We start from the raw sequence: 42,098 nt of genomic DNA, 5'->3' as shown, positions 1-42,098 counted from the left end.
TGCTTAAAGATACAAAAAAGGCAACTAACTCGCAATGAATTAGTTGCCTTAAATTTTATTATTTTAGGAATATCCCAACACGGATTTCTTAATCGCTTCGCGGCTTTCCGCATAATCAGTGCCAAGTCTTTATTTGTTCTCTTCCATATATTCCTTCAGCCGATATAGCCGCGTGATGGCAGGATTATAAAAATCATCAGGATAATGTGCATCTATGTCACTCAGGTTAGCTTGCACAAAACGTTTCACATCCACTATGTTCTCAGCATCAGACAATGTTACACTTTGAGGGAAAGATGTGCTCTTTGCCCAATCTATCAGCGCTTTAACGCTATCTTCATCAAATTTATATTCGGCCATATTCTACATATTTTCTTGCAAAGATAGTGCAAACCGGATGCAGAATAAAATGACCCACCCATTTTTTATGCTAAAGTTATCCTCATCTGCATGAACAAAATCCCGATTTGTTGTGTTATATAAATGTGTTTTTCATAGTATTAGATATAAGATTAATTAAAAGAGACGTACCCGCTTGTGATAAGTAAGTACATCAAAAACAGAAGCGTCTGTTTGATTGATAAATGTGTAAGGAGCATCGGTTTACCAGAGCCGATGCTTTTTTTTTACCCTTCTTTGTAGCATGTTAGAAATATTATCCGTAAATTTGGCAGATAATAAGGAAAGAATATGATATGAATATCCCTGTTATATTTCAATTTTTGAAAGAACTGTCTGCAAACAACAATCGTGAATGGTTCAATTCTCACCGGGAACAGTATGAAGTCGCCCGCAGCGAGTTTGAAAACTTGCTTACAGTAATTATCTCCCGTATCTCTTTATTTGATGAAAGCATCCGTGGTATAGAAGCAAAGGACTGTACATACCGTATTTATCGTGATACACGCTTTTCCGAAGATAAAACTCCCTACAAGACACATCTGGGAGGATATATCAATGCGAAAGGAAAGAAATCCGACCATTGTGGCTATTACGTGCATCTGGAACCGGGAAACTGCTTGTTGGCCGGTGGAAGTTATTGTCCTCCCCCGCCCTTGTTAAGAGCTCTGCGACAAGCGGTACACGACAATATAGATGAATTTCGCAGTATAGTGGAAGATCCTGCTTTCAAGCAATACTTTCCCGTCATCGGAGAGAATTTTCTAAAAACAGCTCCAAAAGGATTTCCAAAGGACTATCCCTATCTGAAATACCTTCAGTGTAAAGAGTATACGGTTGCCTGCTGCCAGCCGGACAGCTTCTTTCTTGCTCCAGACTTTTTGGATCGTACAGACGACATCTTCAAGCAGATGAAGCGTTTTTCTGATTTTGTGAATTACACCATAGACGACTTTGAATAATTTACCTATATAACTAACTTAAAACATTTGAATTATGGTTATAGACAGACTTGAAAACATAGAAAAATATACTTTGCTGCATCCTCTGTTTGAGCAGGCCATTGATTTTTTAAAATCACATGACTTGCACTCTTTGGAAATCGGCAAGACCGAACTGAAAGGAAAGGACTTGCTGGTCAACGTGGCGCAGACAAACCCAAAAGAAAAAGAAAATGCCAAACTGGAAACCCATAAAGACTATATTGACATTCAAATACCCTTGTCCGGTACGGAGATAATGGGTTATACCGCCGCCCAAGACTGCCTTCCGGTTGATGCTCCTTACAATGCGGAAAAAGACATCACTTTTTTTGAAGGACTGGCGGAGGACTATATTGCAGTGAAGCCCGGAATGTTTGCTATCTTTTTCCCTCAGGACGGGCATGCTCCGGGTATTACCCCTGACGGTGTAAAAAAAATAATTGTGAAAGTTAAAGCGTAAATTTATCAAATATCCAAAACTCATCCTCTTTATGGAAACATTGAATTTAATCAAGAATGACCCATGGCTGGAACCTTTTGCCGATGCCATCAACGGACGTCATCAACATGCCATAGACAAAGAATCGGAATTGACCAACAAAGGAAAACTAACCTTGTCTGATTTTGCATCCGGATACCTCTATTTCGGCCTGCATCGTACTGACGATGGTTGGGTTTTCCGTGAATGGGCGCCTAACGCAACCCAAATCTTTATGGTCGGAACTTTTAACGATTGGAAAGAAGAAAAAAAATATAGCTTGAAGCGTAAAGCAAACGGTAATTGGGAAATCAAGCTTCCTGCTGATGCCGTGAAACACGGTGACTTGTACAAGCTGATGGTACATTGGGACGGTGGTTGCGGTGAACGCATTCCTGCATGGGCTACACGTGTCGTACAAGACGAACAGACTAAAATATTCAGTGCCCAGGTTTGGGCTCCGGAGAAACCCTATAAAATGAAAAAGCGGGTTTTCAAGCCATCTACAGATCCTTTATTGATATATGAATGCCATATCGGTATGTCTCAGCAGGAGGAAAAGGTCGGTAGCTATAAGGAATTTCAGGAAAAGATTCTTCCACGTATCGCCAAAGAAGGCTACAACTGCATACAGATTATGGCTATTCAGGAACATCCCTATTATGGTAGCTTCGGATACCATGTTTCCAGTTTCTTTGCCGCTTCTTCCCGTTTTGGTACTCCGGAAGAACTGAAGGAGTTGATTGATACAGCCCATAGTATGGGGATTGCCGTTATCATGGATATTGTCCATTCACACGCTGTGAAGAATGAAGTGGAAGGCTTGGGTAACTTTGCCGGTGATCCTAATCAATATTTCTATCCCGGTGGACGTCGGGAACATCCAGCTTGGGATTCACTTTGCTTTGATTACGGCAAGAACGAAGTTATTCACTTCCTGCTGTCTAACTGTAAATTCTGGCTGGAAGAATATCATTTCGACGGCTTCCGCTTTGACGGAGTAACCTCCATGTTATATTATAGTCATGGTTTGGGAGAAGCATTCTGTAATTATGGAGATTACTTCAACGGACATCAAGACGACAATGCCATTTGTTATCTGACACTTGCCAACCGGCTTATCCATCAGGTCAATGCCAAAGCCATCACCATTGCCGAAGAAGTATCGGGAATGCCCGGACTGGCGGCAAAATATGAAGATGGCGGCTACGGATTTGATTACCGTATGGCCATGAATATTCCCGATTATTGGATTAAGACAATCAAGGAGAAAATAGATGAAGACTGGAAGCCATCCAGCATGTTCTGGGAAGTGACCAACCGCCGCAAAGATGAAAAGACCATCTCCTATGCGGAAAGCCATGACCAAGCTTTGGTGGGCGATAAAACCATCATTTTCCGCTTGATTGATGCGGATATGTACTGGCACATGCAGAAAGGAGACGAGAACTATACCGTAAATCGAGGCATTTCTCTCCATAAAATGATACGTTTACTGACTGCGACTACTATCAATGGCGGTTATCTTAACTTTATGGGCAATGAATTCGGACATCCGGAATGGATTGATTTCCCCCGTGAAGGTAACGGTTGGTCTTGTAAATATGCCCGCCGTCAATGGGATTTGGTGGACAACAAGAATCTGGCATATCATTATATGGGTGACTTTGATGCTGCCATGTTGGTAGTTGTAAAAAGCATAAAGAACTTCCAGGCTACTCCGGTCCAAGAAATATGGCATAATGACGGTGACCAGGTATTGGCCTATATGCGCAAGGACTTGATTTTTGTATTCAACTTCAACCCTAAGCAGTCTTTTACTGATTACGGTTTCTTGGTTCCTGCCGGAACTTATGAAGTTATTTTGAATACAGATAATCCAGATTATGGCGGTAATGGTTTGACGGATGATACCATCAAACATTTTACCATCCACGATCCGCTTTATAAAAAAGACAAGAAGGAGTGGCTGAAGCTTTACATACCGGCACGTACAGCTGTTGTACTGAAAAGAACTAAATAATCATTTCATAACATTAAAAAAGAGGCAGATATCAATTCAGATATCTGCCTCTTTTTTATATAGGAGAGTCTTTTATTTCAATTGACTGTCGATGAAGTTCAACATCGTTTTTGCATTATCCATCATCTTCTTTTGAGCTGGTTTGTCTGCAGAGAGCAATGGAATAAGTTTATCCAAATATTCTTTGGCTTCCTTGAATTCAACTTTTGCTTTTTCTACATCTGTTTTCATGGTATTGGCACCCTTACTATAATACAAAGAACCCAGACTGTTAAGTGCATTTACATTATCTGCTTGGATAGCTATGGCTTGTTTAAATGCTTCTTCGGCTGCATCCATCTTTTTGGCTTTCTGCGCCATGATACCTTGATTTACGTAATAAGTGGCATACAATTTAGTCAATGTCTTATTACCGGGATTTGCTTCCAGCCCTTCCTTTAAAGTGGCAACATACTCATCATTTTTCTTCAAATCTTTCAAAGCACCGGCTTTACCTATATAAGCATTTGCCAGGTTATACTTTTTCTGTACAGCAATATCAAAATACTTCAAAGCTTCGGCAGGTTTCTTTATCTTATCGGCACAAACGCCACAGTTATATGCAATTACGGAATCTTGGTTGTTTGTTTGTGTCAGATAAGTACTAAATTTTGTGTAAGCTTCCTGGTAATTTTTAGCTTCAAGAGCAGCCTTACCATCGTTGACCAACTGGGCAGGGTCAGCATTCTGCGCAAAGAAATTCGTAGCTGCACAACATAGTGCAATAGATAAGATTAATTTTTTCATATGCTTTAATTCATTTAAAAGTTGATTCCCAAAGTTAGTTTACAATGGTATAGAAGCAAAACCTTTTTACTTTTTTTGAGGTTTTTAGCATAGTCGTAACAAGTGTTATTTTACGTAAAAGCAAATATCCGGATATGTGTGTTGGGCTTTGTCACATATGTTACACTTATACTTAGAATATCATATTATCTTTGCCACAAAAAAAGATTATGGAACAATTACATGCACATGAAGTCCTTCACATGATGGAAGGTAATAGTTATACTGAGTTATCATTGAGAGAAGCCATTATCCAAAAATTCGGCGAGCAGCAGCGTTTTTTCACCTGCTCTGCCGACAATATGGATGTAGATACCCTGATAGAATTTCTTAAAAGAAAAGGAAAATTTATACCCGCCAATGGTGGATTTACAGTGGACATGACTAAAGTTTGCAATCACTGATGAGGAATATTAATTCCTTCTTCTGTTAAATTGAATATTATTTATGTTAATAGTTAACGGAAATAATATTCTACTAAACCATGTTATAATATCCGCTGATTACCCGCTAAAATTTGGATATCTCCTGCAAGTACGTATCTTTGTACTGTGTTTTTCATAGTATTAGATTTAAGGTTAATAAAAAAGATTGGCTGTCTGGGATAGATAGCCTTTTTTTATGTCTAAATGTCATCTTTCCCCTTTTTAGTTATAGTTTTATTCTATCTTTGTAGGTCAGATAATCCACGCAGCATTAATAGAATAAACTGAATATGGGAAAACGCTTTATTTTTATCTTGATGGCATGCTCATTATTGAGTATAGCTACTGTTGTGCATGCACAGCATATTGACAAGCAAACATATATTTTTGCCATCAAAAAGGTTGATACTCTGAAACTGGACAAGTATGTAATGATTGATCAAATACAAGGGACACAATCAAAGCCCGTCATTCTTTTTGCATTTGGGGGAGGTTTCAAAGGCGGGAGAAGAGATAATCCCGATTACATTTCTTATTTTCATTTTTTGGCACGAGCCGGCTATGTGGTAGTATCAACAGATTACCGTACCCAATTAAAGGATATAGATAAATCGGAGTATTCGGACTTGCAAGGATTCTCTTCTGCCCTGCAACAAGCAATCACTTGTGCTGTAGAAGATTTTGGTGATGCTACAAATTATATAATTGAGCATAGTGTAGAATGGCAAATAAATCCTGCACAAATTATAGCTTGCGGTTCAAGTGCAGGTGCGATAACTGCCCTTCAAGCAGAGTATGAGATTTGCAATCAAACGGCTTTTGCGGACAGATTACCTGCCAATTTCAATTATGCAGGGGTCATTTCCTTTTCTGGAGCAATCTGTGCCAATGGTATTCCAAAATGGATAATGTCCCCTTGTCCTCTTATGTTGTTCCATGGTGATGCCGACAGCACGGTTCCTTTTACTAAGGCAGTAGTAGAAGAGGAAATGGGGCTATGGGGCTCAAACTTTATCTGTATGCAACTGAAAGAAAAAGAGACAGCATACTATTTCTATATAGCGGAAGGTATAGGACATTCCCTATCCTATTCTCCTATGAAGGATAATCGTCATGACATCCTGAGCTTCCTAAACCGGTTGGTACTTGGTAAAGAAAAACGTTGCATTACGACTGTAGAGAAGAATCCGGAAATATCTAGATATAAGAGTGATTTTACAATAGAAGATTATATCCGTGAAAATATGCGTTAATTCCTATCTTTATATCCTTTCCAGAGTTTTTGTTTCTCCACCAATCAATTATCTTTGCACATTATTATTCCATAAAAACAAATCTTTAATTCTATAAATTATGTTGGTACGTATTATCAGTATGGTCATAGCCGGAGTTATTATAGTATATCTAGTCCGTTGGATTGATAATTTTTTCTCCAGGTATCGCAAATAAATCTTGCCTGCAATGTAAACCAAATACTCCAATTTGTTTCCCATTACAACCTATGCTGACAAAATGCGGACATTTTCTAATTCTAAAACAAGAAAACCGCAAAAGCTTTTTATTAGCCATTTGCGGTTTTTTCCTTGTGATTCCGTTGCGATTCGAACGCAAGACCCACGCCTTAGAAGGGCGTTGCTCTATCCAGCTGAGCTACGGAACCAGCCTTAATTGCGGTGCAAAGGTACGCTTTTTTACGAATATTGCAAATTTTTGTATCACCTTTTTTCGTTACCTATGTATAAAAGGCTCATTTGCTACATAAAAAGTAATGATTAGTTACCTTTACAAACAAGATACACGGTATTTATATACAGATGTATTAAAACATTTTGCAAATTATCAATGTTACTAATTATAAAAAGTAAAAATATGGAGGAATATTCAAATAGGAAAAGTAGCATTGACCCGAAAATGAATGAAAGAGTAATAACAGCTAAATTTTAAAGAGATGGAATGGGAAAATCAGTTGATACAAGAATTGCAATGGTCAAATAAAATCAGCAATAAGGCGAGTAAGGAATTGGTAGCCCAGGAAATTGCCGGACTGGCCAAAGACGGTGATGCCATAGGAGCAGGCTCCGGCTCTACCGTTTATCTCACTTTGTTTGCATTAGCTCAGCGAGTTAAACAAGAATCTCTGCATATAGAAATCATTCCGGCATCTGCCGAAATTTCGATGACATGTATACAGCTTGGCCTGCCGCAAACTACTCTGTGGAATAAGCGTCCGGATTGGACATTCGACGGTGCAGACGAAGTGGATCCGCATAATAACCTCATCAAAGGACGTGGTGGAGCCATGTTTAAGGAGAAACTTCTCATTAAAAGCAGTGGTAAGACTTACATCATTGTCGATGAGAGCAAGCTTGTCAGCAAACTGGGGAGCAAATACCCCATACCGGTGGAAGTGTTTCCACATGCTCTCTCCCATGTGGAAAACGAGATACGCTTATTGGGAGCTTCAAAAATCAGCCTACGTCTTGCAGAAGGAAAAGACGGTCCGGTATTTACCGAAAGCGGTAATTTCATTCTTGACATTCATCTCAGCAACATTGTTCCTGATTTGGAACAGAAACTGAAAGCCATTACCGGGGTTATCGAAAGCGGGCTGTTCATTGGTTATGACATTACAGTCCTAATGGCAAACCGCTGATGTACCAAAGTACAAATAAGGCAGTCCATGCCAATAGAATGACTAAAGAATATCTCCAAGTATACTTCAGCAGTGAACCATAAGTGGATTGCCTATCATATTGCTGCATATAGGTCAAGACAAGTGGCATGTAGAACATAAAAGGTGTTATGGCATTTGTTGCACTGTCACCTATACGGAACGCACATTGGGTCATATCCGGCGAAATGCCCATACTTGCCAATACCGGAACAAAAATGAAAGACATAAAAGCCCATTTAGCTGTGGCAGATACCATAAAGAGATTGACCAGCGCCGTAAAAAGAATGAAGAGAATCAATATCCATAAACTACTCAAAGAGGCGGAGGACAGCAGATTAGCGCCTAAAATGGCAATGCACTTGTCCAAGTGGGAATATTCAAAACAAGCAAACATCTGTGAGGCAAAGAAAGCTATCACAAAATAAACGCCCAGCAGTTTCATCGGCTGCGTAAGTCCTTCTATCACATCACCGTCCGTACGGTATCGGCCGGAGGCAAAACCATAGACCATCCCCATCAAACCTATTCCAAACGAAAGCAAAAACAGAATACCAACTATAAACGGAGAACGAATCAGCCCACCATTGACACTCCGCAATATCCCCCATGAAGAGAATGTAGCCCACAGAATAATGGCAATATACAGCAAGCCTGCAAATACAGCTCCCAACATAGCTCTCCGTTCCTTGCGTGACAATTGCTTGTAACCATTAAAATGAATATCCCCTGCGTACTTTCCCAAACGTGGCAACAAGCTCCTGCGGGTAATATGATAAATGATGAATGCAAGCAGGAACGTGGAAACAAAGAGAAAATAATAATTGCACAGCGGTCCAGTCTGCCCCGGAGCAATATTCATCCTATCAGCCGCTTCTTGCGTTACAGAGGCAATCATGGGGTCTAATGTACTCAAAAACACATTAGCGCTATAGCCACAAGAGACTGAAACATAAGCTGTAATTATACCTCCAATGGGGTGCAGACCGACAGACTGGAACAAAGTTGCAGCTATCGGCAACAGAATGATATATCCTGCATCTCCCACTATATTGGACAACAGTCCTAAGACAATGACCAGCAGAATAATGCGCCAAGGATCACGTGGACGTCGTACCCCCCTGCGAATACATGCATCGATGAAACCCGAATGCTGTGCCACCCCTATTCCGAACATAGCCACAATCACCAGCCCTAACGGAGCGAATCCCGTAAAATTGGTTATGACATGGCGCAGCAGCCAGCGTATGCCCTCCGGACTCAGCAGGCTCTGCACCCGTATTTCTTCTCCAGTCTGCGGTTGCAGCACGCTCAGACCATAGACATCGAATATCCATGAAAGGAGGATGACTGCCAGCGTCAGCAGGAAGAACATCGTAGCGGGATGTGGCATTCGGAGTTTACTCATCGTCGGCTTCCAGATTGTCTATATTCAAGATTCGAAGTTCCAATGCACGCACCACCAGATGAGTGGCATTCACCCCCACCCGTTCACTAGGCGGGAAAAGACGGCCGACCAAGTCATTCTGCCGTTTCTCCAGCGACTTGACTCCAAAAGGCATTCCCCTAAGATTGGCAATCATTTCTTTGGTATAGCCCAGTGCCAAATGACGGAGGAAACGCTCGTCATACTCATCAATATCATAGCTTATGATTGCTTCCTGACGTTTTGCATCATTCAGGACAGATTTCTTGAAGCGTTCCACTATCTTCTCCAGTATCGGATAGTTAAAGACCAGCTTCTTGCCGTCCATCACTGCCTGCACATCGGTTTTGGTCAGCAACTCTCCGGTTTTCAGGATAATGCCGTCGGCACCGGCTTCAAGTACGTCCACCCATAACTTCTCATTCAATATTTCTCCCGTGAATATCAGCACATGTACTCCCGGATAACGCTTGAAGATATTCCGGCAGATGTCCACCCCGATTGTGGTCGAACCTCCCAATCCCAAGTCCAGCAGAACAAGATCCGGTACGCCGGCTTCAATCAATGTCCAGAACTCCTGCTCAGTCATAGCAGTACCTATTACCTCCGCATTGGGAATTTCATGGCGGAAAATCTCTTCCGTCCCTTTCAGCTCCAACTTGACATCTTCAACGATGATTACTTTAAATTTTTTGTCTTCCATATTTCATTTTTTCGGTAGCGTAAAATATATTGTAAAACCTCCTTCCTTTCCCGGTTCGGCATTGATACGGCATCCCCGGCGTCCGGCAAACTCGTCATGGTCGCGGATAATCTGCTTGCACACCAGATATTCCGTACCATACAGTTCTCCTTTCTCACCGGCCGTCATGCGGGACAAGTCGGGATAGAACAATTGGTTCAATTCTTCACGGGTCTTTTCCCTGCGCATATCTGTAAACAGAAAACGTATAAATTCCCCATCTTCCCGGGCCGACAGACAGACAGCTCCATCCAGAGTTACGGAGCAAGCCTCGTCTATCAGGTTTTCAAGCAGGAAACGCAACTGGTTCCAGTCACCGGTAATCCGTCCTTCCAACGGTTGTATCTTAAAATCAATATGCGCCTTGTTTCCCTTATACACTTTGCGGAAATATTTCCCGGCAGTAGCCATAAGTTCCGGCACAGATATTGTCGCACGCCTGAAAGTCACCTCTTCCAACTGGCGGGAAGCGCATGAACTGAGTGTCGTAAAGATACCTTTGTAATACTCTATCAATTCGCTGATGGCAACCACCGTTTCCCGCTCCTCCGCTTCTGTCTGTTTGCCGGACCGCAGTTTCCCTATCAGCTGCTTTATCTTGTTCGGATAATAAATCGTTTCATGCTTGATGGTCGAAAGACAATTATCCAGCACCATGTTCTGTACATGCAGCAAACTGTCTTCCCAGGAAGCTCGCCGGGCTTCATCCTGAGCCACTTCGATGTCCCGGTATTTCATAGCCAACTTAACCACTGCATTAAAGATTACAATGGAGACATAACGGGCTATCAGTTCCAAAAGCAAATGGTCGGTCTCCTGCTCCGTACCTTCCCTGCGTTCCAGACACAGCACACCTATGCAACGACACATATTGCCTGCATCCACAACAAGCGGCAATGCTTGTATACCCTTTTCCGATATGTACACTTGCTGCTCAAAACAATTCTCCATATATTTCCTTCGGACAGGCAACTCGTCCACGGCGGTATCTTCCACTGGATTGGAAGTGTATTCCAGCTTATGTGTAGTCTCGTTGTATACAGCTATGCTTAACCGGTCGATACTCAAAAGTTCGTTCACTGCATCAAAAGCGGAACCTACAATCTGCCGCGGGATTTCCTTCAATGTATCCTCCTCACGCTGCAACATTTCCTCCGTATCCGAAACCGGCAACAAGGAGGCATTGAACACCTTTCCATTAATTTCCAGTACTTGCTCCAGATTCCAGCGGTTCACCAGACGTTTACGGAAGTAGAGTATGTAATATCCCAACAGCAATACGAACAGCAAAATCACCGCCAGCAAAATGCCCACCATCTTGTTGTTGGTGGAACGCTCCAGCTGCCGGCAATATTCTTCCAAGGATTGGTCTTCTCCCAACAGTTTGTACAAGGTGGTGTAGGCAGCATTATTATAACTATAGTCATCCCATTGCTTCAATGCAAGAAATGAGACTGCCGCTTCATTCCTGATATCCAGAATTACATGGAAATCCGAATTGAACATCTGGTTCCACCAATCCAGTTCCGCAGGCGTCCCGTCTCCGGTCAGCGTCATATAGCGATGTATAGGATGGGCGTATTGCTTGTAATGTTCGTTCAGGCAATACATTGCCGAATCTATGTATTGTAAAGCCAGTTCGTATTCTCCGTCCACATTGCAGTAATAAGCTTCATTGGCATAATCGGAGGCTTCGTCCAGCAAAGCTTCGTATTCATTCTGTGCAAGCAGTGCCAAAGAATCCGGCAACACCTCTCCGGAAGCAGTCTGTTCCACAGCATGCCGGCAGGATGACATGCACAAAGACAACACGACGAGCAACACCGACACAGACTTACGGATACCGGCAGGCAGACGGAAATAAAAACGGCTGCCTTTTCCCAGCCCGCTCTCCACATTGAACAGACAGACCTTGAACAAATCATTCGTCTTGCGATATTTTTCAATGATGCCCTTACAGTTCATCAGTCCAAAGCCACTTCCTTTGTTCTTCCTCAATTCCTCCTTGTCGGGAGCGTCACTCATACCGATGGCTTTCGAGTCATATACTTTTTCCCCCACGATGCGGGCTACATCTTCCGGTGACAATCCACAACCATTATCCTCTACCGAGATTTCCACATAATCCTTCTCCTGCCGCGCATATACTTTCACCATACCGCCCTGAGGGGTATATTTACGGGCATTCTCCGCCAGTGTATTTATCATAAACAATGTAAGGGCCTTGTCTGCCTTTACCCTGATATCCGTAGGCTGCACCTCCAACGACTGTCTCTTCATCTCGAATGTACGGCTTCCTTTCCTGAGCAGCTCGAAAAGTTCATTCAATTCGAACGTCTCTATGTTCAGGCTAAGGCTTCCTTGCTTCATCTTTATCCAAAGGGCAAGAATATCATTGTATTCGTTGATGGTAGTAACCAACTCGTCGATATACTGGTATTTCTCCTCCTTTATCCGCTCCTCTTTGATGAATCCTTTTTGAGTCAGTTTCTGCACTTCGTTGATGATACGGTCTATGTACGGGTGAATTCCGTTGACAATAGCCATACATGCTTTCTTTATCAGATTTTGCCGTTTGTTCCCTGCGATGTGCTGCTCGTAAATGTAGCGTTGCTTTTCCAGTCTGCGGCGTTCGTCGCCAAGGGAGATGGACGCCATGCCGTTGTCTATCGCCCATTGGATATAGGGAGTTATCACCCGTACCATCGCCTGCTCATCCTTGCTCATCCGACGCGGGAACACTAATTGCCCGTTGTCTATGCGGATATCCTTCACTCCAAACAGCTTTTCCAATTCCGGGCAGACAGCCGTCCGGATAGAGTCGACGATTTCCTCCTCAGTCTGTGCATCTGCCGGAATGGATGCCGTTATCTTCTGACAGATATCCAGCATCAGCTGCAGACGGCGGAGATGCACTCTGTTCCGGTCTTTGGAACGCTTGTTGAAAAACCAGAAGAAGAGGGATACAAGCACGAAGCCCACAATGACCAGTGACAACACGACGTTGAGTTGCCCCGCCTCCTTTTCCAATGCCTGATAGCGGCTTTCCAGTTCTTTATCCTGGCGTGTATCTTCAAGGATATCCAGGTAAATATTGCGGTTATAGTCTGATTTTTCTTTCATCCCGAGTCCTGCATACGAAACGCTCAACTGTTCACGAATACGTGAAATCCACTCGGGCACGGTTTTCAGTTTCTGCTCCATCCATGCCTTCTCCGCACAAATCGTATCTCGACGGTCAAATGCTTTCAGCCAGTCCAAACTATCGTGGCAGTCATAGAAAAGGCGGTGATGGTCATTTACACATTCCAGAGCAAGTTTTAGCGTGTCAAGAGCTTCTGTATAGTGACTGTGGGCATTCAGGTATTTGCCGATAGATACATATGCACCTGCTATCTGATACAAATCCTTGTATTGGCTGAATTTTTGCAATGCCAACTGCCCCAGACGCATGGGAAGCAGCGAATCTACCGGTACTCCAAAACGTGTCAAGGCATGGGAGCGGCGGTCTTGAAAAAATGCGTAATTATCCGGTGAAGCCATCAAGTTGGCAAGTCCCTGCACTCCATTGCCCTCAAAGTAAAGATAGCCCTTGCGCGAAGCCAACCGCCATGCGGTATAGAGCTCATCAAATTCTCTCAGTCTTCGCTCATCCGGTGTCTCACCCTCGCATAAGGCAGCAGAACCTTTGATGTAGTGATAATACAACAGCTGATTGGTATCTGCCAGCAACTCTTGTTTTTTAGTAACTTCATTAATAGAGGCTACAGCTTCCGGACGCTGTTGCAAATAATAATAATACACAGCAGATACAATATAAAATTCCGAACGGGCATAATTCAAACGCATTTGCTCGTGTTGGTCCACAAACAGATTGTCATCCTCCGCTATTCTTTTCATACGGTGCAAGGCACTATTGCGATAATCGTAGAACTCCTTGTTCAACGCCGTCCGCTGATAAATCTTCATCAAACCGATGTCGGCAATAAGGAGTTCCAGTTCATTCTTGGTCAGATTATAGACATCCATATGAAACTTTTCGGCCTGCTCAAAATCCATGCGCATAAAAGCACAAAAGCCCAGATTATTGGATGCTTCCGCTTTTCCTTGTTTATAGAGGCTGACTTCACGGTAGGCTCTTGATGCCGCATGGCAGGATGAATCCAGGTTTTTATAACGAAAAGCATAAGCCACCTGGTTTAGAGAGTCGATAAGGCGTACTTCCTTCATGGGTGCCGTTCCCACACACGAAACCATTGTTGTACAAAGGCACAACAACCCCGCAAACCATATAAAAGAAAGTCGTTTCATAAAGCAAAGCTACGAATAAATCCGGGAAAGAAAAATAATTTTTATACAATAACTCTTGTTTTATGTAACGGGAAATTCCTACCTTTGCATGCAAATTAACAAATAGGTAACATCTATTACACAAATGAGCGAAAAAGCACCCTTTATGGTATTCTCCGGAACAAATTCGAGATACCTTGCAGAGAAAATCTGCGCTAGCCTTGATTGCCCTCTGGGAAAGATGAATATCACCCATTTTGCAGATGGTGAGTTTGCAGTCTCTTATGAGGAATCTATCCGTGGCTCGCATGTATTCCTGGTTCAATCAACCTTCCCTAATTCTGACAACTTGATGGAACTTCTGCTGATGGTTGATGCTGCTAAAAGAGCATCGGCAAAAAGCGTTGTAGCCGTTATCCCTTACTTCGGTTGGGCACGTCAGGACAGAAAAGACAAACCCCGTGTTTCCATCGGCGCTAAGCTGGTGGCCGACCTGCTCTCTGTTGCAGGTATCGACCGTCTGATTACGATGGACCTTCATGCAGACCAGATTCAGGGTTTCTTCAACATTCCGGTGGATCATTTGTATGCATCAGCAGTATTCCTCCCCTATATTGAATCCTTGAAACTGGAAGACTTGGTAATCGCCACCCCGGATGTCGGCGGTTCAAAACGCGCCAGCACATTCTCCAAATACCTCGGTGTACCCCTGGTATTGTGCAACAAGACACGCGAAAAAGCAAACGTGGTTGCCACCATGCAAATCATCGGTGATGTAAAAGACAAGAATGTAGTATTGGTAGACGATATTGTAGATACAGCAGGAACCATTACCAAGGCTGCCAACATCATGCTGGAAGCAGGAGCCAAATCTGTCCGTGCCATTGCCAGCCACTGCGTAATGTCCGACCCTGCTTCTTTCCGTGTACAAGAATCCGCACTAACGGAAATGGTATTTACTGATAGTATCCCCTACTCTAAAAAATGTGACAAGGTTAAACAGTTGAGCATTGCCGATATGTTCGCCGAAACCATCAAGCGGGTGATGAACAATGAATCAATCAGTTCACAATACATTATCTAACCGCGGAGCGGTTAGAAATTAAAAATTAAAGGCTGCGCGGTTCTGAAGTGAACATTGCGCAGCCTTTAATTTTTAATTTCTAATTTTTAATTCTAATTCTCCAGCCTTCCCATCTTGTAGGTTCCTTTTCGTATCACCTTTCCGTTCTTGTCTGTTTCTACAAACGGACCGTGTTTCTTGCCTTGTTTGAAGAAGCCTTCATAACGGTTTCCGTTCTTGTCCTCCTGGATACCGCTACCTTCTTCCATACCGTTCACAAAACCGCCTTTATATTTGGTTCCATCGGTCTGAATCAGGGTACCTTGGCCGTTGAACTTATTGTCTTTCCATTCACCTTCGTAAGAGTCACCTACATTCCATTTGTAAGTACCGTATCCGTCACGTTGGTTATCTTTCCAATTACCTTCGTAAACGGCGCCGCTTGCCCACGTAAATGTGCCGTGGCCTTCCTGCTTTCCATCCTTGAAGCTGCCCACATACTTGTTGCCGCTGGCATGGTAATAAATGCCCTCTCCGGTACGTTCACCTTGAACATAAGAACCTTCGTAACGGTCGCCGGTATGGAAAAAGTAAATACCTTTGCCATGCTGCATGTCGTCCTTCCAGTCACCTACATATTTGTCGCCGTTGGCATATTCAAAAGTTCCTTTACCGTCCCGGACATCATTTTTCCACTCCCCGTCATATTTGGAACCGTCATTCCAGGTCAGTGTTCCTTTGCCGTCTTTCTTGTCATTCTTCCACGAGCCTACATACTTGGAACCGTTCTTCCAGGTATACGTTCCTTGGCCTTCGCGTTTATCATTCACCCAGTCGCCCTCATAAATATCACCATTGTAATAGTACATGGTTCCTTTACCGTGCTGGTAATCCTGAAACCACATGCCGTCATAACGGTTGTTATTCATAAAATAGTAGATACCCCTGCCATGCTGCTGGTCTTGAAACCATTGCCCCTCATACTTTTCACCGTCGGGAAACATATATGTACCGTAGCCTTCACGCTTGCCCCTCACATACTCACCCTCGTAGACGTCGCCGTTCTTGAAAACGGTCTTCCCCTTTCCATTGGGCTTGCGGCCTTTTATTTCACCGGTATAGACGGCCCCGTTATCTTTGAACGTATAGGTACCTATCTTTATCTCCGAAGAGAATGTACTTTTCACTTTATCGAAAAAGCCGCTTTTTTTTTCCTGGGCAGTGGCTCCACCTTGGCATAAGAAAGCCAGAATGAGTGCAGTATATAGATATTTCATTAATTGATAATTGATAGTTGATAATTGACAAAGGTAGGATTTATCCGGTAAAATGATGCGATAACTCCCGCTTTTTATGACATTTTTTTGCCGCACACTATTTCTTTTAATTTCTCTTTGCATAAATGCCGCCCTGCAAGTTCACGGATTTCTTGTGGAGTAACCTCCTTGACAGCATCCAGTGCTTCGGCAAAGTAGGTATCCTGCAAGCCCGATACCTGCACAAAAATCCAGGCATCTGCCAACGAGAATGCAGATTCATAACTACGGCACATGTCTCCCAACATATAGTTCTTCACCATGGAAAGCTCTCCATCGGAAGCCAGCTCGTTCTGAAGGCGGTCTATTTCATGATAAACCTCACCGATAAGAGGCTCCACAAATTCGTTGGCGGCTTCGGCACTGACCGCCAACACTCCCTGCCCCGGATAGGGCATGATGGCTGCGGAGATACCGTATGTGTATCCTTTATCTTCCCGGATATTGGACATCAGGCGACTGCCAAAATAACCCCCGAACAGTGTGACCAGTACGCGGGCCTTCAAGTAGTCCGGATGATTACGGTCCAGGGAAAGCATGCCCATACGGACGGCACTTTGCAGGGCGTCCGGACGTTCGATGAAGATACGTTTTCCGGAGGTGGTAACCGGATGGAATTCTGTCTTCTCCGGTTTGCGGAAATCCGTACCGAAAGCCTCGCAGCCAAACAAGGACTCTATCCTGTGGATGCAATCACCGGTTACCTTACCCGAGAGATAGATGCTGCAATTATTGGAATGATAGTAACGGTCATAAAACTCGCGTAGCACCGCAGGAGTGATGCGCCGATAATCCTCTTCCTGCACCAGACGTCCACCGGGATGCTGCCCGCCGTACAGAGCCTTCACCAATCCGCGGTGCGCCAGAAAGTCCACCTTGGAAGAGTTGACAAGAAACTGCTGGATATTGTTGTCTACAATCACTCCCAGCTCTTTCTCGGGAAATACCGGCTCTTTGACGATAGACTCCAATATGTCAAGCGTTTGGGGAAGGTATTTATTCAGAGAATAAAGGGTGACATAGGCATACTCGGATGCACTGGACAATTCCAGCCAGGCTCCGTAATAGTCCAGCTTTTCCGCTATCTGGGCGGCATCGTAGCGTCGGGTTCCCTCGCGAAGCATGCGGTTCGTAAACAACGCCTGCAAGGGCTGTTTCTGTTGCCATCGGCCGCCTGCCATGAGGAGATCGATACGTGTCACTTCATTGTCACCGGCATTGAGCACACTCAATGGCACGCCATTAGGCAACTTGATACGTTCCGGTCTTTGCACTGCCAGTTGTTCCGGTTCAAGAATCCGGGGTTGGTCACTTCGGTTCAGCATGGGCTTTCTAGTTTACAACCCGTGGCTTTTAAGAAATTCTTCTGCCCGTTCCAAATCCTGAGGAGTATCTATGCCGATAGTTTCCACATCCGTGACACCTACCTTGATGGTATATCCGTTTTCCAGCCAACGAAGCTGTTCCAATGATTCGGCAATCTCGAGGGATGACTGCGGAAGGGCGGTTATCTCTTTCAGTACCTCTACGCGATAGGCATAAAGGCCGATATGCTTATAATATGTATGATTCTCCAGCCAGTCTTCCTTCGCCGCATTGCGCTGGTAGGGAATGATGGAACGGCTAAAATAGAGGGCATTCCTGTTTTTGTTGAGCACAACCTTCGGAGAGTTCACATTTTCCAGTGCCTCGAAACCATTATCTACCGTAAAGGGTTTCACCAGAGTGGCTATCTGGGTGGCCGGATCGTCGAAACATGCTTTGACGGCTTGTAACTGCGAAGGCTGGATGAAAGGCTCATCCCCCTGGATATTCACCACGACATCAAACTGTCCTCCTATTTTTGTACAAGCTTCCTGACAGCGGTCGGTGCCGCTTTTATGTTCGGTGGAAGTCATTACCACCTTTCCTCCAAATGCTTTTACTGCGGCTTCAATACGCTCATCGTCCGTAGCCACGTATGCATCGTCCAAGATTCCTGCCACTTGCTCGTATACTCGCTGTATCACGGTTTTTCCACCTAACACCGCCAATGGTTTGGCTGGAAAACGCGTAGATGCGTAACGGGCAGGTATGATTCCTAAAAATTTCATTTTCAATCTTCGTTTTTTAAAATGAGAGTGTGTCCGAAAGTGTTCATATACTATCGACCCATCTCCTTATATTCTTTATTAATTATAACAGTTGTTTCAATCCTCGCAGGATATAATCACGTTTCAAATCTTTTGGCTTATAGACAGTCCCGTCACAAGACAACAAGTCTATATCCAGCCGTACAATTTCCTGCTCCTTCTCCTCGGGCTTCCTTCCGGCTTCCCGTTCGATGGCTTTCAGGCAGGCGGTGACTTCCTCTACCGGATTATCGGAAGCAAAGCATGCCACCTGATTGGAGAACAGATTCGGACGGTGAAAGAACAAAGGTACCGTCTCCTCCTCTTCCGAGAAACGTATTCCCGAAAAAAGTTCCGTCAAGCGTCTGCGAGCCAGTTCCATGTTCTCCCTCCGCTGTTCGTTGCTCCCAATACTAATCGTATAATCCATTTTTTTAAGGTGAAAGGGGAAAAGGTGAAAATTGAAAGTTTACCTTTCCACTTTCAATTTTCACCTTTCAACTAATTAAACAGTTCGTCGAGTCCCTCTATCGGTTCTTCTATATGGGTGTCTCCTTCCAGATTCACATCATCCTTGCACGGGTCATAGCCTTCGGGCAACTGGAATGTTTCATTTTCATCATATCCCAGAGATTTGTCACCGAGCACTTTCACCATGTATTTGGTCCAGATAGGCAATGCCATGGAAGCACCTTGTCCGTGAAGCATCGTATCGAAATGGATGTCACGGTCCTCACCGCCCACCCAGCAACCGGACACGAGCGAAGGCGTGAAGCCCATAAACCAGCCGTCGGCATTGTAGTTCGTCGTTCCGGTCTTGCCGCCCATGTCGGCTTTCACACCCAGACGGCGCACACGGCCTCCGGTACCTTCGTTGACAACGGCACGCAGCATGACCAGCATCTTGTAAGCGCTGGATACACTGATGACTTCCTGCATTTCGGGAGCAAAGGTTGCCAGCACGTTTCCATCATTGTCCTCGATGCGGGTCACGAACAGCGGAGCTACCCGGATACCCTTGTTGGGGAATGCGGTATAGGCACTTACCATCTCGCCGACGGAAATCTCGCACGGGCCCAGACAGAGTGAAACGGAAGGTACTATATCACGGTTGCGGACACCGAAAGTATGTATAAGACGTTTCAGATTATAGGGATTCAGCTTGCTCATGAGATAGGCCGTAATCCAGTTGTCCGAGTTTGCCAGCCCCCACTTCACAGTCACCATGTCACCAATCAGCTTTTTGTTGGCATTACGCGGCGTCCACGGTTTTCCGTTTTCATCAATCAGCGTGTATTCCACGTGGCGCACTTCGTCGCAGGGAGAAAAACCGTTCTCCATAGCCAATGTATAAAGGAAAGGCTTGATGGTAGAACCTACCTGGCGGCGTCCCACCATGGCCATATCGTACTGGAAGTAATGGTAGTTCGGTCCGCCTACGTATGCCTTGACATGTCCGCTGCGCGGGTCCATGGACATGAAACCGGCACGAAGGAAGAACTTGTAGTAACGGATGGAATCCATCGGGGTCATAATGGTGTCTTTCTCCCCTTCCCAACTGAATACGGACATCTCCTCCGGGGTGTCGAAGGCTTTCTTTATTTCAGCTTCGGTGGCTCCGGCTTTCTTCATAATGCGGTAGCGGTCGGACAATCTCATGGCACGTCCCAGAATCTCGTCCACCTGCTCCTGGGTCAGACGGAAGGTGTAGGGAGCTTTCTTGGCTCCTTTCTTTTCCTTGAAGAAGTAACCTTGCAGTTCCTTCAGATGCTCTGTCACGGCATCCTCGGCATACTGCTGCATACGCGAGTCGAGCGTGGTATAGATTTTCAGCCCGTCGGTGTAGAGGTTGTATTTGGTACCGTCTTTCTTGGTGTTCTTTTCGCACCATCCAAAGAGCGGGTTGTTCTCCCAGTCGAGTGAATCCTCGTAGTATTTCTGCATCTGCCAACCGCGGTAGTTGGCCTTGTCGGGCTTCTTGGCGGTGAGCACGCCGCGCAGGTATTCGCGGAAATAAGTGGCCAGCCCTTCCTTGTGGTCCACACGGTTGTACTTCAGTTTCAGAGGCAACGCCTGGAGGGAGTCGCGCTCGGCTTCCGTAATATATCCCGCTTTCCGCATCTGGTCGAGCACCACATTGCGCCGTCCGCGGGAACGTTCATTGTAGCGCACCGGATTATAGAGAGACGGATTCTTGCACATGCCCACCAACGTAGCCGCTTCCTCAATCTTCAAATCTTTCGGTTCGCAACCGAAGTAGGTAAAGGCAGCAGTCTTGATGCCTACCGCATTGTTCAGGAAATCGAACTTGTTGAGATACATGGTGAGGATTTCCTCTTTTGTATAGTAACGTTCCAGCTTTACGGCAATCACCCATTCGATAGGCTTCTGGAACAGACGTTCCATCACATTGTCGGCACTGGGAGAATAAAGCTGTTTGGAAAGCTGCTGGGTGATGGTACTGCCACCGCCGGCATTCTTCTGCATCAGGATACCGCGCTTCACTATGGCACGCGTCAGGGCGTAGGCATCAATGCCCGAATGTTCGGCAAAACGTACATCTTCCGTAGCTATCAAGGCGTTGATGATATTGGGCGACAAATCATTGTATCCCACAAACACGCGGTTTTCCTTACTATAGGAATAAGTACCCAATACTTTTCCGTCCTCGGAAAAGACTTCTGTGGCAAATTTGTAATTCGGATTTTCCAGGTCTTCCACCGGAGGCATATAGCCTATCCAGCCCTTGGCTATGGAAAAGAATATAAAGACACACACCAGCGAAATCAGTGCGATGAAAATCCATAGGATTTTGACGACTTTCCTTATCATGTTTCAGTTGCTAAAATCAAAGTTCAATAATAGGGCAAAGGTACGGAAATATATTGGATGTGCCTATGCTTTTTATATCTTTTTCAGGATAAGATTTCCGGCATCCACAAAAAAAACGCCCGTTTATTTTAATGGAAACTCTCAGTGAAATGCAAAACGATTGCAAAACAATTAGAAAACTTGAAGAAAAATCGGAAAGAAAAAATACATCGTAATGAGCTATAATACAGATTGAAACAATGAAAACTTGCCCTCGTGCGCGTAAGAGGAGATAAGATAAGAAGAGAAGAGAAAAAAACGACGTTGTCGTTAAAAAGAACGACGGCGACGGCGTAAAGAGATACCACACTTCACTGTCCGGAATGCCACACTTCGACAAGGCAAACGCCGCACTTGACTAAGGCAAATGCCACACTTGAACATTCGCGAAATGCGGCATTTACTTTGTCGAAGTGTGGCATTTCGGACAACAAGCCACACGGTTAAAAAAACAGCCCATATTTCGCAAAAAACTTCCCCGCATATTTCCGTAGCCCGCATATTTTCCGTAACTTTACACTCTCGAAAAGTATAAATGAATTCAACGATATGGAAAACAGAAGTTTAGTCACCATTGCCGAGCATAGCCGGGAAAAAATCCTCTATATGCTCGAGATGGCGAAAGAGTTTGAAGCCCATCCCAATCGGCATATATTGGACGGGAAAGTAGTTGCCACCTTATTTTTCGAGCCTTCCACCCGTACACGCCTCAGTTTCGAGACTGCCGCCAACCGGCTTGGAGCACGTGTCATCGGGTTCAGCGACCCAAAGGCCACCAGCTCATCCAAGGGCGAGACGCTGAAAGACACCATCAAGATGGTAAGCAACTATGCCGACATCATCGTGATGCGCCACCACCTCGAAGGGGCCGCACGCTATGCCAGTGAAGTCACCACCGTGCCCATTGTGAATGCCGGAGACGGTGCCAACCAGCATCCCTCACAAACCATGCTCGATCTCTACTCCATCTACAAGACACAAGGCACACTGGAGAACCTGAATATCTTCCTGGTCGGCGACTTGAAGTATGGCCGTACCGTCCACTCCCTGCTGATGGCCATGCGCCACTTCAACCCCACTTTCCACTTCATCGCTCCCGACGAGTTGCGGATGCCCGAAGAATACAAAATTTACTGCCGCGAGCACAACATCAAGTACGTGGAACATACGGACTTTACGGAAGAAATCATTGCTGATGCCGACATCCTCTACATGACCCGTGTGCAGCGCGAGCGCTTCACCGACCTTATGGAGTACGAGCGGGTGAAGAATGTCTACATCCTGCGCAACAAGATGCTGGAACATACCCGTCCCAACCTGCGCATCCTGCATCCGTTGCCCCGTGTCAACGAAATAGCCTATGATGTGGACGACAATCCCAAGGCATACTATTTCCAGCAGGCACAAAACGGACTGTATGCCCGTGAAGCTATTCTGTGCGATGTACTGGGCATCACGCTGGATGAGGTGAAAAAGAGTAAAGGAGTAATTCAGTAGAATCGTCTAATAACAAATATTTCAAGATGTTAAGCGAAAAGAAACAAGAATTGCAGGTTGCTGCTCTGGAAAACGGCACTGTAATAGACCATATACCCTCCGAGAGACTGTTTACCGTAGTCTCCCTGCTCGGACTGGAACACATGAGCAACAATATCACTATCGGCTTCAACCTCAAGAGCAAGAAGCTGGGCACGAAAGGCATCATCAAGATTGCCGACAAGTTCTTCTGCGACGAAGAGATAAACCGTATCGCCGTGGTGGCTCCCAATGTAAAACTGAACATTATCCGCGACTACGAAGTGGTGGAGAAACGCGAAGTCCGCCTGCCCGAAGAGTTGCGCGGAATCGTGAAATGCGCCAACCCGAAGTGCATCACGAACAATGAGCCTATGCCTACGTTGTTTCATGTCGTGGATAAGGACAATTGCGTCATCAAATGCCACTACTGCGAAAAGGAGCAGACCAGAGAAGATATTGAGATTATATGAAAGAAGACTGGAAACCCGGAACAATGATTTATCCGCTGCCTGCCGTATTGGTGAGCTGCGGAAGCACTCCGGAGGAATATAACATTCTGACTATCGCATGGACGGGGACGATTTGTACGAACCCGCCCATGTGCTACATCTCCGTACGCCCCGAACGCCACTCCTACGACATCATCAAGCGGAATATGGAATTCGTCATCAACCTCACCACGAAAGATATGGCACGGGCCACGGACTGGTGTGGCGTACGCTCCGGAAAGGACTACAACAAATTCGAGGAAATGCATCTGACACCGGGGAAAAGCACCGTAGTCAGCGCGCCTCTCATCGAGGAATCACCGCTTTGCATAGAATGCCGGGTAAAGGAGATTATGGCTCTCGGTTCGCACGACATGTTTATAGCGGATGTGGTAAATGTACGTGCCGATACCCGTAATCTGAACCCTGAAACCGGCAAACTGGAACTGGCGGAAACGAATCCGCTGGTCTATGTGCACGGTGGATATTATGAGCTGGGAGAAAAGATAGGCAAATTCGGATGGTCAGTAGAGAAAAAGAAGTAATAATGCGATAAAGGTTTTAAGAGATGGAGTTGCGACGAATCTTGATGGGCTTATATCTGTTGGCCTTCCCCGCCATGATGTGGGGACAGACTCCGGTTGTGCCCGGTACTGCCGACGAAGAGCATTCCGGACACCGCAAGGAAACTCCGGTCAATTTCGGTTTCAAAGGCGGTTTCACCTCTTCCTTGTTCCTTGTATCCCAGTTCAGCGTCAACGGAGTGCCCATCGACGAAGTGCAGAACAATTACAAGATAGGATATTTCGGCTCCCTTTTCATGCGGATAAACTTCGATCGCCACTTCCTGCAACCGGAAATATCCTACAACATCAACCGGTGCAACATCACCTTCGAGAAACCTCTGCCCGAAGACGCCGCATCAGGAGCCCGGCTGGAGGAAGCCTCCATTACATCGTCCATCCACAGTATAGACATCCCCGTCATCTACGGATACAACTTCATCAAGGAGGGGCCGTACAGCCTTGCCGTCTTTGGAGGACCCAAAGTGCGCTATATATGGGACAGGAAAAGTGACATCGACTTCGAGAATTTCGACCAGGTGAATATCCGTGAAAGGCTGCGTCCGCTCAATCTCAGTTTCACCGTCGGCGTATCCGTCACCATCTCACGCGTCTTTTTCGACTTCCGTTACGACATGGGGCTGCATAACATCTCCAAAAGCGTGACATACGATATTCCGGCCGACAACAACGCTGCAGACGAAAACACGAAAAACGAAATCCGTTTTCACCGCAGGGACAATGTGCTGAGTTTTTCTTTCGGAGTGTTCTTTTGACAGTAAATTTCTTCCTTTTCTTTCAATTTATTCATTTATTTCCCGTAAATTTGTGCGCTTAATAAGAGAACACAGATTTATCAAACTTATCTAATAAGCAGAATGAAAAGAGATGATTTAATTTTCGAACTTATCGAAAAAGAACACCAACGTCAGCTCAAAGGCATTGAACTGATTGCATCAGAGAACTTTGTAAGTGACCAGGTTATGCAGGCAATGGGCTCCTGCCTCACCAACAAGTATGCTGAAGGATACCCCGGCAAGCGTTACTATGGTGGTTGTGAGGTAGTGGACCAGAGTGAGCAGATTGCCATCGACCGCTTGAAACAGATCTTCGGCGCAGAATGGGCCAACGTACAGCCGCACTCCGGTGCACAAGCCAATGCAGCCGTATTCCTCGCCGTGCTCAATCCGGGCGACAAATTCATGGGACTGAACCTTGCACACGGCGGTCACCTCTCCCATGGTTCACTGGTCAACACTTCCGGTATTATCTATACTCCCTGCGAATACAATCTGAACCAGGAAACCGGACGTGTGGACTATGACCAGATGGAAGAAGTTGCCCTGCGCGAGAAACCCAAAATGATTATCGGCGGCGGTTCTGCTTATTCCCGCGAATGGGACTACAAGCGCATGCGCGAAATCGCGGACAAGATAGGTGCCATCCTAATGATTGACATGGCTCATCCTGCCGGACTGATTGCAGCCGGTGAACTGGATAACCCCGTGAAATATGCCCACATCGTGACCTCCACTACCCACAAGACTCTGCGTGGTCCTCGCGGTGGCGTTATCATGATGGGTAAGGACTTCCCCAACCCCTGGGGCAAGAAAACTCCGAAGGGAGAAATCAAGATGATGTCCCAGTTGCTGGATTCAGCCGTATTCCCCGGTATCCAAGGTGGTCCGCTAGAACATGTCATCGCAGCCAAAGCCGTTGCCTTCGGCGAAATCCTGCAACCGGAATGGAAAGAATATGCCAAGCAGGTGAAGAAAAACGCCGCTGTCCTGGCACAAGCCTTGATAGACCGTGGCTTCACCATCGTTTCCGGCGGTACGGACAACCACTCCATGCTGGTAGACCTGCGCAGCAAATATCCCGATTTGACCGGTAAGGTTGCCGAGAAGGCGTTGGTATCTGCCGACATCACCGTAAACAAGAACATGGTTCCGTTTGACAGCCGCTCGGCTTTCCAGACTTCCGGTATCCGTCTGGGTACTCCTGCCATCACAACCCGTGGTGCCAAGGAAGACCTGATGCTCGAAATTGCCGAGATGATTGAAACCGTTCTGTCCAACGTAGACAACGAACAAGTCATCGCAGAGGTACGTGCACGCGTCAATGCGAAGATGAAAGAATACCCGCTGTTTGCTTATTAATAAGCAAACAGAATTAAAAATTAAGAATTAAAAATTAAAGGCTGCGCAATGTTCGCTTTGAACTGCGCAGCCTTTAATTTTTAATTCTAAACGCGCTCCGCGCGTTTAGCTCAGCCCTTCTATATTTCCGTCCACAATTGTTCGGCTTGTGGTTTCTTGGGTAATCCCGGCATACGGAGAATTTCACCGGCGATGGCTACAATCATTTCCGCACCGTTATTGACCACAATATCCTTGATGTGGAACTCAAAGTTGTTGACTGCACCGTATATCTTCGGGTCGGCAGAGAAGGAGTACTGCGTCTTGGCGATACAGACGGGGTAATGGCTGATACCCATCTGCTCTATCAGTTTGATAACCTTGCGGGAGTGGAGACTGTAAGTCACTACGCTTGCCCCGTAGAGGTTGCAGTCTACCTTTTCTATTTTACGTTCCACGCAATCGCTCTCTTCGTAGGTGAAGGTCAGCGGTTCGGATGGTTTGTTCTCGATAGTATCTACTACCAGATTGGCAAGGTCAACGGCTCCCTCTCCTCCTTTGGCAAAGGCGTTGTTCACGGCAAAACCTACCTCAAGCTTTTCTTCGCAATGGCGGCGGATAGCTTCCACCTCCTCGTCCGTATCACTGGCAAAACGGTTGAATGCCACGATGACCTGCTGGCCGAATGAACGCAAATTGCGTACATGTTTGTCCAGATTGCCGAAGCCCTCTTTCAGTCCTTCCATATTGGGTTCCTTGATGCGGTCCAGACTGACACCGCCATGCATCTTCAGTCCTTGTGCGGTAGCAACGATTATCGTCAGCTTGGGCTGTAGGCCGCTCTTGCGGCACTTGATGTTGTAGAACTTCTCCGCACCCAGGTCAGCTCCGAAACCGGCTTCCGTCACTACATAATCGCCGAATGTCATGGCCATTTTTGTGGCAAGAATGGAGTTGCAACCATGGGCAATATTTGCGAACGGTCCTCCATGAACAAAAGCAGCAGAGCCTTCGGTAGTCTGTACCAAGTTGGGGTTGATAGCATCTTTCAACAGTACGGTAATGGCACCGGCTACTCCTAACTCCTTCACTGTGAAAGGAGTACCATCGAAACGGAATCCCAGAATAATATTTTCAATACGGCGACGGAGGTCGTCGAGGTCTGTTGCCAGACAGAGAATAGCCATAATTTCGGAAGCCGGGGTAATATCGAAGCCCGACTCCTCAGTAATGCCGTTGGTGCTCGGTCCCAATCCGGTGACAATGCTCCGCAAGGAACGGTCATTCACATCAAGTACGCGCCGCCAGATGATTTCTTTCAGTCCGAAGCCGTCTGCCTGATGCTGGTACAAGTAATTGTCGAGCAAAGCGGAAATCATGTTGTGTGCGGAGGTAATGGCGTGAAAGTCGCCCGTAAAGTGCAGGTTTATCTTCTCCATGGGAAGCACCTGGGCATATCCTCCACCGGCAGCACCGCCTTTCATGCCGAAGCAAGGACCCAGCGAGGGTTCGCGTAAAGCCACAATCGCTTTCTTGCCAATCTTGTTCAGCCCCAATGCCAGCCCGATGGACACGGTTGTTTTACCGATACCCGCTTTCGTAGCCGTGATAGCCGTCACCAGTATCAGATTGCTCTTCTTCACTTTCTCTTCATCAATCAGATGCGTAGGAATCTTGGCTATGTAACGGCCATAGTTCTCTACTTCCTCACGCGGGATATCCACACTTTCAGCCACCTGCTTTATCTTCTTCAGCTCTATGCTGCGGGCTATTTCAATGTCCGATTTCATACAGAGTCTTTTCTTTAAATAACAACTTTAATGTTTTGAAAGTTGCAAAAGTACGAAAGATGTGGCAAAGTACAAAAGAATACCGTATTTTCACCTGACCACCTGCATCTTCTATCTATTTGAACCGCGACGTATCCACTGCCTCCCGTTGCTTCTCCTTATATCCACCGAATTTATAGGTGAACGATACGCCGAATTCGCGGAAGCATGAGTAATGATTCGTCACATTCTGCGTCTTGAAACGGATGCGGGGAGAAATCTGTCCCGTCTCAAAAATATCGTTGCAATAGAGGTTGAGAATGGCTTTGTTCTTGGCGAAGCCGTAGCGCAGGGCAATATTCACATTGCCCGACGTAGGCAGGTCGTAGATGCCCTGAATGGCTTTACTATGCACAAATCCGGTCACCGTCAGCTTCAAGTCGGGTTTGGTGGAGAGAGTAAAAGTATTGTTCATCTGGGCAATGCCATAGCATTGCTTTCTGTCGAAAGGAATATCCCAGAAATCACCATCCTTTTCGCGATGCCACAAGCCGATGAGGGTAAGACGAGAATTCAACCAATTCTTCACCTTAAACGGTATAGAGGCTTGTATACCTGCTTGTTGCTGATAATCAAAATTGAGTGTCTTGTAGATTTCAACCAGACGTTCGGAGGATTGGTAGAGTGTCTGTACAGAGTAGTCCTTGGTGTGGTTGAACCAAGCGCTGAAGATGTATTTGCTTTTCAAAATATAGGTCATTTTCAGCTCATACTCTTGTGCCGGTTTCAGTAACGGATTACCATGCAGCTCAGAGTATCCACCGCCGATGTAAGAGACGGCATCCTGCACCGCCCAGTAGTCGGGATAGTCCTTGTCGCTGCTCAGAGAGAGCTGAAGGATATGTCCCGGTGCCGGCATATAGTTCAAGTTGACGATGGGATACCAGTCCCACTGGTTCCAGACGGGAGTCTTGTAATGCTCCACAGCCAAAGAAGCGTCCAAAGCAAGTTTGTCGCCGAAACTCTTGCTGAAACCTGCATAGATATTCCAGGTCTGCTCGCGGCGGCGGGACTTCATATTGCTCAAGGCATCCGATGAGGTCAGTTGTTCGCCGGTTTCGGGGTCATAATAATATTGGTAGCTGTTGTCGATGCTGGTAGTATAGATGGCTCCGTAATTCAAATCCCAACCTTTTCCCAGACTGTGCTCCTGGGCCAGAAAGAATTTCCATCGGTTGATGCGTTGGCAATCTTCGGTGTAGAAGTCAAGTTCCTCGTCCTGCATGCGGCTATGCAGCAACTGGTCGGACGGGGAACGGTAGTAGGTCAGTTCGGCACCGGCTTTGAGGCCAAAAGGGGTACGATAGTCCAGACGGCCGTTGTGCAGCCAGTCGGTGCTATTGCCATGAGTTGTGGACACCTGTGTGCCCGTCACGCCCTTCCAGTTGTGGGAAGTGGAATAGCCACCGTTATAGACGAAACTCAGCTGATGGTCCTTGGCGATGTTATAGTCCGCCCCTACCCTGAAATTATGGGTATGGCTGCGGCCACGGCCCACCTCATCTGTTGTCATGGGGTGAACCGAGCCGTCTGCCAGAGTGTGCACAGCCTCTTTGTCGGTAGTAGAGTAGCTCCGGCCATGGCTGTGCGAGTAAAGAAAGTCTGCTGAGAATTTATTTTTGCTGAAGAGCAGGCTGGCGCGTTCCTCAAAGCCTTCGTTATGCTTCTGGCGATACTTGGCATAGAGTTCGCCTTGCCAGGAGCCGGGGCCGCCTGCCGATTGTTTCAGGGTGATATTGATAAGTGCGCCACGCACCTGGTAGCGTGCAGGGGCGTTGTACATCACTTCCGCCTTCTCTATGCGGCTGGCAGGGATGCTGCGCAGCAAGGAATAGAGCTGCTCTGTGCTGAGGGTGGTTACTTTGCCGTCCAGGATAACGGTGACTCCCTGACCTGCCAACTGCAGCCCTCCATTCATCTCGATGACGCCGGGAAGCTCTTTCACGGCATCGTAGGCATTGTCTACGGGGAGGTTCCGGATAAGGCGGGGCAGGTCGTACACCAGCTTGCCTTGCGCTGCCTTAACGATGGGGCGTTCACCGGTAATCATCACTTCCGGCAAGGTCTGATAAAGACTGTCCAGACGGGCATCGGTCGTGATAAGGCTGTCGGCGCTGAGGATGCGGTTGTCGTCCGCACCGGAGGTGGTTGCAGTGCCGTTGTTCTCTTGTGCCGAAAGACTGATGCTCAAAGCACAGCATACAATAGGGAGTAAATAGAATCGTTTCATGTCCTTCTTTTTATTTATGTTTATATTCTTCTTCTGCAAATCTTCGTCTGCAAAGTACGGCAGAATCAGCAGAAACTTGTGTTATCAGCGGCTTACCAAGTGTTATCCAGTGTTATCGGGAGTGTTATTTAGTCTTATCGGATGATAGGGTTCACAATATTAATCTTACCTTTGTATGTATAAAAGTAACCGGAAACAAACATGAAACTGCCATTCAAATATATTGCCATACTTGTCATCGTCTCCCTGGCCGGCATCTTCGCCTACCAAGCCTACTGGCTGACGGGGCTCTACCATACCATGCACAGTGAAATGGAAAGGGACATCACCGAAGCCATGCGCATGAGCGACTATAACGAAATGATGATACGCGTGGATAAAATGAAGCAGGACGACATAAACCACGGTGAAGTCAGCGTATCAGCCGGATACAGCGATGACGGAAAATCATTTGTCCGTAGCAGTACCACCATCTCCCGTGAAGATTCTTTGGACAACACCACCCTGCACGAAACCTTCATGCCCAAAGGAGACAGTGTTTACGTGACCCACCCGAACGATTCAACCCGCGTGGAAGTCAGTGTCAGGGACTCAGACAGCTCTCCCCAATCCGCATTGAGTGCCAAAGGGGGACTGGATGTGATTTTGCGCGACCAAAACAGTATGCTGGAACTCGCCACCTACTTCCAGCGCGGACTGCATTCGGGACTGGACATCATTTCCGACCCCGACGTACTGCTTTATGACAGCCTGCTGACTTCATTCCTGCATGACCGTAACATCAATCTTCCCCATAGGCTGCTACATCTTCACAAAGGCAGTAAATGGGACTCTACCATTCTCTATATAGATACATTGGTAAACATCGGTACTCCCGGCTATGTGCCTACCTCAAAAGCTGTGGAATATAATTATTCTTTCGACATCAATACAAGTCAAAGCTACCGTCTCATCATGGAACCGGTCGGCATGCTGGTTCTGCGGCAGATGTCGGGCATTCTCACCACGTCATTCATCATCTTGATTGTACTCGCTTTCTCCTTCTGGTTCTTGATACGCACCATCTTGAAACAGAAGACACTGGAAGAGATGAAGAGCGATTTCACCAACAACATCACCCACGAACTGAAGACCCCCATCGCCGTAGCCTACGCCGCCAACGACGCTCTGCTCAACTTCAACCAAGCGGAGGAAAAGGCCCAACGCGACAAATACCTGCGTATCTGCCAGGAACAGCTTCAGCGCCTCAGTGGACTGGTTGAACAGATACTTTCCATGAGTATGGAACGCCGCAGGACTTTCCGCCTGCACCCGGAGGAGTTTGCAATACGTGATATTCTGGAAACGCTCATCGAACAACACAAGCTGAAAGCGGAAAGCTCCGTCCACATATCGGTGGACATCGAACCGGAAGATTTGAGCGTACTTGCCGACCGTACGCATTTCAGCAACATCATCAGCAACCTGATAGACAACGCCATCAAATATTCGCACGGAGAAGCCGAAGTGACCATCCATTGCCGCAAGATGGCCGTCGAAGGGCAGAATGAACAGACCGAAATCTCTGTCAGCGACCACGGTATCGGTATTGCTCCCGAGAAGCAGAAGCACATCTTCGACAAATTCTACCGCGTACCCACGGGTAATCTGCACGATGTGAAAGGCTATGGGCTGGGATTGTTCTATGTGAAGACCATGATAGAGAAGCATGGTGGCAGCGTATCGGTAAAGAGTGAGTTGGGAAAAGGAAGTACCTTTACGATAAGGATATGATAACATTATTTGTTAGGGTACTTTACATTACTTGTTAAGGAGCTTTACATTACTTGTAACAAAAGCGACAATTATGGAAAAGATAACCGTACTTCTGGTTGAGGACGAACAGACCCTCGCCATGATTATCAAGGACACATTGGAAGGGCAGAACTTCATCATCCACACCGCAGCAGACGGTGAAGAGGGATTGCGCAAGTTCTTCGACCTCCGTCCCGACGTGCTGGTGGCAGACGTGATGATGCCCCGCATGGACGGCTTTGAAATGGTGCGCCGCATCCGGCAGACCGACAAACAGACCCCGGTACTGTTCCTTACCGCCCGCTCCACCATCAACGATGTGGTGGAAGGGTTTGAGCTGGGTGCCAACGACTACCTGAAAAAGCCTTTCGGAATGCAGGAACTCATTATCCGCATAAAGGCCCTGGTAGGCAAAGCTTTCTCCTTTACAGAGGAAAAGCCCAAAGAAACTACCGTTTTTGAAATCGGTGACTACCGTTTCAATTCCGTCACTCAACGACTTGCTTTTGCAGGCAGCACCCCGACTTCACCTAACGCGGATACGGAAGTGGAACTCTCCCACCGCGAGTCCGAGATACTGAAACGTCTTTGCGAGAACCGTAACCAGGTGGTCAACACCCAGAATGTATTGCTCGACCTCTGGGGAGACGACAGCTTCTTCAACTCCCGCAGCCTGCATGTGTTCATCACCAAACTGCGGCATAAACTGGCCGGAGACGAGCGCATCCGTATCGTCAATGTGCGGGGAATAGGATATAAACTAATAGTGAACTAAACTAAAACTAAACTACTATTTATGAGAAAGTTATTATTCATTACTTTTATCTGTTCCTCACTCTGCGCCTATGCACAGAGCGAGATTCCGGAAGACACAATAAAGAACCGGCCTCCCGTAAAGAAAGAGCAGATTCCCTTTTCTCCAAAAGAGAACAAGCGTACGGGCCTTGATGAAAGCCAGCCCCAACAAAGTCTGCAGGGCGAACAGCAGGAAGAGATAAATCTCCATCTCCCTCCCTCCGACTATGTGGAGCCCCTGCCCTGGACGGACATGAAGAAGATACACTTTCAGAAAAACATCTTTGAATGGGACTTCCAGCGTTTCGCCGATTTCCTGCTCTCGCCGGAAGTCGTACTGACGATGTACGGCAGCCATAACACCTATCCTGCAATGGGCTCCATCATGCAGGCTGGCGCAGGAGTTACTTATTACAGTCCCGACGGACATTGGGAATTGAGCGGAGGGGTATATGCCGCCCATTATTCCATCTCCCAACCTTCATCCATTACCGGTGCCCAGTATGCCAAAAGGGATGCCCCCCGAGGTACTCAATGGGACATAGGCTACAATGCCTCCGTATCCTACCGCATCAATCCCTACATGCGTCTACATGCCTTCGGCCAGTATTCGGGCTACGGGAGAAGTAACTCCTTTCATGGATATATGAACCCGATGTATCCGCAAAGCGGTTATGGCATGGTACTGGAACTGAAAGTGACGGACTGGCTCGACCTCAACGGAGGGATGGAACGAAGATACGACCCCACCAAAATGAAATGGGTGACTTCGCCCATTTTCGCCCCTACCATTCGTATAAAGAAATAGAAATAATACAAAGATATTTCCGGAAATAGAGGGAAACGAGTATCTTTGTTCAGTCTGCCCCTATGCGGCAGACAGCAACTGAAATTGTGAACAAAGAACAATGAAACGAATCTTCTTCTGCATCATCATTTTACTTGCAGGCATGTCATCCGTCAGCGCACAGAGCGAGATGCCTGCCGATACGGTACGTACTGCAGTACGTGGCAAAGCGTCTCCCGAAGGCATGTCTCCGTCTGAAAAGGAACTTCTGCCGGACGTGAAGAATTACGACGGCTTCCTGCTGGATATGGGGCTGATGAATCTGTCCGCCCCCACTCTTCCCAAATTCACTTTGGAGATACCGGATGCCAGCAAAGACTATAGCCGCATCTTCCAGTTGAACCCGAACGTGACTTATTCACAAGGTCTTTCGAACATATTCTCACTCAGCAACTCCCGGTATTTCAGTTCGAATCCCTTCGGACTGACGGGCTTCTGGGGCTCTACCGACAACCTGCAAATGGGAAGTTTCACTTTGAAGAACGGCATGCGCATCCATACGTACGGCGAATATGACAAGGACGGCTGGAAAGTGCCCAACCCTTCCGCACTGCCTTGGGAAAAGAACAATTTCAAAGGGGCGTTCGAGCTGAAATCAGCCAACGGAGCCTTTGGCATACGCATCGAGGTACAGCAGGGCAGACACGTGCCCTATTGATGCCCATCACTTAACAACAGAATCAATGACAAGAAAGAAAATACTGGTGATAGGCGCCAACGGTTTTACCGGCAGACGCATCCTGGATGATTTGTCCCACAACGTGTCTTATCAGACAACGGGCTGTTCCCTGCACGACGACATCTGTCCCCATTCGGGCGACTATCGCTTTATCCGTACGGATATATGCAACCGCCAGGCGGTGAAAAAGCTTTTCCAGGAAGTACAGCCGGATGTTGTAATCAATACCTCCGCCCTCTCCGTCCCCGATTACTGCGAAACGCACCATGCAGAAGCGGATGCCGTCAACATTACTGCCGTGGAGCATCTGGCAGAATGCTGTGAGGCGGGAGGTAGCCGTTTTATCCATCTTTCCACCGACTTCGTTTTCGGTGGTGATACGGACCGACCCTATACGGAGGAGGATATTCCCGCTCCCGTTAATTATTACGGCTACACCAAACTGGAAGGTGAGAAACGTATCGCTGCCGTTTGCAAGGATTATGCCATCGTGCGTGTAGTGGTGGTGTACGGTGCCTCCCTGCCCGGACAGCATGGCAATGTGCTCCAACTGGTGGCAAACAGATTAAGGAACAATGAGGAAGTGTTCGTCGTGTCCGACCAATGGCGTACGCCCACCTTCGTGGGAGACGTGTCGCAAGGAGTGGAGAAGCTGATAAGTCATCCGCAAAACGGCATCTACCACCTCTGTGGCAGCGAGTGCCTGACCATTGCAGACATCGCTTATTGGGTAGCGGACGTATTGGGACTGAATCGCTCGCTCATCCGTCCCGTCACTACGAAGGAGATGAATGAAAAGACGCCACGTCCCCGTTTCAGCGGGCTGAGTATAGAAAAGGCAAGCCGGGAACTGGGGTATCAGCCGCGCACGCTGGAAGAAGGAATAAAGCAGATGTTCGGATGGTAAATAATGCAGGTGCGGATGGCAGCAGATTCGACTACAGCAACTCCGGCTCTGCCAGTCCTTTCTCTTTGCGATACACACGTACCATCTCCAGAATCACATCTCCATATTTCTCCACCCCTTTTTTTCCGAAATACGGAATGCGTACAAGCATGGCCTTATCCGAAGGAAGCAGATTGCTGATGCCTAGAATTGCCTTCTGCTGAATGACGGTGTATACGGGCAGCCCTAATGCGGAAGCTTCTGCATTGCGCCATGCTACCAAGCGGTTGTAAAGTTCCGGATGCAGCACATCCGTGGGTACTTCAACAGCCGCAGCATCGCGTTTCCGCTCACGCGGACGTTTCTCTTTATCAGCCTGCTTACTGCTTCCCTGCCCTTCTTTGGCAGAAGCACTTCTCCCTTTGCCTTTACCCTTCTGCGAAGCCGAATCATCAATGGAAAGCAGTGCTTTCTGCTTCAAGTATCCTGCCATATGGAAACCATTCTCCAGCACATAATCCAGCAAATCAGTCTTCATGTCAAACACTTCCTCCAGTTCCTCCATGGCATCCCGGAGCTTCTTCTTCAACTCTTTATTATCAGAAGTTACCGTACTCGCCATCACCGCATCCAGCGGTTGCAACTACTCTTGAAAATAAGTGGCGGCAGAGTGTATGCGCCCCTGCAAAGTCGGGTCGGCTGCATAGTCCTGCGCAGTATCAATCAGGCGGGTATACTGGATACTGAACTTCTGGGCTACTTTCGTCACTTTGTCGTGAAAACGTTCCATTTCCTCCTTACAGGCTGCGAGTTGCTTGGGAAAGAGCTTGTACAAGTGTTCGTCTATCAGCCGCACATACCGCCGCAAAGCCTGCTCCATGGGCTGGAAATCGAACAAGCCCGACAGCAGTTCCAGGAAATAGGTCTGCTGCAAGGAACGGAAGCGTTTCTCGTCCGGCTCGTTTCTCCGTGCCTCCATCGTGAAGGTTTCCACCGCATTGTCATTGATTATGGCTCTTGCAGAAAGCGGAGCACTGAGCACCACTCCCTCCAGCGTCTTGCAGCGGCTCAGGGCCACATACGTCTGCCCATGCGCAAAGGAGGCGCTGGCATCAATCACGGCACGTTCAAACGTCAGTCCCTGGCTTTTGTGAATGGTAATCGCCCACGCCAGCTTCAGCGGATATTGCCGGAATGTTCCTTCAATATCTTCTGTAATCTCCTTGGTTTCCTCATCAAGCACGTATTTGGCATTCGTCCACTCTTCCTCTTGAAGTAAGAAGGTAGCGTCGCTTCCCTTACTGCGCACTTCAATTCCATCTGCCGACACGGCTGTCACCTCTCCAATCATGCCATTGTAGTAACGGTGCTCACCGGAGATGTCGTTCTTCACAAACATTACCTGGGCACCGCGTTTCAGTTCCAGTACTTCATCCGTGGGATAGGAATATTCGGGAAACTTTCCGTCAATCTTGGCACGAAAGGCATACGAGCGTCCCGGAAGTTGTTCCAGCTCATGGTCATTAATCCGTTGGGCCTGATAATTGTGGGTCACCAGGCGGATGTATCCTTCTTCTTTATCTGGTACGAAATTGGGAATATACCGGCGGTTCAAGGCTTCCAGCACTTGCCCGTCACAACGGTTTTCGCGAATGCGGTTCAGTAATTCAAGAAAAGTCCCATCGTTCTGCCGATAGACTTTCTTTAGTTCTATAGTGCAGTATTCCGTCTGCTTCAAAGCCTGGCTGGAGAAAAAATAGGGCGTGTCATAGTATTTGCGCAGCATCTGCCACTCATCGTCTTTCACTACGGGAGACAGCTGCTGTAAGTCGCCAATCATCAGCAGTTGCACGCCGCCAAAGGGTTTGTTCCGGTCGCGGAACCGCCTCAAGACGGCATCCACCGAATCGAGCAAGTCGGCACGGACCATACTGATTTCATCGATGACCAATAAATCTATGCTGCGTATAATGTTGATTTTCTCTTTCCCGTAACGAAAACGGTAGGTTGCCTTGCCATCTGCGCTGAATGAGCTTTCGGGCACATAAGGAGCGAAAGGTACTTGGAAAAAGGAGTGGATGGTGACACCGCCTGCATTGATAGCGGCAATTCCCGTCGGTGCAAGTACAATCATCCGTTTCGGACTCTCTGCCCTCAGTTTTCGCAGGAAAGTTGTCTTACCGGTACCTGCCTTGCCGGTCAAAAAAAGATGAGTGCCTGTGTTTTCAATGAATTGCCATGCAAGCGCTATTTCGGGATTATTCTCCATTGATATGTTTATTATTCAACCAATCCGCTCTCTCTCAGAATGATACGGATTTCATCAGTAGCCATATATGATAATAGGACAAAGATAGCGGTTATTTCGTTATCCTTGTCCTATTATTCCATTTATTTGTACCCATCCTGAGAAAGCCCTTTACGGGGCAATCCGGACTATTTCAAGCTACCGCCGATAATATCGAGCAGCTCATTCGTAATGGCCTGCTGACGGCTCTTGTTATACTGTTTCGTCAAATCTTGAATCAACTCGTTGGCATTATCTGTCGCCGTCTGCATGGCTAGCATACGGGCAGCATGTTCCGAAGTATTGGAATCGAGAAGCACGGTAAATATCTTCTGACTCAACACTTTTGGCAGAAGTTCCGCTATCAGTTCGCCGACGGAAGGTTCCACAATGTAATCATTATTAAAACTGCGGGCATCCTCCGGTACATCTTCTGCCGCCTCCTGCGCTACTTGCGTCAGGTCAATGGGCAGATAATTCTCGCGGAGCAGCACCTGCGAACCCATCGATTTGAAGTGATGGTAAATCAGCTCCACATGGTCAATCTGCTTTTCCACAAACTCATGCATCAACTTCTCTGCCAGCTCATACGCTTCAACGTACGAAGGCTTGTCTGCCATCACCTGGTAGCTGCCTTGCGGCACATATCCCATTTTCTTGACGGCTTCCTCCACCTTTCTCCCAACGGGATATATCAGAATATTCTCCTTGCCCAGCGACTGGTAATCTTCCAAAGCCCGTTCCAGCATCTTCGCCACATTCGAGTTGAATGCACCGCACAAGGAACTATTGGACGAAAACGCCACAACCGCTACTCTCGTCACGGGTCTTTTCTCGGTATAGGGCGACTCGAAGGAAGCATCCGTACGCAGAAAGTTCGTCAGAATCTCATTCAGCTTCCGTTGATAAGGCAGCATATTCTCAATCCGCCCCTGCGCCTTATGCAGTTTGGCAGATGCCACCATCTTCATAGCCGATGTTATCTGGCGTGTACTCTTGACGGAGCTTATTCTATTTTTTACCTCTTTCAGTGAAGACATATATCTATTTACGATTTAATTATTTACGATTTACGATTGAAGTTACTTTTGCTTGCAGCCGATTTACCACTTACCATATAGAGTAGCCCCAATCGTAAATCGTAAATCGTCCAATCGTAAATTACATGAATTGCCTTGCAACCGCCTCTGCTGTCTCCTCAATCTTCTTGCAGACATCGTCATTGATGGCACCCGTCTTTAAAACGTCGAGTACCTCCATGCGATAGTTCATCTCAAGAGACTCAAGGAAGTTGCGTTCAAACTCGCTGACCTTGTCCAAAGGAACATTCCTCAACAAGCCGTGCGTGCCGCAATAAAGAATGGCAATCTGCTTTTCTACCGGTATCGGGCTGTATTGGGGCTGTACCAGCAGGCGTGTATTCTTCTGTCCCTTGTCGATGGTCAATGCCGTCACGGGGTCCATATCGCCACTGAACTTGGTAAACGCTTCCAGCTCCCGGTACTGTGCCTGGTCAATCTTTAATGTACCTGCCACCTTCTTCATAGCCTTGACTTGGGCATTACCACCCACACGGCTCACAGAGATACCCACGTCAATGGCCGGACGGTTACCCTGGTTGAAGAGGTTCGTATCAAGGAATATCTGCCCGTCAGTGATTGAAATCACATTCGTTGGGATATAGGCGGACACGTCTCCTGCCTGAGTTTCGATAATGGGCAATGCAGTCAGCGAACCGCCACCTTTCACCTTGCCTTTCAGACTGTCCGGCAGGTCGTTCATCTCGCGTGCCACTTCCTCCTGGCTGATAATCTTCGCCGCACGTTCCAACAAACGGGAGTGCAGATAGAAGATATCACCCGGATAGGCCTCACGTCCTGATGGACGGCGCAGAATCAGAGACACTTCACGATAGGCCACCGCCTGCTTGGACAAGTCGTCATAGACCACCAGCGCATGACGGCCGGTATCACGGAAATACTCTCCGATGGCAGCCCCTGCAAAGGGAGCGTAATACTGCAATGCAGCCGGGTCGCCCGCCGTAGCAGCCACCACAATGGTATAGTCCATCGCACCGTACTGGTGCAGGGTATTCACAATAGAAGCTACGGTAGAACCTTTCTGGCCAATGGCTACATAAATGCAATATACCGGATCACCAGCATCAAAATTGGCACGCTGGTTGATGATGGTATCGATGGCAATGGCCGTCTTACCGGTCTGGCGGTCACCGATAATCAGTTCACGCTGTCCGCGGCCAATAGGTATCATGGCATCCACAGCCTTCAGACCGGTCTGTAGCGGCTGATTCACCGGCTGACGGAAGATAACTCCCGGCGCCTTGCGTTCCAGCGGCATTTCATAAAGTTCTCCGCCTATCAGTCCTTTGCCATCGAGCGGCGCACCCAGAGGGTCTATTACACGGCCCAGCATACCCTCTCCCACCATGATGGAAGCAATACGCTTGGTACGCTTTACAATGAAGCCTTCCTTGATTTTATCCGTAGGGCCAAGCAACACAGCACCCACATTATCCTCTTCGAGGTTCATCACAATGGCCTTGATGCCGTTGTCGAACTCCAACAACTCGTTGGCTTCGGCATTGCGCAACCCATAGATACGGGCTACACCGTCACTGACTTGCAGTACCGTGCCAATCTCGTCCAACTGTACGCGGGTGTCAATCCCTTCCAGTTGCTTGCGGAGAATATCGGAGACTTCGCTTACTTTTATATTTTCAGACAACATCTTAGTATTTACTATTTTACAATTTACTATTTACTATTTGAAAGAACCCGAATCATATACTGTTTGACCTCTACAACTTACGCATCACAAGACTATTAAATAAGTAAATTGTAAATTGTCAAATCGTAAATCACACGATTCTTCTATTCCTATCAATGAACTGCTGTTTCACTTTCTTAAGCTGCGTAGCAATACTGGCATCCAGACGGAAGTCGTTGATGTCGAAGATAAAACCACCTTCAATGGAGGGATCCACTTCAGTCTGCAGCTCCATGCTGGCATGCAGCAGGGAGGAAGCACTGTCATGGATGCGCTCCCGCACTTCCTGGCTGACGGGAACGGCTGTTATCAGCTTTCCTACACCGATATGCTTGTCTTTCCGGTACAAATCCAGAAAACTCAGGCAGATGTACTGGAGAAAGTTTTCCCGCCGGTTCTTCAACACCAGGGTCATGAAACGCGCAAACTCACGGCCCGCAGGAGCATCCCCCACAGCAGCGGTACAGATAAGTGTTAACTTCTCACGTATCGTCAGGATGGGGTTTTCCAATGCCATGCGCAAATCCGGATGTTTCCTGAAGCTACGGTCGAGCATACAAAACTCCTTGTACAGAGTATCTTCTGCCCCCATGCTCTTGGCATATTCCATCAATGCTTTCGCATAACGCATCGAAACGATTCCTATATCCATTTCTTTGAGAATTAATTGTTTTTACTTGCGGCCAGCACTTCATCCAACATCCGGTCTATCATCTCCATCTGCTCATGTTTCTCGTCCAGATTCTTGCGGATAATTTTCTCGGCTATATCTACGGACAAGACTGCCACCTGGCGGCGAATATCGCGGATGGCCTCTTCCTTCTCTTGCTGTATCTGCTTTTTAACTTCGTCCAGCTCCTTCTGCGCGGCGGCTTCCGCCTGCTTGCGTGCTTCGACGATAATCTTGTCACGCTCATGCATCGCCTCCCGCAGAATACGTCCTTGTTCTTTGTTGGCAGCAGCAATCAACGCTTCACTCTCCTCTTTCAGTTTGGAGAGCTGGGCATTTGCTTCGCGTGCCACTTCCAAAGACTGGTCGATGTAGGTCTTGCGACCTTCCACCATCTTGGTGATAACGGGAAAACCGTACTTGGCAAGCACCACAAACACCACACCGAATGAAAGGAGCATCCAGAACAGCAGACCACTATCGGGTAATAACAATGACATAATTTTATTTACTATTTGACAATTTACGATTTACAATTTGGCTGCGCGGTGATGCTGCACGGACAAATTGTAAATGGTAAATGGTAGATTGTACATTATAAAAAGAATACCAATAAACACACAACTACTGCCAACAAAGCAACACCTTCAATCAAGGCAGCGGCAATAATCATGTTCATACGGATATCTCCGGATGCTTCCGGCTGGCGGGCAATGGCCTCCATAGCAGAACCGCCGATTTTACCAATACCTACACCAGCACCAATAACAGCCAAACCAGCACCAATGGCTGCACCCAGTTTACTAACTCCCACACCTGCCGCAGCAGCTTGCAATAATACAGATAGTAACATAACTTTCAGTTTTTAAATGGTTATTTTTATTAATAGCTGAATTCAACTTGCAAATGCAACAGAATTCTGATTAATAATTTGTTTAAATTTTTCGTTTGGCGTGAGGTATCC

33 protein-coding genes, 1 tRNA gene and 2 pseudogenes are annotated in these 42,098 nt (G+C 46.9%); 17 read left to right on the top strand and 19 right to left on the bottom strand.

From position 1 onward, the window contains the following. Positions 1–129: 129 nt before the first annotated feature. The gene (locus ACESTD_RS16850; protein ID WP_005825572.1) at positions 130–360 is read right to left on the bottom strand and encodes a hypothetical protein; all 231 of its coding nucleotides are present in this window, start codon (positions 358–360) and stop codon (positions 130–132) included. 335 nt (positions 361–695) lie between these two features. Here ACESTD_RS16850 and ACESTD_RS16845 point away from each other — a divergent pair, with 335 nt between their 5' ends. The 3 genes from ACESTD_RS16845 to ACESTD_RS16835 are packed head-to-tail and all read left to right on the top strand — an operon-like array spanning position 696 to position 3,883. Continuing rightward, entirely contained in the window at positions 696–1,361 is a 666-nt protein-coding gene (locus ACESTD_RS16845) for a DUF2461 domain-containing protein (RefSeq protein WP_008664625.1), read from the top strand. A gap of 34 nt (positions 1,362–1,395) precedes the next feature. Further along, on the top strand, positions 1,396–1,842 hold the full coding sequence (locus tag ACESTD_RS16840; RefSeq protein WP_005825575.1) for a YhcH/YjgK/YiaL family protein: 447 nt from the start codon (positions 1,396–1,398) through the stop codon (positions 1,840–1,842). A 31-nt stretch (positions 1,843–1,873) separates the two neighbouring features. After that, on the top strand, positions 1,874–3,883 hold the full coding sequence (locus ACESTD_RS16835; RefSeq protein ID WP_098032631.1) for an alpha amylase C-terminal domain-containing protein: 2,010 nt from the start codon (positions 1,874–1,876) through the stop codon (positions 3,881–3,883). A 72-nt stretch (positions 3,884–3,955) separates the two neighbouring features. On the opposite strand, the gene ACESTD_RS16830 is transcribed toward ACESTD_RS16835, so the two are convergent. After that, positions 3,956–4,669, bottom strand: coding sequence for a hypothetical protein (locus tag ACESTD_RS16830; protein ID WP_008664631.1), 714 nt, complete (start codon positions 4,667–4,669; stop codon positions 3,956–3,958). 209 nt (positions 4,670–4,878) lie between these two features. On the opposite strand from ACESTD_RS16830, the gene ACESTD_RS16825 reads away from it, so the two are divergent. Together ACESTD_RS16825 and ACESTD_RS16820 are read left to right on the top strand one after the other, a co-directional pair. Then, complete coding sequence (locus ACESTD_RS16825) at positions 4,879–5,112, top strand: YecH family metal-binding protein (RefSeq protein ID WP_022402461.1); 234 nt, start codon at positions 4,879–4,881, stop codon at positions 5,110–5,112. Positions 5,113–5,423: 311 nt separating this feature from the next. Then, positions 5,424–6,386, top strand: a complete 963-nt coding sequence (locus ACESTD_RS16820; protein WP_008664634.1) for a S9 family peptidase — start codon at positions 5,424–5,426, stop codon at positions 6,384–6,386. A 333-nt stretch (positions 6,387–6,719) separates the two neighbouring features. Here ACESTD_RS16820 and ACESTD_RS16815 read toward each other — a convergent pair. After that, a tRNA-Arg gene (locus tag ACESTD_RS16815) sits at positions 6,720–6,793 on the bottom strand. Between the two features lie 288 nt (positions 6,794–7,081). Here ACESTD_RS16815 and rpiA point away from each other — a divergent pair. Beyond that, complete coding sequence (gene rpiA, locus ACESTD_RS16810) at positions 7,082–7,786, top strand: ribose 5-phosphate isomerase A (protein ID WP_138297889.1); 705 nt, start codon at positions 7,082–7,084, stop codon at positions 7,784–7,786. On the opposite strand, the gene ACESTD_RS16805 is transcribed toward rpiA, so the two are convergent. Genes ACESTD_RS16805 through ACESTD_RS16795 form a run of 3 tightly spaced genes read right to left on the bottom strand, consistent with a single transcriptional unit; the run spans position 7,761 to position 14,283 of the window. After that, entirely contained in the window at positions 7,761–9,212 is a 1,452-nt protein-coding gene (locus ACESTD_RS16805) for an AbgT family transporter (RefSeq protein WP_119958108.1), read from the bottom strand. The two genes, rpiA and ACESTD_RS16805, sit on opposite strands and share 26 nt — an antisense overlap. After that, on the bottom strand, positions 9,205–9,933 hold the full coding sequence (locus tag ACESTD_RS16800; RefSeq protein WP_329779286.1) for a DUF5932 domain-containing protein: 729 nt from the start codon (positions 9,931–9,933) through the stop codon (positions 9,205–9,207). Before ACESTD_RS16800 ends, ACESTD_RS16805 begins: the two co-directional genes overlap by 8 nt. 3 nt (positions 9,934–9,936) lie before the next feature. After that, the gene (locus ACESTD_RS16795; protein ID WP_373159018.1) at positions 9,937–14,283 is read right to left on the bottom strand and encodes a DUF5113 domain-containing protein; all 4,347 of its coding nucleotides are present in this window, start codon (positions 14,281–14,283) and stop codon (positions 9,937–9,939) included. A 124-nt stretch (positions 14,284–14,407) separates the two neighbouring features. Here ACESTD_RS16795 and ACESTD_RS16790 point away from each other — a divergent pair, with 124 nt between their 5' ends. Continuing rightward, positions 14,408–15,346 (top strand): ribose-phosphate pyrophosphokinase, encoded by a 939-nt coding sequence (locus ACESTD_RS16790; RefSeq protein WP_005829068.1) that lies wholly within the window; start codon positions 14,408–14,410, stop codon positions 15,344–15,346. Between the two features lie 92 nt (positions 15,347–15,438). Here ACESTD_RS16790 and ACESTD_RS16785 read toward each other — a convergent pair whose 3' ends face one another. From ACESTD_RS16785 to ACESTD_RS16765, 5 genes are all read right to left on the bottom strand, one after another. Next, positions 15,439–16,602 (bottom strand): phosphatidylinositol-4-phosphate 5-kinase, encoded by a 1,164-nt coding sequence (locus tag ACESTD_RS16785; protein ID WP_373159019.1) that lies wholly within the window; start codon positions 16,600–16,602, stop codon positions 15,439–15,441. Positions 16,603–16,676: 74 nt separating this feature from the next. Continuing rightward, complete coding sequence (locus ACESTD_RS16780) at positions 16,677–17,966, bottom strand: pitrilysin family protein (protein WP_117588830.1); 1,290 nt, start codon at positions 17,964–17,966, stop codon at positions 16,677–16,679. A 12-nt stretch (positions 17,967–17,978) separates the two neighbouring features. Then, the gene (gene kdsB / locus ACESTD_RS16775) at positions 17,979–18,734 is read right to left on the bottom strand and encodes a 3-deoxy-manno-octulosonate cytidylyltransferase (protein WP_057252418.1); all 756 of its coding nucleotides are present in this window, start codon (positions 18,732–18,734) and stop codon (positions 17,979–17,981) included. Positions 18,735–18,816: 82 nt separating this feature from the next. Then, positions 18,817–19,182 carry a 2-amino-4-hydroxy-6-hydroxymethyldihydropteridine diphosphokinase gene (locus tag ACESTD_RS16770; protein WP_005829072.1) on the bottom strand — a complete coding sequence of 122 codons (366 nt, stop codon included), beginning with the start codon at positions 19,180–19,182 and terminating at the stop codon, positions 18,817–18,819. 71 nt (positions 19,183–19,253) lie between these two features. Next, positions 19,254–21,584: a transglycosylase domain-containing protein gene (locus ACESTD_RS16765; protein WP_057255865.1), complete on the bottom strand. Its 2,331-nt coding sequence runs from the start codon at positions 21,582–21,584 to the stop codon at positions 19,254–19,256. Between the two features lie 588 nt (positions 21,585–22,172). On the opposite strand from ACESTD_RS16765, the gene pyrB reads away from it, so the two are divergent. From pyrB to glyA, 5 genes are all read left to right on the top strand, one after another. Beyond that, a complete protein-coding gene (gene pyrB, locus ACESTD_RS16760) occupies positions 22,173–23,120 on the top strand; it encodes an aspartate carbamoyltransferase (RefSeq protein WP_005829081.1) in 948 nt (315 codons plus the stop codon). 26 nt (positions 23,121–23,146) lie between these two features. Beyond that, entirely contained in the window at positions 23,147–23,611 is a 465-nt protein-coding gene (gene pyrI, locus ACESTD_RS16755; protein ID WP_005829083.1) for an aspartate carbamoyltransferase regulatory subunit, read from the top strand. Then, entirely contained in the window at positions 23,608–24,174 is a 567-nt protein-coding gene (locus ACESTD_RS16750; RefSeq protein WP_005829084.1) for a flavin reductase family protein, read from the top strand. The genes pyrI and ACESTD_RS16750 overlap by 4 nt, the downstream gene beginning before the upstream one ends. Before the next feature lie 23 nt (positions 24,175–24,197). Next, the gene (locus ACESTD_RS16745; RefSeq protein ID WP_008663573.1) at positions 24,198–24,968 is read left to right on the top strand and encodes a porin family protein; all 771 of its coding nucleotides are present in this window, start codon (positions 24,198–24,200) and stop codon (positions 24,966–24,968) included. Between the two features lie 102 nt (positions 24,969–25,070). Continuing rightward, the gene (glyA, locus tag ACESTD_RS16740) at positions 25,071–26,351 is read left to right on the top strand and encodes a serine hydroxymethyltransferase (protein WP_005829088.1); all 1,281 of its coding nucleotides are present in this window, start codon (positions 25,071–25,073) and stop codon (positions 26,349–26,351) included. Positions 26,352–26,456: 105 nt separating this feature from the next. Here the strand turns inward: glyA and ACESTD_RS16735 are convergent. Next, positions 26,457–28,120, bottom strand: a pseudogene (locus ACESTD_RS16735) (formate--tetrahydrofolate ligase). A gap of 115 nt (positions 28,121–28,235) precedes the next feature. Continuing rightward, on the bottom strand, positions 28,236–30,389 hold the full coding sequence (locus ACESTD_RS16730) for an outer membrane beta-barrel family protein (RefSeq protein ID WP_259008378.1): 2,154 nt from the start codon (positions 30,387–30,389) through the stop codon (positions 28,236–28,238). A 201-nt stretch (positions 30,390–30,590) separates the two neighbouring features. Here ACESTD_RS16730 and ACESTD_RS16725 point away from each other — a divergent pair, with 201 nt between their 5' ends. From ACESTD_RS16725 to ACESTD_RS16705, 5 genes are all read left to right on the top strand, one after another. After that, entirely contained in the window at positions 30,591–32,162 is a 1,572-nt protein-coding gene (locus tag ACESTD_RS16725) for a sensor histidine kinase (protein WP_373159020.1), read from the top strand. A gap of 73 nt (positions 32,163–32,235) precedes the next feature. Continuing rightward, entirely contained in the window at positions 32,236–32,958 is a 723-nt protein-coding gene (locus ACESTD_RS16720; protein ID WP_022400751.1) for a response regulator transcription factor, read from the top strand. A 21-nt stretch (positions 32,959–32,979) separates the two neighbouring features. Then, on the top strand, positions 32,980–33,786 hold the full coding sequence (locus tag ACESTD_RS16715; protein ID WP_117966408.1) for a hypothetical protein: 807 nt from the start codon (positions 32,980–32,982) through the stop codon (positions 33,784–33,786). A 100-nt stretch (positions 33,787–33,886) separates the two neighbouring features. After that, a complete protein-coding gene (locus ACESTD_RS16710; RefSeq protein ID WP_057255874.1) occupies positions 33,887–34,483 on the top strand; it encodes a hypothetical protein in 597 nt (198 codons plus the stop codon). A 25-nt stretch (positions 34,484–34,508) separates the two neighbouring features. After that, positions 34,509–35,411: an NAD(P)-dependent oxidoreductase gene (locus ACESTD_RS16705; protein ID WP_373159021.1), complete on the top strand. Its 903-nt coding sequence runs from the start codon at positions 34,509–34,511 to the stop codon at positions 35,409–35,411. A 31-nt stretch (positions 35,412–35,442) separates the two neighbouring features. Here the strand turns inward: ACESTD_RS16705 and ACESTD_RS16700 are convergent. From ACESTD_RS16700 to atpE, 6 genes and pseudogenes are all read right to left on the bottom strand, one after another. Further along, positions 35,443–37,659 (bottom strand): annotated as a pseudogene (locus ACESTD_RS16700) (AAA family ATPase). Positions 37,660–37,826: 167 nt separating this feature from the next. Next, the gene (locus ACESTD_RS16695) at positions 37,827–38,717 is read right to left on the bottom strand and encodes a F0F1 ATP synthase subunit gamma (protein ID WP_005836996.1); all 891 of its coding nucleotides are present in this window, start codon (positions 38,715–38,717) and stop codon (positions 37,827–37,829) included. Between the two features lie 121 nt (positions 38,718–38,838). Further along, positions 38,839–40,422 (bottom strand): F0F1 ATP synthase subunit alpha, encoded by a 1,584-nt coding sequence (gene atpA / locus ACESTD_RS16690; protein WP_373159022.1) that lies wholly within the window; start codon positions 40,420–40,422, stop codon positions 38,839–38,841. Positions 40,423–40,555: 133 nt separating this feature from the next. Then, on the bottom strand, positions 40,556–41,116 hold the full coding sequence (locus tag ACESTD_RS16685; protein WP_151882531.1) for a F0F1 ATP synthase subunit delta: 561 nt from the start codon (positions 41,114–41,116) through the stop codon (positions 40,556–40,558). An 11-nt stretch (positions 41,117–41,127) separates the two neighbouring features. Continuing rightward, positions 41,128–41,634 (bottom strand): F0F1 ATP synthase subunit B, encoded by a 507-nt coding sequence (atpF, locus tag ACESTD_RS16680; protein WP_005836994.1) that lies wholly within the window; start codon positions 41,632–41,634, stop codon positions 41,128–41,130. 95 nt (positions 41,635–41,729) lie between these two features. Next, the gene (gene atpE, locus ACESTD_RS16675) at positions 41,730–41,987 is read right to left on the bottom strand and encodes an ATP synthase F0 subunit C (protein WP_005829122.1); all 258 of its coding nucleotides are present in this window, start codon (positions 41,985–41,987) and stop codon (positions 41,730–41,732) included. Positions 41,988–42,098: the final 111 nt, after the last annotated feature.

It is taken from the genome of Bacteroides sp. AR20 (genome assembly GCF_964250605.1).
Classification (GTDB): domain Bacteria; phylum Bacteroidota; class Bacteroidia; order Bacteroidales; family Bacteroidaceae; genus Bacteroides; species Bacteroides uniformis.
Note: the sequence above shows the minus strand (reverse complement) of the source record. Positions and strands in the feature narration are given on the sequence as shown.

Excerpts from the sequence above, each read along its gene's own strand:
- ACESTD_RS16850 (WP_005825572.1), bottom strand. The coding sequence starts at position 360 with ATGGCCGAATATAAATTTGATGAAGATAGCGTTAAAGCGCTGATAGAT.
- ACESTD_RS16845 (WP_008664625.1), top strand. The coding sequence starts at position 696 with ATGAATATCCCTGTTATATTTCAATTTTTGAAAGAACTGTCTGCAAAC.
- ACESTD_RS16840 (WP_005825575.1), top strand. The coding sequence starts at position 1,396 with ATGGTTATAGACAGACTTGAAAACATAGAAAAATATACTTTGCTGCAT.
- ACESTD_RS16835 (WP_098032631.1), top strand. The coding sequence starts at position 1,874 with ATGGAAACATTGAATTTAATCAAGAATGACCCATGGCTGGAACCTTTT.
- ACESTD_RS16830 (WP_008664631.1), bottom strand. The coding sequence starts at position 4,669 with ATGAAAAAATTAATCTTATCTATTGCACTATGTTGTGCAGCTACGAAT.
- ACESTD_RS16825 (WP_022402461.1), top strand. The coding sequence starts at position 4,879 with ATGGAACAATTACATGCACATGAAGTCCTTCACATGATGGAAGGTAAT.
- ACESTD_RS16820 (WP_008664634.1), top strand. The coding sequence starts at position 5,424 with ATGGGAAAACGCTTTATTTTTATCTTGATGGCATGCTCATTATTGAGT.
- rpiA (WP_138297889.1), top strand. The coding sequence starts at position 7,082 with ATGGAATGGGAAAATCAGTTGATACAAGAATTGCAATGGTCAAATAAA.
- ACESTD_RS16805 (WP_119958108.1), bottom strand. The coding sequence starts at position 9,212 with ATGAGTAAACTCCGAATGCCACATCCCGCTACGATGTTCTTCCTGCTG.
- ACESTD_RS16800 (WP_329779286.1), bottom strand. The coding sequence starts at position 9,933 with ATGGAAGACAAAAAATTTAAAGTAATCATCGTTGAAGATGTCAAGTTG.
- ACESTD_RS16795 (WP_373159018.1), bottom strand. The coding sequence starts at position 14,283 with ATGAAACGACTTTCTTTTATATGGTTTGCGGGGTTGTTGTGCCTTTGT.
- ACESTD_RS16790 (WP_005829068.1), top strand. The coding sequence starts at position 14,408 with ATGAGCGAAAAAGCACCCTTTATGGTATTCTCCGGAACAAATTCGAGA.
- ACESTD_RS16785 (WP_373159019.1), bottom strand. The coding sequence starts at position 16,602 with ATGAAATATCTATATACTGCACTCATTCTGGCTTTCTTATGCCAAGGT.
- ACESTD_RS16780 (WP_117588830.1), bottom strand. The coding sequence starts at position 17,966 with ATGCTGAACCGAAGTGACCAACCCCGGATTCTTGAACCGGAACAACTG.
- kdsB (WP_057252418.1), bottom strand. The coding sequence starts at position 18,734 with ATGAAATTTTTAGGAATCATACCTGCCCGTTACGCATCTACGCGTTTT.
- ACESTD_RS16770 (WP_005829072.1), bottom strand. The coding sequence starts at position 19,182 with ATGGATTATACGATTAGTATTGGGAGCAACGAACAGCGGAGGGAGAAC.
- ACESTD_RS16765 (WP_057255865.1), bottom strand. The coding sequence starts at position 21,584 with ATGATAAGGAAAGTCGTCAAAATCCTATGGATTTTCATCGCACTGATT.
- pyrB (WP_005829081.1), top strand. The coding sequence starts at position 22,173 with ATGGAAAACAGAAGTTTAGTCACCATTGCCGAGCATAGCCGGGAAAAA.
- pyrI (WP_005829083.1), top strand. The coding sequence starts at position 23,147 with ATGTTAAGCGAAAAGAAACAAGAATTGCAGGTTGCTGCTCTGGAAAAC.
- ACESTD_RS16750 (WP_005829084.1), top strand. The coding sequence starts at position 23,608 with ATGAAAGAAGACTGGAAACCCGGAACAATGATTTATCCGCTGCCTGCC.
- ACESTD_RS16745 (WP_008663573.1), top strand. The coding sequence starts at position 24,198 with ATGGAGTTGCGACGAATCTTGATGGGCTTATATCTGTTGGCCTTCCCC.
- glyA (WP_005829088.1), top strand. The coding sequence starts at position 25,071 with ATGAAAAGAGATGATTTAATTTTCGAACTTATCGAAAAAGAACACCAA.
- ACESTD_RS16730 (WP_259008378.1), bottom strand. The coding sequence starts at position 30,389 with ATGAAACGATTCTATTTACTCCCTATTGTATGCTGTGCTTTGAGCATC.
- ACESTD_RS16725 (WP_373159020.1), top strand. The coding sequence starts at position 30,591 with ATGAAACTGCCATTCAAATATATTGCCATACTTGTCATCGTCTCCCTG.
- ACESTD_RS16720 (WP_022400751.1), top strand. The coding sequence starts at position 32,236 with ATGGAAAAGATAACCGTACTTCTGGTTGAGGACGAACAGACCCTCGCC.
- ACESTD_RS16715 (WP_117966408.1), top strand. The coding sequence starts at position 32,980 with ATGAGAAAGTTATTATTCATTACTTTTATCTGTTCCTCACTCTGCGCC.
- ACESTD_RS16710 (WP_057255874.1), top strand. The coding sequence starts at position 33,887 with ATGAAACGAATCTTCTTCTGCATCATCATTTTACTTGCAGGCATGTCA.
- ACESTD_RS16705 (WP_373159021.1), top strand. The coding sequence starts at position 34,509 with ATGACAAGAAAGAAAATACTGGTGATAGGCGCCAACGGTTTTACCGGC.
- ACESTD_RS16695 (WP_005836996.1), bottom strand. The coding sequence starts at position 38,717 with ATGTCTTCACTGAAAGAGGTAAAAAATAGAATAAGCTCCGTCAAGAGT.
- ACESTD_RS16685 (WP_151882531.1), bottom strand. The coding sequence starts at position 41,116 with ATGGATATAGGAATCGTTTCGATGCGTTATGCGAAAGCATTGATGGAA.
- atpF (WP_005836994.1), bottom strand. The coding sequence starts at position 41,634 with ATGTCATTGTTATTACCCGATAGTGGTCTGCTGTTCTGGATGCTCCTT.
- atpE (WP_005829122.1), bottom strand. The coding sequence starts at position 41,987 with ATGTTACTATCTGTATTATTGCAAGCTGCTGCGGCAGGTGTGGGAGTT.